This is a genomic window from Synechococcus sp. CBW1108, from assembly GCF_015840335.1.
GTDB lineage: Bacteria > Cyanobacteriota > Cyanobacteriia > PCC-6307 > Cyanobiaceae > Cyanobium_A.
The window spans coordinates 1,857,004-1,910,243 of the sequence record NZ_CP060395.1 but is presented as its reverse complement, the minus strand read 5'-3'; the positions used below and the strand labels follow the sequence as shown (position 1 = coordinate 1,910,243).

Genomic DNA, 53,240 nt, shown 5'->3' with positions numbered 1-53,240 from the left:
TCAGGTGGTGGTGAATATCAATATGACCATCGGCCTCGGACCGATCACCGGCATCCCCCTGCCCTGGCTGAGCTACGGACGTTCCGCCATGCTCGTCAACTTCATCGCCCTCGGCCTGTGTGCCTCCGTGGGCCGCCGGGGCCGAACAGCCCAGGGAGCCTGGTGAGCCTGGCCGACCTACGGAGTGCCCTGGCGGACGGCGTGCCGGCCGGCGCCAGCAGCGAAGACAGCGTGCGGCGCCAGTGGTGGGCGGCCCTGGCCACCCTGCAGGAGGACTTCCTGCTACCGATGCAACCCCTCAAAGGGCTGTGGCTGGCGGCCCCCCTGCCTGCCCTCTACGAGCCGGTGCTGTTGCAGCAACTCCAGGGCTGGGTGTGGGCGCCCAGGGAACTCGCCGACCTGCTGACGAGCTCCGCTCCCCTGCTGGGGGGAGCCGGCAGCTCCGCAACCGGGGAAGCGGGCGCAAGGGGTTTCCAGCGACTGCCCCTGGAGCCGGCCGATGGCACCGATCCGCTGCTGCTGGTGATGACCCCCCGCCTGCAGGTGGCGCTGTGCCTCGATGGTCCCCCAGAGGGCCGGCGCCTGATCGCCCGATTCGACCCGGAGGCCCTTTCCAAAGCCCTCAACCTGATCCACGGACGCCTGTTGGCCAGCGACCCCGGTGCCTCGACGGCCCTGCGCTCCGCCCTGGAGGAGCTGGGCCCCCTGCGCAGCGAAGAGCAGCTGGGGGTGCGGTTCTGGCCCCGGGTAGGGGAACGGCTCGCCGCCATCGCGCCGAGCCTCACCCTCCAACCCCTGGTGCACGGGGGCAAGGGTCGGGACCGATCCCCCACTGACATCCCCCGGGAGGTGAGTAGCGAACTGGCCCTGCTCGAAGCGCTCACCCACGAGGTGCGAACTCCCCTCGCCACAATTCGCACCCTGATTCGCTCCTTGCTGCGGCGCGGCGACCTGCCGCCGCTGGTGCGCGGGCGCCTCGAGCAGATCGATGGCGAATGCAGCGAGCAGATCGATCGATTTGGCCTGATCTTTCTGGCGGCCGAGCTGCAGCGCCAGCCAGGCAACGACCAGCCCCTGGGCCAAAACGATCTGGCCCGCACCGACCTCAGCCAGGTGCTGCTTCAGCAGCAGGAACTGTGGAAACGGCAGCTGGCCCGCCGCGGCCTGGAATTGGAATTGTTGGTCCCAGCTGGCCTTTCGCCCGTGCTCAGCGATCCGGCCCGGCTGGAAACCATGCTCGGCGGCCTGATCGACCGGTTCAGCCGCAGCCTTCCCGCCGGCAGTCAGGTCAGCGTCAGCCTGCTGCCGGCAGGTTCCAGGCTCAAGCTGCAACTGAGCAGCGAGGGCCATCGCCCGGAAGAGCCGGTACGGGATGGCGAGGGCGACCAACGGGAGCTGGTGGGGCCGGTGCTGAGCTGGAACCCCGCCACCGGCAGCCTGCAGCTCAGCCGCCAGGCCACCCAGCGGCTGTTCCATCGCCTCGGCGGTCGTCTCACCGAACGCAGCGGCAGTGGCCTGACCGTTTTTTTTCCCGTGTGCTGAGCGGCCGGTTTGTTGACGGGTGTGAAGACTGCAGGCGAAGCGCAGAACGGGCCAAAACCTCAGTGCTAGCTTCCGGTTGAAACGTTTCAAAGCCATGGCAGCTACGGCGCTCAGCGGTCAACTCCCGAAGTACCTCGGCAGCACCGGCGGCCTGCTGAATTCCGCCGAAACGGAGGAGAAATACGCCATTACCTGGAGCAGCCCGAAGGAACAGGTGTTTGAGCTGCCCACCGGCGGGGCCGCCCACATGAACGAGGGCGACAACCTGATGTACTTCGCCCGCAAGGAGCAGTGCCTGGCCCTCGGCACCCAGCTGCGCACCAAGTTCAAACCCAGAATCGAGGATTACAAGATCTACCGGATCTATCCCGGTGGGGACACCGAATTCCTGCACCCCAAGGATGGCGTCTTCCCGGAGAAGGTGAACGAAGGTCGCCCCATGGTGGGCCACAACCCCCGCCGGATCGGCGCCAACCCCAATCCGGCCAACCTCAAGTTCACCGGCAAGAACAGCTTCGACGCCTGAAACGCGTCGACCAACTCCCATAACGGCGGGGCCTGGGTGCCCCGTTTTTTTTGCCCGCCAAACCGATGCCGAGCACCGATCGCGATGGCTTAGCCCAGCAGGCATTTCTGGACATGGTGGCAGCCGGCCACAACTTCATCCCCCTCTGGAAACGCTGGCCCGCCGACCTGGAAACGCCCCTGACCACCTGGCTGAAGGTGGGAGCAGCCAGTGAGCACGGCGTGCTGCTGGAATCGGTGGAAGGGGGCGAGCGCATCGGGCGCTGGAGCTTCGTGGTCAGCGACCCCCTCTGGACCCTCACCAGCCGCGGTGCCCACTCCCAGCGCCGCTGGCGCGATGGCCGCTGCCAAGCCCTGCAGGGCAACCCCTTCGAGCTGTTGCGCGAGTGCCTGGAGCCCCTCTCCAGCCCGCCGATTCCGGGGCTGCCTCCGGTGGGCCAGCTGTTTGGCTTCTGGGGCTACGAACTGATCCGCTGGATCGAGCCGGTTGTGCCGGTGCACCAGCCCGGGGAGGACTCTCCCCCGGATGGGTCCTGGATGCTCGCCGACAGCCTGCTCGTGTTCGACCAGGTTAAGCGCCAGATCACCGCCGTGGCCTACGCCGACCTCAGCGGCGGCCAAGACCGGCAGATGGCCTACGCCGCTGCTGCCGCCCGCATCAGCGCCCTGGAAGAGCGCATGCACGCCCCCCTGCCGACCTCGGTGACTCCCCTGCGCTGGCACGACGCCAATCCGGCTGAGATAGCCCAGAGCCTGATCACCAGCAGCAACGTCGGCCAGGAGGCCTTTGAGGCGGCAGTGCTCCAGGGCGAACACCACATCGAAGCGGGGGATGTATTCCAGCTGGTGCTTAGCCAGCGGCTGGAAACCCGCATTGACCGCGATCCCTTCGAGCTCTACCGCAGCCTGCGCATGGTGAATCCTTCGCCCTACATGGCCTTCTTCAACTTTGGCGGCTGGTATCTGATCGGCTCCAGCCCCGAGGTGATGGTGAAGGCCGAACCGATCCCGGAGGGAGGAGTGAAAGCCTCGCTGCGGCCGATTGCAGGCACCCGCCCCCGCGGTCGCGACGAAGCGGAAGACCTGGCCCTAGAAAAAGAGCTGCTGGCCGATCCCAAGGAACGGGCCGAACACGTGATGCTGGTGGACCTCGGCCGCAACGACCTGGGCCGCGTCTGCAAGCCCGGCACTGTGAAGGTGGGGGAGCTGATGGTGATCGAGCGCTATTCCCATGTGATGCACATTGTGAGCCAAGTTGAGGGACTGCTGGCAGAGGGGCAAACCGTGTGGGACCTATTGATGGCCTCCTTCCCCGCCGGCACCGTCAGCGGCGCCCCCAAGATCCGCGCCATGCAACTTATTCATACCCTGGAGCCCGATGCCCGGGGCCCCTACTCCGGTGTTTACGGCGGAGTTGACCTGGGCGGCGCCCTCAACACCGCCATCACCATTCGCACCATGGTGGTGCTGCCCCATCCAGAGGGGGGCTGGCGGGTGCAGGTGCAGGCCGGCGCCGGAGTGGTGGCCGATTCCAACGCTGCTGCCGAATACCAGGAAACCCTCAACAAGGCCCGCGGCATGCTCAAGGCAATTGCCTGCCTGCTGCCCGCCCAGCCATGAAGGATCCCCTGTTGCTCAAGGGCTTTGAAGTGGAGCTCTACACCGGTCGGACCGACGGCACGGTGGTGGGTTGCTCAGCGGCGGCGGCGGCGGCCCTGGAGGGGTTCGTCACCGAGCCCGACCAACGCAACCTGGAATACATCACGCCCCCCGATGCCAGTTACGCGCGCCAGCTACAGCTGCTGATCGAGCCGCGTCAGCGCCTGCGCCGGTGGCTGGCCAGCCGCCAGCTCACCCTGCTGCCGGGCAGCGCCCTCAGCCTGGGCGACAGCCGCCATTTCGAGCGCTCCGACCCCGCAAACCCTTACCACAGCTACATCGAGGCCACCTACGGCACCAAGGTGGTGACCGCCAGCGTGCACATCAACCTGGGGCCCATCAGCGACAAGGACCCGGGGCAAATGGACCGCCTGTTTGCCGGCCTCCGCCTGCTGCGCTGCGAGGCTGCCCTGCTGCTGGCCCTCAGCGCCAGTTCCCCCTTCCTCGACGGCAAGGTCACCGGCGCCCACTCCCAGCGCTGGCTGCAGTTTCCGCTGACCCCGGCCGAGGTGCCGCTGTTCCTAGATCACCAGCACTACATCAACTGGATGGGGCAGCAGCTGGAGCTCGGCACGATGCAAAACGTGCGCCACCTCTGGACCTCAGTGCGGCCCAATGGGGACAACCGGCCCCACGACCTCAACCGGCTGGAGATCCGCATCTGCGACCTGGTGACGGATCCGCTTCTGCTGTTGGCGATCACGGCCTTCGCCGAACTGCGGCTGCAGCAGTTGCTGCGCCAGCCGGAACACTGCGACCCCCTCCTGGCCAGCAGCCTGACGCCAAGCGAATTGGCCCACCTGGCCGACGCCAACGAAAAGGCCGCGGCCGTCTCAAGCCTGGAAGCCACCCTGCACCACTGGCGCCATGGGCAGCCGGTGCTGGCAAAGAGCTGGTTGCTTGAGGAGCTTGCAGCTCTGGCCCCCCTGGCAAGGGAGCTCGGGCTCACGCAGCTGCTGGCGCCGTTGGGGGAGGTGCTGGAACAGGGCAATCAGGCCATGCGCTGGCTGGCTGGCCACCAAGCCGGGGTTCCAATCAGCAAGTTGCTCTCCCTGGAGATCGCTGCCATGGCAACCCGGGAAGTGGAACTGCTGGAGGCAATCGCCACAGACACTGGGCCGCTCCCTTTGGGATGATCATGGATCTGCTTGCTGCCCAGCCAGGCCCCATGGGGGAGTCAATGCCCAGCCCCACCCTCACCTCCCCGACTTCCCAGCGGGTCACCCGGCTACTCGGCGAGCGCCTGGAGCTGGTGGAAGACCTCTGGGAAACCGTGCTCTACAGCGAGTGTCCCGCCGGGCAGGCGGAGCGCCTGCTGCGGCTCAAGCACCTGAGCGACCCCAGCGAGGAGGATTCCACCACCGCGATCGTGCAGCTGATCCGGGAGATGGATTTGGCCGAAGCGATCGCCGCGGCCCGGGCCTTCTCGCTCTATTTCCAGCTAGTAAACATCCTCGAACAGCACATCGAGGAGGACAGCTACCTCGACAGCCTCAAAAACCAGCGCAGCAGCCCCAGCGATCCCTTCCTGCCGCCGTTGGCCAACCAGAGCGACCCAGCCACCTTTCGCCAGCTGTTTGAGCGGCTCAGGAGCCTGAACGTCCCCCCAGCCCAACTGGAAAACCTGCTGCGCACCCTGGATCTCCGGCTGGTGTTCACGGCCCATCCCACCGAAATCGTGCGCCACACGGTGCGCCACAAGCAGCGGCGGGTGGCCTGCCTGATTCAGCAGCTGGAGCAGGGCGCCAGCCTCAATTCCGTCGAGCGCCACAGCCTGCGGCTCCAGCTGGAGGAGGAAATCAGGCTCTGGTGGCGCACCGATGAACTGCACCAGTTCAAACCAACGGTGCTCGATGAGGTCGACTACGCCCTGCACTTCTTCCAGCAGGTGCTCTTCGATGCCATGCCCCAGCTGCGGGACCGCATCCGTACCGCCCTGAAGGGGAGCTACCCCGATGTGGAACCGCCCCGGGATTCCTTCTGCACCTTCGGCTCCTGGGTGGGCTCAGATCGGGATGGCAACCCTTCGGTGACCCCGGACATCACCTGGCGAACGGCCTGCTACCAGCGCAAGCTGATGCTGGAGCGATACCTGAAGTCGGTGGCAGAGCTGCGCGACCAGCTCAGCATTTCAATGCAGTGGAGTCAGGTCAGTCCGGCCCTGCTGGAGTCGCTGGAGATGGATCGGCTGCGCTTTCCGGAGATCTATGAGGAGCGGGCCGCCCGCTACCGCCTGGAGCCCTACCGGCTGAAGCTCAGCTACACCCTGGAGCGGTTGCAGCTCACCCATCAGCGCAACCAAAGCCTCAGCGATGCCGGCTGGGAATCCCCCTGTGACGGCAGTGCCCCGCCCCCGCCGATGGGGGGAAGCCTGGCGGCCCCTCCCACCCAGGAACTGCACTACAGCACGGTTGATGAATTCCGCTACGACCTGGAACTGATCCAGGACAGCCTCAAGGCCACGGGACTGAGCTGTGAGTCGCTCCAGCACCTGATCAGTCAGGCCCAGATCTTCGCCTTCTGCCTGGCCAGCCTCGATATCCGCCAGGAGAGCACCCGCCACAGCGACGCCCTCGACGAGCTCAGCCGCTACCTCCAACTCCCAGTTCCCTACGGAGAGATGGGGGAAACCCAGCGGGTGGAGTGGCTGCTGGAGGAGCTGCAAACCCGCCGCCCCCTGCTGCCCCCGGCGGCCCGCTGGAGTGCCGCAACCACGGAGACCTTCGCCGTATTCCGCATGTTGCAGCGCCTGCAGCAGGAATTTGGCTCCCGCATCTGCCGCACCTACGTGATCTCCATGAGTCACACGGTGTCAGACCTGCTGGAGGTGTTGCTGTTGGCCAAGGAGGCCGGCCTGGTGGATCCGAAGGCCCAGCGTGCCGGCCTGCTGGTGGTGCCGCTGTTCGAAACGGTGGAAGACCTCCAGGGGGCCCCGGCGGTGATGGCCACCTTGTTTCGCCACCCCTTCTACCGGGCCCTGCTGGCCAGTGACGGCGGCCAGCCACTTCAGGAAGTCATGCTGGGCTACTCAGATAGCAACAAGGATTCCGGCTTCCTTTCCAGCAACTGGGAGATCCATAAAGCCCAGATTGCCCTCCAGCGGCTGGCCATCGAGCACGGGGTGGCCCTGCGGATCTTCCATGGCCGCGGCGGCTCCGTGGGCCGGGGTGGGGGCCCTGCCTACCAGGCGATCCTGGCCCAGCCAAGCGGCACCCTCAGCGGCCGCATCAAGATCACCGAACAGGGAGAGGTGCTGGCCTCGAAGTATTCCCTGCCCGAACTGGCCCTTTACAACCTGGAAACGGTCACAACCGCCGTGCTGCAGAACAGCCTGGTGAGTGCCCCCGTAGACGACACCCCCAGCTGGAATGACCTGATGGGGCGGCTGGCGGCCCGCTCCCGGGACCACTACCGGGCCCTGGTGCACGACAACCCTGACCTGGTGGCCTTCTTCCAGCAGGTGACCCCGATCGAAGAGATCAGCAAGCTGCAGATCTCCAGTCGCCCGGCCCGCCGTAAAAGTGGCGCCAAGGACCTCTCCAGCCTGCGGGCCATCCCCTGGGTATTTGGCTGGACCCAGAGCCGCTTCCTGCTGCCCAGTTGGTTCGGGGTGGGGGCGGCCCTGCAGGAGGAACTCACCCAGGACCCCGAACAACTCGAGTTGCTGCGCCTGCTCCACCAACGCTGGCCGTTCTTCCGCATGCTGATCTCGAAGGTGGAGATGACCCTCTCCAAAGTCGACCTCGACCTGGCCCACCACTACGTGCAGGCCCTGGGCCGCAGCGAGAACCGGGAGGCCTTCGAGCAGATCTTCCAGGCCATCGCCGCCGAATTCGAGCTCACCCGCGATCTGGTGCTGGCGATCACGGGCCACAGCCGCTTGCTGGATGGGGATCCTGCCCTGCAGCTATCGGTCGACCTGCGCAACCGCACGATCATTCCCCTTGGCTTCCTGCAGGTGGCCCTGCTGCGGCGCCTGCGCGACCAGAACCGCCAACCACCGATGAGTGAAGCGCTGGCCAGCTCCAGCGACGATGGCCGCACCTACAGCCGCAGCGAGCTGCTGCGCGGGGCCCTGCTCACCATCAATGGCATAGCCGCGGGCATGCGCAACACGGGCTGACCAGCCCCCAGACCCTCCCCTGAGCCATCCCAGCTCCGCCTAGCACTGGATTCCCTCTTGATCCCTTTCCGCAGCCAGCCCCTAGCCCCGCGTCTGCGGGAGGGCTATGCGCTGCTCGCCAACAGCCTCCCCAGCCCCGACGAGCTCAATCGGCTCCTGCTGGCCAGCGGCGATCGCAGCCGCAACCCAGACCGGTGGCAGCGGGTGCTGGACAACAGCCTCTGGCATCTGGGGGTGCAATCCCCCGAGGGCAAATTGGTGGGTTTCGTGCGGGCCACCAGCGATCTGGCCCTCAATGCCAACCTCTGGGACCTGTGCGCCGATCCGGGGGATCCGCACCAGGGCGACATCCTGGCGGTGCTGGTGCATGGCTCCCTCGGCAAGCTGCGCAGGGAGTTAGCCGGGTGCAGCATTTCGCTCTCAGCCCCGCCTGAGGCCCTGGCCGCCCTGGATCGCTATGGATTTTCCGTCGATCCCGGCGGCATTAGGGCGATGGGCCTCAACTTGCTCGGGTGATTCGCCTACTGGGTTGATTCCCTTACTGGGTTGGCCCGTTGAGCCAAATGACCTGATAAGTACTGACTTGATAGGTATTGACTTGATAAGTAGCGAGCATGGAGGGACTCGAACCCCCGACCCTCAGAACCGGAATCTGATGCTCTATCCAACTGAGCTACATGCCCATGGCTAAGGCCCATGGCCGGAGCAGAGCTCCGGAGGAATTACTTTAACCTCCCGTCGCGTCAGAGCCATCCGGCTGCACCGCCTGGAGCTGCTGAATTTTCGCAATATCAGCCATCTGGAGCTGGCCCTGGAGGCCCCCCGGCTGCTGGTGATTGGCGCCAATGGCGAGGGCAAATCAAACCTGCTGGAATCGGTGGAATTGCTGGGGTGCCTGCGTTCCCACCGCACCGCCAGCGATCGCGACCTGATCCAGCACGGGCAGAGCAGCTGCCAGGTGCGGGCCTCAACCGGCAGCAGTGATCAGCTGGCGCTCCACCTGCGCCGCAGTGGCGGGCGCATGGCCCTGCGCAACGGCAAGGTGCTGGATCGCCAGCTCGACCTGCTGGGATCGCTGCGCTGCGTGGGTTTCAGCGCCCTCGACCTCGAATTGGTGCGGGGCGAGCCCGCTGGCCGGCGCCAATGGCTCGACCGGGTGGTGCTGCAGCTCGAACCTGTCTATGGCGACCTGCTCAGCCGCTACGGCCGGCTCCTGCGCCAGCGCAGCCAGCTGCTGCGGCGGAGCCTCGGCGGCGGCGATCTGCAGGGCCTGCTCGATGCCTTTGATCTGCAGATGGCTGTGATCGGCACCCGACTGCAGCGCCGTCGGTCGCGGGCCATCCGCAGGCTGGAGCCCCTGGCCGCCGCCTGGCAGGCAAGGCTCAGCGGCGGCCGGGAATGCCTGGAGCTCGAGTATCAGGGCGGCGCCCAGGTGGGTGGCGAAGATGCCGAGGATCCCTGGCGGGATGCCTTACTGGCCCAACTGCAGCAGCAGCGAGGCGAAGAACTGCGACTCGGGCAGTGCACGGTGGGGCCCCACCGCGACGAGCTGGGCTTGATCCTGGCCGGGCAGGGGGCTCGGCGCTACGGCTCGGCGGGCCAGCAGCGCACCCTGGTGCTGGCCCTCAAGCTGGCCGAGTTGGAGCTGGTGGGCACGGTGCTGGGGGAGCCGCCCCTGCTGCTGCTCGACGACGTGCTGGCCGAGCTCGATCCGGAACGGCAACAACTTCTGCTCGAGGCGGTGGGCGAGGGGCACCAGTGCCTGGTGAGCGCCACCCACCTGGGGGCCTTCAGCGGCGGCTGGCAGGCCCAGAGCCAGCTGGTGCACATGCGCGCCGGTCAAATTAGCCTTCATAACCAACTATGGTGATGAGCTTGTTCGGTCAACTTCGATGACCCAGACCCTGCCCTGCCTCCACCCGAACCCGGGATGGACCGAGGCCCCCGCAGCGATCCACCCAGCTGCCCCCCTCCCCCACCAGGTTTCCGATACTGTCGGGAAACACTGCATTCTCGAGCTCTACGGTTGCGACGGCAACAAGCTCGACGACGAACTTTTCCTCAGGGCCACCATCACCGCAGCAGCAAGGCGTGCCGGTGCCACCCTGCTCAACCTGATCACCCACCGTTTCGAACCCCAGGGCGTCACGGGGCTGGCCCTGCTGGCCGAATCGCACATCTCCATCCACACCTGGCCCGAATCGGGCTATGCAGCGGTGGATGTGTTCACCTGCGGGGACCACACCATGCCGGAGAAGGCCTGTGCCGTGCTTGTCGATGAGCTGATGGCTGACACCCACAAGCTCACCAGCTTCCGCCGCGAAACCCCCTCCTGCATCCACAGCAATCTGCGGGAGCCCCTGCACGGGCAGCCGTTTACTGCTGCCCTGAGCCGCTGAGCTCTGGAAGCGGACTGGCCGCAAGCTCCCGGTTGAGCTTGCCGCTCACCAGTCCCTCCAGGTCCAGACCCACGGCCGTGAAGCCAAGGGCGAGGAAGGCCGTCACTAGGGCCTGCCTGGGCTCACTTTTAGCCCAGCGACCAAGGGCAAGTTCCAGTTGCTCGGCCGGGAGCTCGATGCGGGCCGTCTGGCCCTGGCAGCGCACCCGCACCTCGGCCCAGCCGGCGGCCAACAACCAGGCCTCCGCCGCCGCCACCCGTTGCAGCCGTTCAGCCGTGATCGGCTCTCCGTAGGCAAAGCGGGACGCCAGGCAGGGCTGGGCGGGCTTGTCCCACCAGGGCAAACCCAGCGCCCGCGAGAGCTGGCGCACCTCAGCTTTAGTCAGGCCAACCGCAGCCAGGGGAGAACGCACGCCGAATTCCCGGGCAGCCCGGATGCCCGGGCGATGGTCGCCAAGGTCATCGGCATTGACGCCATCGACCACGCTTGCTCCCCTCGCCGCCGCCGCAATCGGCGCCAGCAGGCGGTGCAACTCCCGCTTACAGGCATAGCAGCGCTGCTCAGGATTGCTGGCGTAGGCGGGGTCTGCCAGCTCCGAGGTGGGGATTTCCCGGTGGCGAATGCCAAGCCAGCCGGCCTGGATGCGGGCTTCCTGACGCAGGTGGGGCGCCAGAGCCGGTGAAACCCCGGTGATCGCCAGGGCCCCCTGCCCACACTGCTCGAGGGCGATGGCCGCCACCAGGGCGCTGTCAACCCCGCCGGAGTAGGCCACCACCACCGGGTTGAGGGCTGCCAGCTGGCCACGCAGTTCAGTCAAGGCCCCCGCCAGGGCCGGTGGCAGAGGTTCTAGAAGAGAAAAGTGCATCCGGGCCCCAATCCTGACCCGATCCTGCCAACCCCAAGCCAAAGGCGCCGGTAACATCTCGCCATGAGCAGCACCCAGACGCCGCAGCGGGGCACGGGCCGGGGCATCGGCATCCGCACTGCCGCCGGCAGCGATGAGAGGGCCCACGGCCAGCTGCATGTGTATGACGGCGACGGCAAGGGCAAGAGCCAGGCCGCCCTCGGGGTGGTGCTGCGCACGATCGGCCTGGGCATTTGCGAGCAGAAACGCACCAGGGTGTTGCTGCTGCGCTTCCTCAAGGGGCCGGGCCGGGCCTACGACGAAGATGCCGCCATCGAAGCCCTGCAGCAGGGCTTTCCCCACCTGATTGACCAGGTGCGCACGGGCCGGGGCGAATTCTTCAGCGCCGAGGAGGCGACCAAATTCGACCGGCAGGAGGCCCAGCGCGGCTGGGACATTGCCAAGGGCGCCATCGCCAGCGACCTCTACTCAGTGGTGGTGCTCGATGAGCTCAACCCCGTGCTGGACCTGGGCCTGCTGGACATCGACGACGTGGCCCGCACCCTGGCGGCCAAGCCAGGCGGAATGGAAGTGATCTGCACGGGGCGCGGTGCCCCCCACAAGCTGGTGCAACTGGCAGACCTCCACTCGGAAATGCGGGCCCACCAGGGGCCCGGGGGTCTCGATGGGGTCGAGATCTACACCGGCGAGGGCAAGGGCAAATCCACCAGCGCCCTCGGCAAGGGCCTACAGGCCATCGGCCGGGGTATCAGCCAAGACAAAAGCCACCGGGTGCTGATCCTGCAGTGGCTCAAGGGCGGCAGCGGCTACACCGAGGATGCGGCGATTGCCGCCCTGCGCGAGAGCTATCCCCACCTGGTGGATCACCTGCGCTCTGGCCGCGATGCGATTGTCTGGCGCGGCCAGCAGCAGCCGATCGACTACGTGGAGGCCGAGCGGGCCTGGGAGATCGCCAGGGCAGCCATCTCCAGCGGCCTATACAAAACCGTGATCCTCGATGAGATCAACCCCACGGTGGATCTCGAGCTGCTGCCGGTGGAGCCGATCGTGCAGACCCTATTGCGCAAGCCCGCCGAAACGGAAGTAATCCTCACCGGCCGCTGCAAAAATCGCCCCGCCTACTTCGACCTGGCCAGCGTCTACTCCGAGATGGTGTGCCACAAGCACTACGCCGAGCGGGGCGTGGATCTCAAGCGGGGCGTGGATTACTGAGCTCGGGGCTCAGTAGCGCGGCACGGCCGGATCCACCTCCTGGCTCCAGGCATCGATGCCGCCTGAGACATTGATGCCCTCGATGCCGTGGCGCCGAAGGGCGATGAGCGCTTTGGCGCTACGGCCGCCCAGCTTGCAGTGCACGTAAAGCTTCTTGCCGGCCGCCAGGTCGCGGATCTGATCAATCGCCACGCCGCTCTCGATCTGGTCGAGGGGGATGAGGGTGGCGCCGGGGATCAGAGCTATGTCGGCCTCGGGGGGATTGCGCACATCCACCAGCACGAGGCCACTGGTGTCGCCATCAAGCAGGGTTTTTAGTTCGGTAACACTGATGCTGTCCACCGCGCCGGCCTCCTCCTGGCCCGGAGCACTGCCGCCCACCCCGCAGAACTCTTGATAATCAATAAGTTTGTCGATCACCGGCCGCTCGGGGTTGGGCCGAAGTTTGAGCTCGCGGAACTTCATGCCCAGGGCATCAAACAACAACAGGCGGCCGCTGAGGCTGGTGCCGATGCCGGCAATGATCTTGACAGCTTCGGTGGCCTGGATCAGGCCGATGATGCCGGGCAGCACCCCCACCACTCCGCCCTCGGCGCAGGAGGGCACCATGCCCGGCGGCGGCGGCTCGGGGAACAGGTCGCGGTAGTTGGGGCTTTCCGCATCCAGGTTGAACACCGTGGCCTGGCCCTCGAAGCGAAAGATCGAGCCGTAGACATTGGGCTTGCCCAGCAGCACGCAGGCGTCGTTCACCAGGTAGCGGGTGGGGAAGTTGTCGGTGCCGTCGCAGACGATGTCGTAGGGCCGAATGATCTCGAGAGCGTTGTCGCTGGTCAGCGCGGTTTGGTAGAGATCCACCTGGCAGTGGGGGTTGATCTCGAGGATGCGCGCCTTGGCCGATTCGATCTTGGGTTTGCCCACCCAGCTGGTGCCGTGGATCACCTGGCGCTGCAGGTTGGAGTGGTCGACCACGTCGAAATCGACGATGCCGAGGCGGCCCACCCCGGCGGCGGCCAGATAGAGCAGCAGCGGCGAGCCCAACCCTCCAGTTCCCACACAAAGCACCGAGGCGGCCTTGAGCCGCTTCTGGCCCTCCATTCCAACCTCGGGCAGGATCAGGTGGCGGCCGTAGCGGGCCACCTCATCGGGGCTGAGCTGGACGCCGCTGGTGTCGGGAGGAAGCATGGCTGCTGGGATCAGCTTTCCATTCTCCACGGCAGGCGCTGGGGCGGGGCCTGCGGCTGGCAGATCCACCACCCCACCAGTTCCTGGCCCTGACCCCCAACGCCACTGCCTACCGCACCCATGATCACCATCAATGCCGGCCAGACGCAGAGCCTGCAGTCGGTGGTGGAGGGCACTGGGGCCGTGACGGGGTGGCTGTGGGCCGAGCCCAGCAGCTCCAGCCCCCGCTCCCTTGCCCACTTCTGGGCCAGCAGTTGCTCGCGGGGATCAATCGCGAAGCGGTGGTTGCGGGCCCCAGGCTGGGGCCAGACGTTGCAGCAAGGCCAGATCCGACGCAGTTGCCAACCATCGCTCTGCCTCTGACCCAGCAGCAAGGCACATCCCTCCTCGGGTTTCGCCGCTGCCAAAATCCGGCCCAGAACGGTGAGCAGCTGCAAATCTGCCCTGAGATGAGCTGGCGCTTGCAAACACACACCGATACCTTGTGATTCAGTACACCCTTGCCCACCATCCGGTCCATGAGTGACACCACCCCCGAAGCAGTTGAGCAGGAAACTGCCACTGGAGTGGAGCCAGGCGCTGCCACCACTGGATCCGAAACCGGCTCAGCAAGCGGCTCAGCAGCCACTTCCGATGCCGACGCCAACTCCGAAGTCAGCTTCACAGAGCGCTACAGCGAGATCCTGACCAAGGTGAATGCCACCCTCGACAAGGTGGACTGGAGCCAGATGGGCCGGATCGGCAAGGCCACCGGGGTGATCCTGGCGGTGATCGTGGCCCAGATCCTGATCAAGGGAGTGCTCGACACCATCAACCTTCTGCCCGTGGTGCCAGGCCTGCTCGAACTGCTGGGCCTGGTGGTAGTGGGCAATTGGAGCTGGCAGAACCTCACCACCAGTGAGAAACGCGGTGCTGTGGTGTCGAAGCTGCAGAACCTCCGCCAGGAATACCTCGGCTGAGCAGTTCGAGGATGGAGGCCTGGGCCCTTTGCCCGTAGCTGCCACCAAAGAGGTTGGCGTGGTTGAGCAAGTGATAGAGGTTGTAGAGGGCCACCCGCCCGCTGGCCCCGGGCTCAAGGGGCCAGCGACTTGTATAGCCCGCAAAGAAGCTGGGCGAAAAGCCGCCAAATAACTGGGCCATCGCCAGATCCACCTCCCGATCCCCCCAGTAGCAGGCAGGGTCAAAGATGACCCCACTGCCATTGCTCAGTAAGGCCGCATTGCCACACCAGAGATCGCCGTGCACGAGCACCGGCTCTGCAGGGTGATCTGCCAACCATTGCGGCACGAGCTCCAGCAAGGCCTCAGCTCCCTTCAGCTGCTTACTCCTTCTTGCGGCCCAGGCGAGCTGGGGGGCCAGCCGGCACTCGACGAAAAACTGGCCCCAGCTGGATCGCCAACCATTGGCTTGGGGGGCTGAACCGATGAAGTTCGCGGCCGGCCAGCCATACCCCTGTCCCGCGGAGCTGGCAGCGCTGGCCCGGTGCAAATCCGCCAGGCGCTGGCCCAATCGAAACACCGCAGCGGTGTCGCCCGAGCCCCCACCAATCCCCTCGAGGTCCAGCCAGGGCATCACCAGCACGGCCTGATCAGCAGCCGTCCCCCAGGCCAGGGGCTCGGGAACCACCAGGCCGGCTGGCGCGTGGGCCACCAACGCCAGGAGTCCCTCCACTTCCGCCCCAAGCAGGGGCAGGGCGGCGGCCCTGTTGGTTTTGGCAAACAACACGCCCCCGTCGGCAAACTGGAGCCGCCAAGCCCGGTGGATGCAGCCCCCACCCACCGCCGTGCGCGCCACCAGGCGGCGGCCAAGCCGATCCATTAGCCAGGCGGTCAGGGGATCGGCGGGCGCGGCAGCCATGGCGCCGTGGCGGGGAGGCAGCTGCCAGCATGCCTCGATGCAGACGCACCCTGATGTGGTGGTAGTGGGAGCCGGCATCGCCGGTCTCAGCGCGGCGGCCCTGCTGGCCAAGGCCGGTCTGGGGGTTCATCTGCTTGAAGCCCACCACCAGAGCGGCGGCTGCGCCGGCACCTTCCGCCGCGGGCCCTACACCTTCGATGTGGGCGCGACCCAGGTGGCGGGCCTGGAACCCGGCGGCAGCCATCGGCGCCTGCTCGAGCACTTCCAGCTGCCACTGCCGGCCGCAACGCCCCTGGATCCGGCGTGCGTGGTGGACCTGGGCGATGGCCGACCACCGGTGCGGATCTGGCGCGATCCAGCCAGATGGGCCACAGAGCGGGAGCAGCAATTTCCAGGCAGCGGCCGCTTCTGGCAACTCTGCTCCGCCCTGCACCAGGCCAACTGGGCCTTCGCCGGCCGGGATCCCGTGCTGCCCCCCCGCAGCCCCTGGGATCTGGCCCAGCTTCTGCCGACCCTGCGTCCCGCCAACCTGGCCAGTGGCCTGCTGATCACCGCCACCGTGGCCGATCTGCTGATGCTCACGGGCTGCGGCAGCGATCAGCGTCTGCGCCGCTTTCTCGATCTCCAACTGCGGCTCTACTCCCAGGAGCCAGCCGATCGCACCGCCGCCCTCTATGGCGCCACCGTGCTGGCCATGGGCCAGGAACCCCTGGGCCTATGGCATCTGGAGAGCTCAATGCAGGTGCTGAGCCAGCAGTTGGAGCAGGCCCTGGCGGCGGCCGGCGGCCAGCTGCGGCTGGGGCACCGGGTGACGCAGCTCGAGCGCACAGGCGAGGGCTGGGTTGTCCATGGCGATGTCCATGGCGAGCAGCCGCAGCCCTTTGCGCTGGCAGCTACCGATGTGGTGCTGGCCCTGCCGGTGCAGAGCTTGCCCGACCTGCTCCCAGGGCAGCTACCTGGGGGCTATCGGCGCCGGCTGGCCAGCCTCCCCGATCCCTCTGGAGCAGTGGTGTTCTACGGGGCCGTGGACCGGAGCCTGCTGCAGAGCGACTGTCCCGCCCACCTGCAGCTCGACTGGGCCGAGCCGGGCTCCCTGTTTGTGTCGGTGAGCCGCGAGGGCGATGGCCGGGCCCCGGCCGGCCAGGCCACCGTGATCGCCAGCGTGTTCACCCCGGCGCGCCCCTGGTTTGCCCTCAGCCGCCAGGCCTATGGCCAGGCCAAAGCCGAAGCCCTGGCAGGCATCCAACGGGGGCTGCAAAGGCAGCTGGGAATTGCCCCCAACCAATGGCGCCACGGCGAGCTGGCCACCCCGCGAGGTTTCGCCCGCTGGACCGGCCGCCCCTTCGGCTTTGTGGGGGGCCTCGGCCAGCATCCCAGTCGCTTCGGGCCCTTCGGCCTGGCCAGCCGCACCCCCCTGCCAGGCCTGTGGCTGTGCGGCGACTCGATTCACCCCGGCGAAGGCACCGCCGGCGTGGCGCTCTCAGCCCTGATGGCCTGCCGCCAGTTGCTGGCGCGGCGGGGCCAGGTACTGACCCTGGGCACTACTGCTGAGTTCGGGCGCTGAGTTCTGGATCTCGGTTCAGGAGCTCAGTTCAGGAGCTACCTGTTTCTGCAGAGGCGCTCGGACCCACAAACTGGGGCCGCAACTGGTGGCTGTCCTCCAGTCGCCGCTGCAGCGCAGCCCAATCACCCCGCTGCAGCAAATCCTCCAACTCCCCAAGTTGCTGGCGATAGGCGGCGAGGGCTGCCAAGAGGGCATCACGATTGCAGCGAGCCATCAGGGAGCCCAGCAGCGGGTTGCCCCCACCCACCCGCGTGGTGTCGGCAAATCCACTCGAAGCCAGCTGGCGCACCAGGTATGGCGGGGCCACGCCTGAATCTGCTGCCCGCAACAGGGCCGCCCCCAACAGCACGGGCAGATGGGAAATCATTGCCACCGCCTGGTCGTGGTCCCCAGCTGGGCAGGTGAGCCAGCGGGCCCCCACGAGCTCCGCCAGATTCCGCACCACCCCCAGGGCTTCTAGATCGGTGCCAGCCTCCGGCGTGGCCACCCAGGGGCGCTGGCGAAACAGGCCCACCACCCCTGCCTCCACTCCCGCCTCAGCGTTACCCGCCATGGGATGGCTGGCCACAAATCGCGGATGCAGAGCCCGCCAGCGCTCCAGCACCGGCTCCTTCACCGAGCCCACATCAGTGATCACCGCCTGGGGCGGCAGGGCCGCCAGCAGGTCGGGATCGGGGTCCAACAGGCGATCAAGGGGCAGGGCCAGCACTACAAGGGCACAGGGAGCCAGCACGGCGGGATCGGTGCTCACCTCCGTTGCCAGGCCCCTCTGGCGGGCGCGCTCGGCGGAGGTGGCGCGATGCACCAGGCCCCGAACCCCAATGCCAAGCCGCTGCAGATCCAATCCCAGGGAACCGCCGATCAACCCCAGGCCCACCACACCCACAGGTTGCAGGCGCCAGGGATCCCGCGCCAGGCCATCAGTGCTAGCGGGCAGGGGAACAGACGCCATCGAGCATCCACAGACAGGAATCGTGTAGCCAGCTTCCTACGATCCGATCCTGTTGGCCGCCTGGGAATGCTCGAAGCCCGCGCCCACCAACAACTCAAGGCCCTGCTTGCACAGGAAGGGGGCGACCCCTGGCCCCACCACCTGAGCCTCAGCCGCCTGGTGGCCCGCAGCCTGCGCCGTAGCGACCACACCTTTGTGCGGCTTGCCCCGGGCTGCGATCCCAGCTGGTGGATCAGCCTGTTGGTGCCCCTGGCCCTGAGTGAATGCCCCCTGGCCCTGGTCGTTAGCGATGGCACCCGCCAACGCTTGCTGCAGATAGAGCTGCCCCGGCTGGGGAGGGCCGACCCGAGCCTGGCCCTGGCCTGTTTCGAAGGGGACCATCCACCTGCCGATGGCCGCGTCTGGCTTTTGAATCACCGCCAGCTGGTGGGCGCCTGGCAAGAAGGCTGGCTCGGGGAGAGGCAACTGGTGCTGCCTGAGGCCGAACATCTCGACAGCCTGCTCAGGGAGGCCCTGGAGGTGGTGCTGACGCCCCAGCACTGGGATCAATTACGCCGGGCCCAGCCCACGGCAGAAGCGAGCCTGCTGAGCTTGCACGAGCGCCTCAACCGGCTCATCCTCAGCCATCCTGCACACCCCAACCAGCTGGTGGGACTGGCGCCTGAAGACGAAGCACCCCTGCGTCACCTACTGCAGTTGCTCGCACCCCTGCCCGCCCCCTGGCCGGCCTGGCTCGCCGCCAGGGGAAGCGGTTGGACCAGCTGGGCCCAGGTCAATCCCCAGCTGCTGCAATGGCAATTACATCGCCAACCGCTAGCCCCCCTGGCGGCCCTGAAGGGCCTGCTGACCCGGCGCGGTGCGGTGGTGCTGGGCCAATTGTCCAGGGGGCCCTCTGTGGAGCTGGGCCTGCAGCCCAACGTGACCGTGAACCTGGGAGATCCGCCCCTGGCCGACCCCCTGCCCCTCTATGCCCCCCTTCGCCAACCCCTGCCCAACAGCCCCCATTACGGCCAGCACCTGCTGGACCACGCTCGCAGGCTGGTGCTTGGCCAGGGGGGGGTAACGGTGGTGCTTATCGATGACGAAGCCCTGCGCCTCAACCTCACCAGTGGGCTAGCTGCTGAATTCGGCAGTCGGGTGGTTCACGAACACACCGCTCCCGAGAGCAATGGGGTGATCTGTGCCAGCTGGGACTGGTGGCTCAACCAGCAGCAACGGCTACCGCTACCGGGCCAGATCGTGGTGGCCTTACTGCCGATCGCCAGCCTGGAAGATCCCCTCACCGCCGCCCGGGTGCTGGCCATGCGTCAGTCAGGGCAAGACTGGTTTCGGGAATTCCTGCTTCCCGATGGCCTCAATCGACTGGAACTGGGGGTGGCCGGCCTGCGTCGCCAAGGGGGCAGGCTCGCGATTCTGGATGGCCGCCTGCGCGGGCGGAGCTGGGGGCGCCAGGTCTTACTCGCTCTGGAACCCTGGGTAAGCCTCAGACGCCTGCTGCCTCACTAGCTTTAATTGCTCACCGCACCAAAGGAGCCGCTGAAGCAATGGGGGAAGCAAAGCGCCGCAGCAGCCAGGGCCTGCCACCCAAGGGGATCAAGTCATCAGGCGCAAGGCCAGCCGATACTTCGCCGCGCATCGTTCCCTGGCTACCCCTCAGCCGCAACCAGGCCGATCGCTTCGTCAAACTCACCACCAATGCGGCCTGGGTGGGGATCGGAGCCCTCGTGCTCTTCTGGGTGGCGGTTCGCTTCATCGGGCCCGCCGCGGGCTGGTGGACGCTGGCCGACGGCCGAGTCGCCAGATTCTGAAGAAAACATTATGATTAATGACCACTGGGGTCACTGCCGTGTTTCCACGCCTTGCCGAGCAATACCGGTCGGTGGTTCAAGACCTGGTGATGAGCCTCCAGGCCCTGGCCAAAAGCCTGCAGGAGCGCGGCATCGCGGCTAGCTGCTACATCTGTGGTGATGGCCGCGACGGCCATGGTGCCTCTTTTGTGGCCAACCTGGACACCAGACACATGGTGCGTTTTCTGGTGTCCGATTTCGGCATCAGCTGGGTCGAATCCCGCGACGGCCACGAATTGGTAAAGCTGGAGGGGGCCGAAGCCATCCAGGAGCTGCAGCGCCTGGCCCAGGTGCTGCAGAGCCCCAACGTCCCCAGCAAGTCAGCTCCATCCCCGGGGCTCCCTGGCAGATCCAAGGGCGCTTTCAGCCGCCCCTGAGGCCTGGATTGGCCGGTGGCTGAGCTGACTGGCTTAGCTCGCCACCGGCAGATCGGCCAGCTCCGTCGCCGGATCCTCCTTTACGGAGCCAGTGGCGGCAGCTGCTTTGGCCGCTGCCGCCAGGGGCTTCATCGAGTTAGATGTCACTTCGGAGCCTTCCTTAAGCTTCTGGCGGGTGAGCTGCTCGATCAGCTCAGCCTGCTTGGGGTTCTGCTCCAGCCAGATGATCGTGTTGTCGCGGCCCTGGCCAATGTTGTCACCCTCGTAGCTGTACCAGGCACCCTTGCGGACCACCACACCGGTTTCCTCGGCCAGATCCAGCAGGCAGCCCAGGGTGCTGATGCCGCGGCCAAACAGGATGTCGAACTCAGCAATGCGGAAGGGAGGCGCCACCTTGTTCTTGGCCACCTTCACCTTGGCGCGGATGCCGTACTCCTCGGTGCCCCGCTTGAGGGTCTGAATGCGGCGGATGTCGAGGCGCACCGATGCATAAAACTTGAGGGCGTTGCCGCCCGTGGTGGTTTCGGGATTGCCGTAGGTAACGCCAATCTTCTGGCGCAACTGGTTGAGAAAAATCACCGTGCAGCCTGACTTACCGATGTTGCCGGTGATCTTGCGCATGGCCTGGCTCATCAGGCGAGCCTGGGCACCCACAGCCAAATCCCCCATTTCACCTTCAATTTCAGCGCGGGGGGTCAAGGCCGCCACCGAATCGATCACCACGATGTCCACGGCGGCTGAACGCACCAGCTGGTCGACTATCTCCAGGGCCATCTCACCGGTATCCGGTTGGGAGACCAGCAGGTTTTCAATGTCAACGCCAAGGGCCGCTGCATAGACCGGGTCGAGGGCATGCTCCGCGTCCACAAAAGCGGCCACACCACCTCGCTTCTGCACCTCGGCAATGGCATGCAAGGTGAGGGTGGTCTTACCAGAGCTCTCCGGCCCGTAAACCTCCACCACCCGACCCTTGGGGTAGCCGCCACCCAGGGCCAGATCAAGGGTGAGCGCCCCGGTGGAGATGGTTTCCACCCTCATGCGGGAAGCATCCCCCAATCGCATGATCGAACCCTTGCCGAAATTGCGCTCGATCTGGTTGAGCACCAGCCCCAAGGCCTTCTCACGCTCAGCGGCGGCACCGGCAGACGGGCGAGAAGCGGAAGAGGAGGAAGACACCGACGAACTGGAGGAAGGGGAGGAAAGGGAATTGGAGCGGGGATCGGCAGCCATGGCGACAATTGGAAACGGGGCGGAAAGCTGGTCAGAAATTGGGCAGAAACTGGGCGGAAAAAGACCAGCAGAGAGGGGGGACGAGCTCAGGAAGCAATCCTGCGCCCCTAGAGAGCAAGTGCCACCAAAAAGGGCCGGCGTACCAATTGCTCATAGTACGGACGTACTCTAACCGATTAGGGCCATTGCGCCAGGGGGGCTGAAAAGGCCTCCGGAGTGAGCCAGCCAACGGTGGGCGGCAGGTCCTGGCCATCCCCCGGGCCCAGGTAGCCCCAACTCACCAGGAAACAGCGCACCATGGCCAGCTCCGGATCAGCCCGCACCGCCTCCAGCGTCCGGCGACGGTCCTCGACGAACCAGAGGGGACGCCCTTGGGCCTGAAGATGCCGCAGCACCTCGACCTTGCTCCCCTGCTCGTGGCCAAAGAGAGCTTCAGGCCTGAGCCCCGCAGCCTCCAGGAGCCTGGCGGCGAATACGGCACCCTTGGTGGTGAGTACGGCCCAGGCCGCCCCGTCCTCGCCCAAACGCACCAGCCGCTGCTTAACCCCAGGATAAAAACGGTGGCGGGCCAACCAGCCCGCTTCATCGATGCCAATGGCGCCAGCACGCACCTGCTCCAGCTGCTGCTGCAGCAGGCCAGCGGGCCAATTCCAGCGAGCCAGGGCAGAGGCCAGGGCAGCTGGGTAATCGTTCAATAGGTGTTCTATGTCGAGCTCGTCCCGACCCAGCTCAGCGGCCATCAGGACCATCTCCCAGCCCTTGTGGATCAGAGGCCGCAAGCGCCCAAAGGCAGCAGGCGCTGACTCTGGGAGCTGCAGCCGGGGGGCCAGCTGCAGCGCCGCAGTCCTGGCAGCCCACCAGTATTCGGGCATGCCATCCACCAACACGCCGTCGAAGTCAAAGACGACCAAGGGGCCAGGGGAATCGAATGCCGGCGGCATGGGGCCTCAAAACTGGGTCGCTAGGATTCGAACCTAGGAATGGCGGGACCAAAACCCGCTGCCTTACCACTTGGCGACGACCCAATGCAGCCGGCCAGGCCGGTACCTAGATAGTTACCCATAGCGGCCGGTCCTTCGTCAACCGCGACCCGGGCACACAGGGAAATCAAGCCGGAAACACCCGCAGCCGTTGCTCCGCCCCTCGACCAAACTCGGCGGTGCGCAGCCGATAGCGGCCGGCTAGTTCGGCCTGCAGCAAGCGCACCCGAGGGCTGCGGGGCAATAGCTCGACGGGCTGGCCATGGGGCAACACCACCCGCTCCACCGCCAGCCGACATTCCTCCAAGCCAGCGTGGGCATCGTCCCCCTGAGGGCAGGGGGGCGCAGCGGTTGAATCCGGATCGGCATGCTGCTGGCGGTGCCGCTCGAGCAACCGCTCCATAGCCCGCTGCAGCTGGGGCTGGGCCGCAGATTTCAACACCAGGATCGGCAGGCCAAGCTGCTGGGCCTGGCGGCGCACATGGGGATCACGGCCGAGCTCATGGCGCAAGCTGAGCACCGCATCGGCCAACTCCACGCTGCCCACCACCTCCACAGCCAACTGGCGGGCCCGCCCTACCTGCTCCAGCTGGCTGCGGCTGATTCCCACCCCGTAAAGGCGCAGCAACGGCGGCGCAGCAGGGGCGGGACTGGAACAGGCTGGCTCGACGCCAACCGGGGGGATAGAGGGAGTCTCGGGCCGACTCAGGGGTCGGGGAGCCAGGCCGGCTGATTTAGATGGGGATGGGGATCTAGATGGGGATCGCAATTGCGATTGCGATGGAGATGGAGAGGGGCTCTCCTGCAGCCGCAACTCTCCGCCCGCCCCAAGCTCTCGGATTTCGGGGCGGGCGCTCTGGCCCCTCAGCAACAGATCGACCGTGCGAGCCACATCGCGATGCACGAGCCAGCGGTGGCGGCTGTGCATCTCCACCGCCAAGGGGAAGGTGGGATCCGCCGCCCTTTCCAGCACTGTTTTCTGGGTGCGGCGCCGGCGCGCCTCCTCATCCCCCAGGGTCACCGACTGAATGCCGCCCACCAGGTCGCAGAGGGTGGGATTTTTGATCAGGTTGGTCAGCTCATTGCCGTGGGCAGTGGCCACGAGCATCACGCCCCGCTCGGCGATAGTGCGGGCCGCCTGGGCCTCCAACTCGGTGCCGATCTCATCAATCACGATGACTTCGGGCATGTGATTTTCCACCGCCTCGATCATCACCTGGTGCTGCAGCTCGGGCCTTGCCACCTGCATGCGCCTGGCCCGACCAATGGCTGGGTGGGGGATGTCACCGTCGCCGGCGATCTCGTTGCTGGTGTCAATCACCACGACCCGCTTGCCCAGGTCGTCGGCCAGCACCCGGGCGATCTCCCGCAGGGCGGTGGTTTTGCCGACACCAGGGCGACCCATCAACAGCAGGGAGTCGCCCCCATCGAGCAGATCGCGCACCATCGCCACCGTGCCGAACACGGAGCGGCCCACTCGGCAGGTGAGGCCGACGATCTCCCCACTGCGGTTGCGGATCGCACTGATCCGATGCAAGGTGCGCTCGATGCCGGCGCGGTTGTCTCCGCCGAAGGCCCCAACCCTCTCCACCACTGCTGCCAACTCGAGCCGACCCAGGGGCTCGGCCCCCAAGCTGACCGCCCGGGCGGGGTAGCGCGCCTCTGGCACCCGGCCCAGATCCAGCACCACCTCGATCAGCTGATCCCGCGCAGCCTCGGTGGCCAGGCAGGTCTGCACCACCTGGGGCAGCACCTCCAGCAGGCGATCGAGATCGTCGGTGACGCGCTGGGGCCGGTTCACTGCACCCGTTCTAACCAGGGATTGACCAGGCCCTGGGCCAGCCGCAAGGCCTGGGGCCAGAGCAGCCCATCGGCCAGCAGGGGCCGGCCCCGGTGCTGGGCTTCCAGCAGCAGCGGTTGCAGCAACCGACGGGCCACCCCCCCAAATGCCACCCCGGCGATCTGGCGCCGCAATGGGGCCCTGGCCGCCAATTGGAGGAGCGTATGGGCGTTGGTTCCCCCCGCCAGCTGCACCGGGCCAGGCGGTGCCAGGGGCAGCACGGCCGCGGCCAGGCCGACGGCCGCAGCGGCCGTGCCGGCCCCCACGTCGCCGCTCATCGGCCGGCCATCAAGCTGCCAGAGAGGGAGCATGCCCTCCCTGCGCAGCACGCCGAACCGTTGCCAGAGCTCCGCAGCCAGCTGGCGCGACGACTGGGCCGTGCCCTCCAGACCAGCACTCACCGCCACCCGCCGCAAGGAAACCCCGCTGGCAACCAACTGAGCCACCCGCTCAGCAAAGGCCTCCCCCCGACCCGGCTGAGTGTGGAGCTCCACCGCATCGGGCCGCAGCTGGGCCAGCAGGGGCGCCACCCCATCCCCTGCCAACACCTGCCCACGCTCCTCGATCAGGTGATAAGGACAGGCCGGTAGACACCTGCCGCAGCCGTAGCAGCGCTCGTCCAGCACCCCAGGTTCCCCAGTGGCCACCACCCCTATGGCAAGGGCTGGGCAGACCCGTTCGCAGGGGCGGGAACAGGTTTTCGGGCAGCGACGGGGATCGAACCAGGCCTTGCGGAAATGGGGATCGGCCCCATCACTGAGGCTCAGCATCAACCAGGGCCTTCCAGAGCCCCGGGCCCCAGCCCAGGCCAAGCCGCGACGGATGGCCGCCACCACGGCAGGGTCGGCGGCCGCATCGATGCAATGAACCCCGGCCAGGGCAAAGATGCCGCTGAGATCCTCTATGGCTGCCAGATTCTGGTTGCTGGCGCCGCAAATCAGCTTGACCCAGTTGCCCCGGGCCAGGGCCGCTTCCGGCTCCAGGCCTTCAGGCACCAAGCAATTGCTCAAGGGGCTGCCAGCGCAGGGCCCGAGCGCCCCCCATCTCCACCACCAACTTCAGCCGCGGCTCCCGCCGGCAAAGCGCCACTAGGGAACCGAGCTCCGCCTGGGAAAGCACCTGACCCTCAAGCAGCCAAAGCAGGATCGGCTGGCTGCCCTCCAGCAGGGCCCCCAACTGGGGCATCACCCTCTGCACCTCACCCACCGCGGCGCCCCTCCCCACACTCTGGTGACCCAGATGGGGTGGGCGTACGCCGTGGAGCTGAAACAGGAAGGCCTCCGGATCGCCCAAACCTCGAGCTGAGCTGAGCTGGGCCCGGTAGCCCGCGGCCCGCAGCCGCCGCAGCAGGCGGGTCTCAGCCCCTCCCTCCAGGGGGGCAAACAGTGCCAGGGCCCCCGCTTGTTCGAGATCCCGCTTAAAACCGCGACCGGAGAGCAGCAGAGGCATCGCAGGGGTTCGCTGGGCTTTCGAGGCAGTCTGCCAGCTCGAGGGGAGGTTCTGTTGTAGGGTTGCCTGCTGTGCCATTGAACTGTGCCCGTCCGCTAGCCGGGCCTCCAGCTCAAGGCACCCGGTCACCAGTGGTGGTGGTCGGCTTCGGCCAGTACGGATCTGCGGCCCCCCTAGGCCCAGACTCCGCCGGGAAACTGTCAGAACGCACTGGAATTTGTCCCTCGGGATTTCCGGTCCGGTTCTGAAAAGTCCCAGCCGCGCTGATCCGATCCAGATCAGCCTTGCTAGCCCTTGGAAATCGCATCAGCGCCTGGCGAAGTTCAACTTCGGAAGGCGCAAAGCGCCCACCCGGGCAGAGCCAGGCAACTCTTCGATTGAGTCGGCTTCACCGTTGTGTTCGAGCCCCGCGCTCCGGGCAAGCGGTGGTCCAGCTGGCGTTGTTTCCCCTCCTATGTCTATCGGCATCCTTGGGAAGAAATTGGGCATGTCCCAGTTCTTCGATGAAGAGGGCAACTCCATCCCGGTCACCTTGATCGAGGCGGGGCCTTGCCGCATCACCCAAATTAAAAGCACCAGCACCGACGGCTACACCGCCGTGCAGCTTGGGTTTGGCGACATTCGCGAAAAGCTCGTGAACAGGCCGGCCAAGGGGCACTTGAGCAAGTCGGGCGAAGATCTTCTGCGCCACCTGAAGGAATATCGGGTTGACAGCGTGGATGGTCTCGAGCTGGGTGGCTCCATCTCCGTCACGGCCTTTGAGGCCGGCCAGAAGGTGGACGTGAGCGGCGACACCATGGGGCGGGGTTTCTCCGGCCTGCAAAAGCGCCATGGCTTCAGCCGCGGCCCCATGACCCACGGTTCAAAGAACCACCGTGAGCCTGGCTCGATCGGCGCTGGCACCACGCCAGGCCGGGTCTACCCGGGCAAGCGCATGGCAGGCCGCTATGGCGGCAAACAGATCACCACCCGTGGCCTCGTCATCCTCAAAGTGGATGCCGAACGCAACCTGCTGGTGGTGAAAGGTTCAGTGCCCGGCAAGCCCGGCGCCCTGCTGAACATCCGCCCGGCGAACCGGGTGGGCGCCAAAGCTGGGAACTGAGGAGAACACCAATGACTCAATGCGTAATCCGTGACTGGCAAGGCAAGGAAGCCGGCAAGGCTGCCCTCGACCTCAAAGTCGCCAAGCAATCCTCTGCAACCGATCTGATCCACCGCGCCGTTGTCCGCCAACTGGCCAATGCCCGCCAGGGCACGGCCAGTACCCTCACCCGCGCCGAAGTGGCTGGTGGCGGCCGCAAGCCCTACAAGCAAAAGGGCACCGGTCGGGCCCGCCAGGGATCGATCCGCACCCCGCTCCGCCCCGGCGGCGGCGTGGTGTTTGGCCCCAAGCCCCGCAGCTACACCCTGACGATGAACCGTAAGGAACGTCGCCTGGCCCTGCGCACCGCCCTGATGAGCCGCATCGACGACATCATTGTGGTTCAGGGCTTCGGAGTGGGACTGGACACCCCCAAAACCAAAGAGATCACCGCAGCTCTCGCCCGCCTCGGCATTGAGCTTGGCGCCAAGGTGCTGGTGGTACTCGATGGGGCCTCGGAGGCTGTGCGACTTTCCGTCCGCAACCTGGAGAAGGTGAAGTTGATCGCCGCTGATCAGCTCAACGTGTTCGACCTGCTCCACGCCAACAAGTTGGTCGTGAGCGAAGAAGCACTCGCAAAGATTCAGGAGGTTTACGGCGATGGCTGAGCGCTTTTCAAGCCGGCTTGCGGATGTGATCCGCAGGCCGCTGATCACCGAGAAGGCCACCCGCGCCCTCGAACAGAACCAATACACCTTTGAGGTGGACCATCGGGCTGCCAAGCCCGACATCAAGGCGGCCGTTGAACAGATGTTCGACGTCAAGGTCATCGGCATCAGCACCATGAATCCGCCCCGCCGCTCCCGGCGGGTGGGACGCTTCGCCGGCAAACGTGCCCAGGTGAAGAAAGCGGTGGTGCGCCTGGCCGAGGGCAACGCCATCCAGCTTTTCCCGGAGTCCTGAGGGATCTGAAACGTCATGGCAATCCGTAACTACCGACCCATCACCCCCGGCACCCGCACCCGCGTCGCCAGTGACTTCTCTGAAATCACTGGCCGCGGCCGCGAGCGGGGGCTGGTTATCGCCAAACACCGCCGCAAGGGCCGCAACAACCGCGGCGTGATCACCTGCCGCCACCGCGGTGGTGGCCACAAGCGCCTCTACCGCATCGTCGACTTCCGCCGCGACAAGCATGGCGTAACTGCGAAGGTGGCCGCCATCCACTACGACCCCCATCGCAACGCCCGTCTGGCCCTGCTCTTCTACGCCGACGGCGAGAAGCGCTACATCCTTGCCCCCGCAGGGATTGAACTGGGCCAACAGGTGATCTCCGGCCCCGATTCGCCGATTGAAACCGGCAATGCCTTACCGCTGGCCGCCATCCCCCTCGGCTCAAGCGTCCACAACGTGGAGCTCTATGCCGGCCGGGGTGGCCAGATGGTGCGCACCGCCGGGGCCAGTGCCCAGGTGGTTGCCAAAGAGGGGGACTACGTCGCCCTCAAACTGCCCTCCACCGAAGTGCGCCTGGTACGCAGGGAGTGCTACGCCACCGTGGGCGAAGTGGGCAATTCAGAGGTGCGTAACACCAGTCTCGGCAAAGCCGGCCGCAAGCGCTGGCTGGGCCGCCGCCCGGAAGTGCGCGGTTCGGTGATGAACCCCTGCGACCACCCCCATGGTGGTGGTGAAGGCCGTGCCCCGATCGGCCGCTCTGGGCCGGTCACCCCCTGGGGCAAACCTGCCCTGGGCTACAAAACCCGTAAGCGGAACAAACCCAGCAATCGGTTTGTGCTTCGGAAACGTCGCCGGGTCTCCAAACGGAGTCGGGGCGGACGCGATTCCTGATGATCCACACCGCTTTGCTGTTCGCTTAATCCGCCATGGGACGTTCACTCAAAAAAGGGCCATTTGTTGCCGACAGCTTGCTTCGCAAGGTTGAAAAGCAAAACGTGGCTGACGACAAGACCGTGATCAAAACCTGGTCTCGGGCTTCCACTATCCTGCCAATGATGATTGGCCACACAATCGCCGTTCATAACGGCAAATCCCATGTTCCCGTCTATGTGACGGAGCAGATGGTGGGCCACAAACTCGGGGAATTCGCCCCCACCCGCACCTTCCGGGGCCACATCAAGGATAAGAAAGGAGGCCGCTGAACCTATGGCAAACACCACTTCCAACCAAGCCCTCGCCCACGGTCGCTACATCCGCGGTTCCGTGTCGAAGGTGCGTCGGGTTCTCGACCAAATCCGTGGCCGCAGCTATCGCGAGGCCCTGATCATGCTCGAGTTCATGCCCTACCGCTCCACCGGCCCAATTACCAAGGTGCTGCGCTCTGCGGTGGCCAACGCTGAGCACAACATGGGCCTGGATCCTGCCAACTTGGTGATCGCCTCGGCAATCGCCGACATGGGACCGTGCCTGAAGCGCTTCCGCCCCCGCGCCCAGGGCCGTGCCTACGCGATCAAGAAACAAACTTGCCACATCAGCATTGCTGTGGCTCCTTCCACCTGACCCCCGAGGACACCGACTGATGGGACACAAGATCCATCCAACCGGCCTGCGCCTGGGGATCACCCAGGACCACCGCTCCCGTTGGTACGCACCAAGCAAAACCTATCCAACCCTCCTCCAGGAGGACGACCGGATTCGCAAATTCGTCCATAAGAAGTACGGCGCTGCCGGCATCAGCGATGTGCTGATTGCCCGCAAGGCCGACCAATTGGAAGTCGAACTCAAGACAGCTCGTCCCGGCGTGCTTGTTGGCCGCCAGGGCAGTGGCATTGAGGAACTGCGCACCGGCATCCAGCAAACCCTCGGCGACGCCAACCGCCAAGTGCGCATCAACGTAGTTGAGGTGGAGCGGGTCGACGCCGATGCCTTCCTGCTGGCTGAGTACATCGCCCAGCAGCTAGAGAAGCGGGTTGCCTTCCGCCGGGTGATCCGCATGGCGGTGCAGCGGGCCCAACGGGCCGGCGTGCTTGGCCTCAAGATCCAGGTGAGCGGTCGCCTCAACGGCGCCGAAATTGCCCGCACCGAATGGACCCGCGAAGGTCGCGTGCCCCTGCACACCCTCCGCGCCGACATCGACTACGCCACCAAACTTGCCAGCACCACCTATGGGGTTCTGGGCATCAAGGTGTGGGTGTTCAAAGGCGAAATTCTGCCCGGCCAGAAGGAGCAGCTACCCGTTGGTGCGGCCCCCCGCCGCCGCACCAAGCGGCAGCCGCAACAGTTTGAAGACCGCTCCAACAAAGAGTGATCAGGAGCCCTGAACCATGCTGAGTCCAAGACGCGTCAAATTCCGCAAACAGCAACGAGGCCGCATGCGCGGTGTCGCCACCCGGGGCAACACGATTGCCTTCGGTGAGTTTGCCTTGCAAGCCCAGGAATGTGGCTGGATCACCTCACGCCAGATTGAGGCCAGTCGCCGGGCCATGACCCGCCATGTCAAGCGGGGGGGCAAGATCTGGATCCGAATCTTCCCAGACAAGCCCGTCACCATGCGTGCCGCCGAAACCCGCATGGGTTCCGGCAAGGGCAACCCTGAGTTCTGGGTGGCTGTAATCAAGCCAGGCAGGATTCTCTTCGAGATGGGTGGGGCCGAAATCACCCCAGAGATAGCCAAGGAAGCCATGCGTCTGGCGCAATACAAGCTTCCTGTGAAGACCAAATTCCTGACCCTGGCGGATCAGGAAACTGCAGCTCCTGTGGAGGCCTGACCCATGGCAAAGCCCAACATCGCCGATACGCGCAAGCTCAGCGGCGACCAGATCAACGAACAGGTGAACGCCACCCGGCGTGAACTGTTTGAGTTGCGCTTCCAGCAGGCCACCCGTCGGCTGGAAAACACGCACCGTTTCAAGGAAGCCCGCATCAAGCTGGCCCACCTGTTCACGGTGCAGCAAGAGCAGCAACGCTCCGCCACCAAGGCTGATTCAGCCTCCTGATACCCCCTCGATCCCATGGCACTCAAGGAAAGGGTCGGCACCGTCGTCAGCGACAAGATGGACAAAACGGTGGTGGTGGCGGTGGAAAACCGCTTCCCCCATCCCATCTATCAAAAGACGGTCAGTCGCACCACCCGCTACAAAGCCCACGACGAAGCGAACAGCTGCAAAGTGGGCGACCGGGTTCGCATCACCGAAACCCGCCCGCTCAGTCGCACCAAGCGCTGGGCTGTGGCCGAAGTTCTTACCAACAGCCCGTCAGCTTGAGGAGAACCCACCAATGATCCAACAAGAAACCTACCTAAACGTCGCTGATAACAGCGGCGCCAAGCGCATCCAGTGCATCCGGGTGCTCGGCACCAACCGTCGCTACGCCCACGTGGGCGATGTGATTGTCGCTGCCGTCAAAGACGCCATGCCCAACATGGGCGTCAAGAAGTCCGATGTGGTGAAAGCCGTGGTGGTGCGCACCAGGGCCACCCTGCGCCGCGATACGGGCAACTCGATCCGATTTGACGACAACGCCGCCGTAATCCTGGGCACCGACAACAACCCCAAGGGCACCCGGGTATTCGGTCCAGTGGCCCGCGAATTGCGCGAGCGCAACTTCACCAAGATTGTCTCCCTTGCTCCTGAGGTGATCTGAGATGGCCACCGCAACCCCCAAGGCCAAGACACCCGAGCGCATCAAGATGCGACTCAAAAAAGGCGACACCGTTCAGGTGATTGCTGGCAAGGAGAAAGGCAAGACCGGTGAGGTGCTCCGCACCCTGCCCTACGACAACCGGGTTGTGGTGCAGGGCATCAACCTCCGCACCCGTCACGTCAAACCCACCCAGGAAGGCGAAAGCGGCCGAATCGTCACCGAGGAAGCCTCCCTGCACGCCTCCAACGTCATGCTCTACTCAACCACACAAAAAGTGGCCAGCCGAGTTGAAATTGTGGTGGAAAAGGACGGCAGCAAAAAGCGTCGTCTCAAGAAGACGGGAGAAATCTTGGCTTGATCCCCACCCCCAGCTCACCTGTTCTGACCCACCCACCTCCGGCCCCAACCCCCTCCCCAGTCTTCTGACCCCGACCAGAAGCGCCTATCCCCCCTCCCGTCATGTCTCTGAAACAGCGCTACCGGGAGACGATTCAGCCCAAACTCCTCAAGGATCTGAATCTCTCCAACATTCACGAAGTTCCCAAGGTGGTGAAAGTCACCCTCAACCGGGGCCTCGGTGAAGCAGCCCAGAATGCCAAGGCCCTTGAAGCCTCAATTACCGAGCTGGCCACTATCACTGGTCAGAAGGTGGTGGTGACCCGCGCCAAGAAGGCCATCGCCAGCTTCAAGATCCGCCAGGGCATGCCCATTGGGGTGGCTGTCACCCTGCGGGGCGAGCGGATGTACGCCTTCCTGGAGCGCTTGATCAACCTCGCTCTGCCGCGTATCCGCGACTTCCGGGGCGTCAGCCCCAAGAGCTTTGACGGCCGTGGAAATTACACCCTGGGGATCCGCGAACAGATCATCTTTCCCGAGATCTCATTCGACAAAATCGATGCGATCCGAGGCATGGACGTGACGATCGTGACCAACGCCCGTAACGACGAAGAGGGCCGGGCCCTCCTCCGCGAGATGGGAATGCCGTTCCGCAGCAACTAGCCCTCTTCGGACCCGACCTATGGCCAATCACGACCCAATTTCAGACATGCTCACCCGCATTCGCAATGCGAGCGAGAAGCGTCACGAGACCACCAAGATCCCTGCCTCCCGCCTGGTGCGCAACATTGCCAACGTGCTGCAGCAGGAGGGCTTCATCGCCGCCATCTCCGAAGAGGGCGAGGGGGTGCAGAAGCACCTGGTGCTGGAGCTCAAGTACAGCGGCAAACATCGCCAGCCGACCATCCGCTCCGTACAGCGGGTCAGTAAGCCTGGCCTGCGCATCTACAAGAACAATCGCCAGTTGCCCAAAGTTTTGGGCGGCCTGGGAGTGGCCATCATCTCCACCTCTAAGGGAGTGATGAGCGACCGCGACGCCCGCAAGCAGGGCGTCGGTGGCGAAGTGCTTTGCTACGTCTACTGATCCCGGGAGATTGATTAATGTCACGTATTGGTAAAGCACCCATTCCCCTCCCCGACAAGGTGAGTGTCATCCTCCATGGTCTGGCAGTCACCGTGAAGGGGCCGAAGGGCGAACTCAGCCGCACCTTGCCCGATGGGGTGCAGATCTCCCAGGACGGCAACACCCTGGTGGTGAGACCCACCAGTGAGACCAGGCGCTCCCGGGAGCGCCACGGCCTCTGCCGCACCCTTGTTGCCAACATGGTTGAAGGCGTCAGCCAGGGCTACACCCGCAAGCTGGAAATCATCGGCGTGGGCTACCGCGCCGCCCTCCAGGGCACCAAGCTGGTGGTCTCCGCTGGCTACAGCCACCAGGTGGAGGTGGTGCCCCCTGATGGGATCACCTTCTCCGTCGAGGGCAACACCACCGTGCTGGTCTCAGGCGCCAACAAGGAGCTGGTGGGCAACGAAGCGGCCAAAGTGCGCGCCATTCGTCCGCCCGAGCCCTACAAGGGCAAGGGGATCAAATACCAGGGTGAACGCATCCTGCGCAAGGCCGGAAAGACCGGTAAGAAGTGAGGCCTGCCTGAGCGTCGTTACCCTGTATTGCCATGTCTTCTATCACCCGCAAATTTCAGACCCAGAAGCGTCACCGCCGCCTGCGTCGCCTACTCAGTGGCACCGCCGCCCGCCCGCGGCTGGCCGTGTTCCGCTCGAACAATCACATCTACGCCCAAGTCATCGACGACGACGCCCAGAACACCCTCTGTGCGGCCTCAACCCTTGACAAGGACCTACGCACCAGCCTCACCACTAGCGCCACCTGCGATGCCTCCGTGGCCGTGGGTGAGCTGGTCGCCAAACGGGCCCTTGCCCAGGGCATCCAGCAGGTGGTCTTCGATCGAGGCGGCAACCTGTACCACGGCCGGGTCAAGGCCCTGGCTGATGCCGCCCGGGAAGCGGGCCTTCAGTTCTGATCCCTGCTCTCACCATGACCGAAACCAACGATCAAGTTCAGTCCAACGACATCCCGGCCGCATCCGATGTGCCTGCGGCGGCCGAAGGCCAGCAGGAGCGCCGCGGTGGCCGCGGTGATAATCGGGGTGGCGACAGCCGCCGCGGTGGCGGCGGCCGGGGGCGGGACAACCGCCGCGGCCAAGAGCGCGACTCCGAGTGGCAGGAACGGGTGGTGCAGATCCGCCGCGTCTCCAAAACCGTCAAGGGCGGCAAGAAGATGAGCTTCCGGGCCATCGTTGTCGTCGGCAACGAGAAGGGTCAGGTGGGCGTCGGTGTCGGCAAGGCCGGCGACGTGATCGGTGCCGTCCGCAAGGGCGTGGCCGATGGCAAGAAACACCTGGTCAAGGTGCCCCTCACCCGCCACAGCTCCATTCCCACCCTCAGCAATGGCTGTGACGGAGCCGCCAGCGTGCTGATCCGTCCAGCCGCTCCGGGTACCGGTGTGATTGCGGGCGGTTCGATCCGCACCGTGCTCGAGCTCGCCGGCATCAAGAACGTGCTGGCCAAGCGCCTCGGCTCCAAGACCCCCCTGAACAATGCCCGGGCTGCGATGCAGGCTCTGGCTGGCCTCCGCACCCATAAGGAGACCGCCAAGGAGCGGGGCATCTCCCTTGAGCAGATCTACTCCTGAGCCTCGCCATGAGCATCAATCTCCAGTCCCTGAAAGCCAATCCCGGTGCCCGCCGCCGCAAACTGCGCAAGGGCCGCGGCATCGCCGCGGGCCAGGGCGCCAGCTGTGGCTTCGGCATGCGGGGCCAGAAGTCCCGCTCCGGTAGCCCCACCCGACCAGGTTTCGAGGGGGGCCAGATGCCCCTATACCGCCGCATCCCCAAGCTCAAGCACTTTGAGCTGGTGAACACCAAGGAGTACACGATCATCAATGTGGCCAAGCTGGCCGACTGCGAGGCCGGCAGCACCGTGAACCTTGACTCCCTTGTGAAGGATGGCCTGGTCACCAGCCCCAAGCACCCCCTCAAGGTGCTCGGCAACGGCGACCTCAAGGCAAAGCTCACCGTGCAGGCAGCTGCCTTCACCGCCAGCGCCCGCAGCAAGATCGAAGCTGCTGGTGGCAGTTGCCAAGTCATCTGATCGCCTTGGGGGCCTCCGCCCTATGGTCTGACTCGTCCAGCGGATTCGGGGGGCCTTCCCGCGATCCGCTGGGCGTTTTTTTGATGTCCACCTCACGCCGCCATGCTTGTTAGCCGGGGTCGCAACCCCAGTGCCGGGGAAATCCTCAGCCAACTGATCCAATCCAAGGGCCTGCGCGACCGGGTGCTGACCACCCTCGGCCTGTTACTGCTCGTGCGGCTGGGCATCTACATCCCGATGCCGGGCATCGACCGGGTGGCCTTCCAGGAGTTCCTCTCCCGCGGCGGCCAGCTGATCGGCTTCCTTGACATTTTCACCGGCGGAGGCCTCTCCACCCTGGGCATCTTTGCCCTGGGGATCCTGCCCTTCATCAACGCCTCGATCATCATCCAGCTGCTCACCGCAGCCCTGCCCCAGCTCGAAGACCTCCAGAAAAACGAGGGCGAGGCAGGCCGCCGCAAAATCGCCCAGATCACCCGCTACGTGGCCCTGGGCTGGGGGATCCTCCAGAGCCTGGTGTTCGCCCTGATCCTGCGGCAGTACGCCACCGAGGGCCTCTCGGAACCCGTATTCGTGATCCAGACGGCCCTCGCCCTGGTGACCGGCTCGATGGTGGTGATGTGGATCAGCGAAGTGATCACCGAGCGAGGCATCGGCCAGGGGGCCTCCCTGGTGATCTTCGTGAACATCGTTGCCACCCTGCCGAAGGCCCTCGGCTCCACCATTGAGCTGGCCCAGAGCGGCGACCGCAGCACCGTCGGCGGCATCGTAGTGCTGGTACTGGTCTTCCTGCTGACGATCGTGGGGATCATCTTTGTGCAGGAGGGCAACCGCCGCATCCCGATCGTGAGTGCCAAGCGTCAGGTGGGGGGAGCCGGGGTGCTCTCGGCCCGCCAGAGCTACCTGCCCCTCAAGCTCAATGCCGGCGGGGTGATGCCGATCATTTTCGCCTCGGCAGTGGTGTTCCTACCCCTCACCATCGCCAACCTCACCGGCAGCCCCTGGCTGATCCAACTGGCTGGCTATCTCAACCCCAACAGCAGCACCCCCTGGCTCTACGCACTGGTGTTCTTCGCCCTGATCTGCGGCTTTGGCTTTTTCTACGCCTCCCTCACCGTCAATCCGGTGGACATCGCCACCAACCTCAAACGCAGCGGAGTGGCGATCCCAGGGGTACGTCCCGGCTCCGCCACCGCCACCTACCTCAGTGGCGTCCAAAACCGTTTGACCCTGCTGGGGGGGCTGTTTCTAGGCGCCGTAGCAATCATCCCTTCGGCCGTGGAAGGGGCAACCCAGGTGCGCACCTTCCAGGGTCTGGGGGCCACCTCCCTGCTAATCCTGGTGGGCGTGGCTATCGACACGGCCAAGCAGGTGCAGACTTACGTGATCTCCCAACGCTATGAGGGGATGGTGCGGCAGTGACCACAAGCACGCCCAACAAGCCCCCCGGTGCCAGCCTTTTGCAGTGCCGTTTGTAGTTCCGTTTGCACTAGTGACATGAAAAAACGTCTCCTGTTCCTAGGCCCCCCCGGTGCTGGCAAGGGCACCCAGGCGGAGCTCCTGGCCGCAGCCCACAACCTGCTGCACCTCTCCACGGGCGACCTGCTGAGGGCCGAGGTGGCCGCAGGCACCTCTCTTGGCATGGAAGCTGAGGCGGTGATGGCCAGCGGAGCCCTGGTAAGCGACGAGCTGGTGCTGGCTATCGTGCGCAGCCGCCTGGAGACCCAGGCGGCCAGCGATGGCGGCGGCTGGCTACTGGATGGCTTCCCCCGCAACCTGGCCCAGGCAGAGGCCCTGGGCCAGCTGCTGGAGGAACTCCACCAGCCGATCGAGCTGGTGGTGCTGTTGGAGCTCGACAATGCCGTGTTGCTCCAACGGCTGCTGGGTCGGGGCCGGGCCGATGACAACGAAAGCGTGATCCGCCACCGACTCGAGGTGTATCGGGAGCAAACCGCACCCCTGATTCGCTACTACCGGGAAGCGGCCCTGCTCCAGTCGGTAGAGGCCCACGGCACGGTTGACACCATTGCGGCACGCATCAAAGACCTACTGGCCTGAGCAGCCAAGGGAGGTTGACCTTTGTGGTAGGTTGTCGGTTTGCAAATTCGGAGAGCACAACGCCCATGAAGGTGCGTGCCTCAGTCAAGAAAATGTGCGACAAGTGCCGGGTGATTCGTCGCCACGGCAGGGTGATGGTGATTTGCACCAACCCCAAGCACAAGCAGCGCCAAGGCTGACCAGCCCTGGCCAGCCCCGCCTGGGGGCCAGCTGTTTTCGATTCATTCCCGCTCCGCTTCGGCGCCAGCGGATCTTGCCCCCTCATTGATTTCCCCCGTGGCTCGGATTGCCGGCGTAGATATCCCTCGCGAAAAGCGCGTTGAGATTTCCCTCACCTATGTGTATGGCATCGGTCTAACCCGTGCCCAGAAGATCCTGAGCAAAACCGGGGTCAACCCGGACACCAGGGTCAAGGACCTCAGCGACGCCGACGTTCAGAAACTGCGAGGTGCCGCCGAGGCCTTCACCCTTGAAGGTGACCTGCGCCGCCAGGAGGGCATGGCCCTCAAGCGCCTCCAGGACATCGGCTGCCTGCGCGGCCGCCGTCACCGCATGGGCCTGCCCGTGCGGGGCCAGCGCACCCGCACCAACGCCCGCACCCGCCGGGGTGCCCGCAAAACCGTGGCCGGCAAGAAGAAATAGGCGCCCTAGCCCCTTCCCTTGTCACCCTCCCTGCCCGTTCCCTGATCACCTCCTGCAGCAGCAGGCCTTTCCGCCATGGCCAAGCCAGCCAAAAAATCCGGCGCCAAGAAATCGAAGCGCAACGTGCCCAACGGCATGGCCCATATCCAGAGCACCTTCAACAACACGATTGTGTCGATCACCGACACGGCCGGAGAAGTGATCTCCTGGAGTTCGGCCGGCGCCAGCGGCTTCAAGGGGGCCCGCAAAGGCACTCCTTTCGCCGCCCAAACCGCCGCTGAGGCTGCGGCCCGCAGGGCGCTCGAACAAGGTATGCGTCAGATCGAGGTACTGGTGCGTGGCCCTGGCTCAGGCCGGGAAACAGCCATCCGGGCCCTGCAGGTGGCCGGCCTGGAAATCACCCTCATCCGCGACGTAACTCCCCTCCCCCACAACGGCTGCCGTCGCTCCAAGCGTCGCCGCGTCTGAGTCGGCGCCCCGCGCTTGCCCCCTGGGCCATCTCCAACCTTTCGAGCCTTCAGACCGTGCTGCATTATCAAATTGATCGGATCGAGCATCAGGTCGTCGAAGACCGGTCCCAGACGGGCACCTTCCTGATTGGCCCCCTCGATCGCGGCCAGGCGACCACCCTGGGCAACGCCCTGAGGCGGGTGCTGATCGGCAGCCTTGAGGGCAGCGCCATCACCGCCGTTCGCATCTCCGGTGTCAACCACGAATACGCCACCGTGCCCGGGGTGCGTGAAGACGTTCTCGACATCCTGCTGAACTGCAAGCAGATCTCGGTTAACAGCCGCAACCGCGAACTGGAAATCGGCCGCCTGGTGGTGAATGGCCCCGCCACCGTCACCGCCGCCGACCTCCAATTCTCCTCCCAGGTTCAGGTGATTGACGGCGGCCGCCTGATCGCCACGGTGGCAGAAGGCCACAGCCTGGAGATGGAGGTACACGTGGAACGGGGCGTGGGCTACAGACCAGTCAATCGCCACAGCGAAGACACGAGCGCCATCGACCTGCTCCAGATTGATGCGGTGTTCAAGCCCGTGCGCCGGGTCAACTACACCGTGGATGAAACGGCCGTCGGCGAAGGGGGATCGGCCCGCGAGCGCCTACGCCTTGAAATCGAGACTAATGGCAGCGTCACCCCTGACGACGCCATGGCCCAGGCTGCCAACCAGCTGATCGCCCTGTTCCAGCCCCTGGCCAGCCTGACCCTGGTGGAGGAGCCCGGCATCGAACCGGAACCTTCAGCCGAGACCCAGATCCCCCTCGAGGAGCTCAACCTGTCGGTGAGGGCCTACAACTGCCTCAAGCGCGCCCAGGTCAATTCCGTGAGCGACCTGATGGGCTTCAGCTATGAAGATCTGCTCGAGATCAAGAACTTCGGCTCCAAATCAGCCGATGAAGTGATCGAAGCGCTCGAGCGCATCGGCATCACCCTGCCCCAGAGCCGCACCAGCGCCTGAGCGGCGCCCCCGTTTCCCGACACGCCCCCCACCAGCCCAGTTCCATGCGACACCAGTGCCGAGTCCCCATGCTGGGACGCCCCGCCGACCAACGCAAAGCGATGCTCAGGGGGCTCACCACCCAACTGATCCGTGAGGGCAGGGTCACCACCACCAAGGCCCGGGCCAAGGCCCTGCGTGACGAAGCAGAACGCATGATCACCCTGGCGAAGGATGGCAGCCTGGCGGCCCGCCGCCGCGCCATCGGCTACATCTACGACAAGCGGTTGGTGCATGCCCTGTTTGACAAGGCCCAGGACCGCTATGGAGAGCGCCAGGGTGGCTACACCCGCATCATCCGCACCGTGCCCCGTCGGGGTGACAACGCCGAGATGGCCATCATCGAGCTGGTCTGAAGGCCGTGCCAGAACGGCGATCGAGCCGCCCCTGCGCCGAATTGCCCTGTGCCTGCAATACGACGGGGCCGCCTTCTGCGGCTGGCAGCGACAACAGAATGCCCCCAGCGTGCAGGCAACCCTCGAGCAGGTGATCTCGGGCCTCGATCCCCATGGCCCTGGCCGAACCGTTGCAGCAGGGCGCACAGATACGGGCGTGCATGCGGCCGGCCAGGTTGTTCACTTCGACAGCGCCGGGCCGATTCCTGCCGGGCGCTGGGCCAAAGCCCTGAACGGGCGGCTGCCGAGCTCAATCCACGTTCGGGCAGCCACCGAGGTGCCAGCCAGCTGGCATGCCTGCTTCAGCGCCACCTACCGGCGCTACCGCTACACGATCCACAACTCCTGCAGCGCCAATCTCTTTCTGGCTCCCTGGAGCTGGCATCGATACCAGCGGCGATTGGATGAGGCGGCTATGGGTAGGGCCCTGGCGGCCATGCTGGGGGAGCACGACTTCTCCGCCTTCCAGCGGGCCGGCAGCAGCCGCGCCCACGGCCGCACCACCATGCAGGAGGTGCACATTGATCGGCAGGGCGATCTGATCACGGTGGAACTCCAGGCCAGCGGCTTCCTCTATGGCATGGTGCGGCTGATTCTGGGCCAGCTTGTGGCCGTGGGAGAAGGGCGGCTGAGCCTCGATGCGCTCGAACGCCGCTGGCGGGAATGCCGGCGGGGGGAGGTCAAGGAAGCGGCCCCCCCCCAGGGCCTGTCCCTGCTGAGGGTTGGCTATCAGGAGCCCATCTTTCCCAGGGCCGCCTGGTATGATTGCCAACCGCGGTACCAGCTCGAGTCCTCCGATTCCCCGGTGCTCCAGCCTGTTTCAACCGTCCTTCCAGCCGATCCTGCGCCGCTGCCAATCGGGGGCGCGCCGGTCAAGCGGTAAGGTCACTGAAACTGGGCGTTGGCTTGCCAACGAACTGCTGTCCTGCCCCATTTCCGGCCTGCCGGTGCCCGCTCAGGCGACATGAACAAGACCCCCATCCCCTCGATTGATTCCCTCGACCGCCAGTGGTTCCTGGTGGACGCTGAGAATCAAACTCTCGGCCGCCTGGCCAGCGAAGTTGCCCAGGTGTTGCGCGGCAAAAACAAAGCCTGCTTCACCCCCCACCTCGACACTGGCGATTTCGTGATCGTCATCAACGCCGACAAGGTGAAGGTGAGCGGTAACAAGCCCACCCAGAAGCTCTACCGCCGCCATTCCGGCCGCCCCGGTGGCATGAAGACCGAAACCTTCGCCCACCTCCAGGCCCGGATCCCCGAGCGGATCGTGGAGAAGGCCATCAAGGGCATGCTTCCCCACAACGCCCTGGGCCGCCAGCTGTTCCGCAAGCTGAAGGTCTACAAGGGCACCGACCATCCCCATGCTGCCCAGCAACCCCAGGTTCTCGCCCTCGACCCCGCCACTGCCGCCCAATGAGCACCAATAAAGTCGTCTACTGGGGCACAGGTCGTCGTAAAACCGCCGTCGCCCGTGTGCGGGTGGTTCCGGGCACTGGCACCGTAACCATCAACGGTCGCCCCGGCGACAACTACCTCAACTACAACCCCGTCTACCTGGCAGCGGTCAAGGCGCCCCTGAAGACCCTTGGTCTTGCCACCGAATACGACCTGCTGGTCAACGTGCACGGTGGGGGGCTCACCGGCCAAGCCGACGCCATCAAGCAGGGCGCGGCCCGTGCCCTTTGCGACCTGTCCCCAGACAACCGCAAGCCACTTAAGACAGAAGGACACCTCAGCCGGGACCCCCGGGCCAAGGAGCGCCGCAAGTACGGCCTGAAGAAAGCCCGCAAGGCGCCCCAGTTCTCCAAGCGCTGATCTCTTCTCCTCGCCAATCCCACATTTTTGTCATGCCCAAGGCTGATATCCATCCCACCTGGTATCCAGAGGCCAAAGTGATCTGCAACGGAGAGGTGGTCATGACCACCGGCTCGACCTCCCCGGAACTCCATGTTGATGTGTGGAGCGGTAACCACCCCTTCTACACGGGTACCCAGAAGATTCTCGACACCGAGGGACGGGTGGATCGCTTCATGCGCAAATACGGCATGGGTGGGGTTGACTCAGGTGCCGGTGCAACAGCTGGCGCCAAAAAAGCAGCCCCTAGCGAAACCGCTGCGGAACCTACCCCTGCAGCTCCGGAAGCCTGATACCTGGGCCTGGCCTGATTGAATCCCTCCCTGCTCCATGAGCGCCTGGAAACGGCTCGCTGCACCTTCGAGACCCTCGAACGCCAGCTTGCCGATCCGGCCGTTGCATCCAACCCCAGCCAGTTGCAGGCAATTGCCCGGGAACGGTCCCGCCTCGAGCCCCTGGTGCTCGACCACCTGCTACTCCAAAAGCTCGAACGGGAAGAGTGCGAAGCCCGGGCGCTGCTGAAGCAGCACCGAGGCGACCTCGCCATGGAAGAGCTGGCCCAGGAGGAGCTCACCTGCCTGGCCGGCTCAATCGGCGCGCTCCGCGCCAAACTCACCCTGGCCCTGCTACCCCAGGATCCCCGCGATCGGCGCAGCGTGATGCTGGAGATCCGGGCCGGGGCCGGGGGGGATGAAGCCGCCATCTGGGCTGGAGACCTGGCCCGCATGTACGAGCGCTACGCCCAGAGCATGGGCTGGCGGGTGGAGCCGGTGAGTGCCTCCGAAGCAGAGCTTGGGGGGTACAAGGAATTGATCCTGGCGGTCAAGGGAGAAGGCGTATTCAGTCAGCTGAAATTCGAGGCCGGCGTGCATCGGGTGCAACGCGTGCCGGCCACCGAAGCCCAGGGCCGGGTCCACACCTCCACCGCCACGGTGGCCGTGATGCCGGAGGCGGACCCAGTTGAGGTGCAGATCGATCCCACCGAGATCGAGATCAGCACCGCCCGCTCCGGCGGGGCCGGCGGCCAGAACGTCAACAAGGTGGAAACGGCCGTGGATCTGCTGCACAAACCCACCGGCATCCGGGTGTTCTGCACCCAGGAGCGCTCCCAGCTTCAGAACCGGGAACGGGCCATGGAGATCCTGCGGGCCAAGCTCTACGAGCGCCAGCTGGCCGAAGCCAATGCCGAGCAGCGCTCGGCCAGGTTGGCCCAAGTAGGCAGCGGCGATCGCAGCGAGAAGATCCGCACCTACAACGTCAAGGACAACCGCACTACCGATCACCGCCTCGGCAAGAATTTTGCGCTTGAACCCATCCTCAATGGCCAACTGCACGACCTGATCGGCGCCTGCGTCGCCGCGGATCAGGGCCGCCAGCTCGAGGAGCTGGCGAAACAGGTGTCCAGCTAGGCGGCCCCAATCACATATTTGGCCCACTCTCCATGGCGGCCCGCAGAGATCTGGCGAGCGGCCTCGAAGCGAAGGCTGCTGAGGGGGCGATGGGGTTTGGCCATCAGGGGCATGCCCGCTTCCCGGGGGGTGCGATTGCCCTTACGCACGTTGCAGGGCAGGCAGGCGGTGATCACATTCTCCCAGGTGTCGAGCCCGCCCCGGCTGCGGGGCACCACATGGTCAATCGAAAGCTGGTCGGCACTGCTGCCGCAGTACTGACATCGGTGGCCATCGCGATGGAAGAGGTTGCGGCGGGTGAGGGGAAGCTGTTTATAGGGAACGCGCACGTACTGACGCAGCCGAATCACGGTGGGCAGCATGGTGTCTCCCCGAATCCAACGGGAAGAATCATGTTCAAGACCCTCCGCCTTCCCCTTGAGCACCATCACCAGGGCCCGTCGCCAGGTGGTGATGTTGAGGGGCTCGTAGGACGCATTCAGAACGAGAACTTGGCCCATGCCAGCACCCGTGTGAGGCGGCATGCTAGTCGCAATCTCGCCTTCAATCCGTGACCCAGGCCACCGAGGCCAGCTGGAGCGCTGAGACCGCTGAAGCCGGACTGGCCCGTCAGCGGGCCTGGGTGGAGGTGAACACCGCTGCAATCAGTGCCAATGCCCGCAGCCTCAAGCGCCGAATCGGCCCAGCAACCAGCTTGATGGCCGTGGTGAAAGCCGATGGCTACGGCCACGGCTCGGTGCCTGTGGCCAGGGCCGCCCTCTCCGGCGGAGCCAGCCAGTGCGGTGTTGCCACCCTGGCTGAGGGCATCGAACTGCGCCGGGCCGGCATCGAAGCGCCGATCCTGGTGCTGGGCAACCTGACCCAGGTCGAAGAACTGCGCAGCTGCCTGCGCTGGCAACTGATGCCCACCATCAGCGGCATGCGCGAAGCCCTGGTCTGCCAAAACCTGGCCAGCGGCCAAGGCCGGCCCATGCAGCTGCAATTGAAGCTCGACACCGGCATGGCCCGGCTGGGGGCTGACTGGCCAGAAGGCCCCAGGCTGGTGGCGGCCATTGGCGAACTGGACGCCGTGCAACTGGCCGGCCTCTACTCCCACCTGGCCAGTGCCGATGTCCCACCCGCTGCAGATGATGGGCTCACCGCCCGGCAGCAACAGCGCTTCGAAAGTGTGTTGCAAGCCCTAGGCAACCAGAACCTGGAGGGACTCAGCTGCCACCTCGCCAATTCCGCCGCCACCCTGCGCAGCGGGGGCCTCCATTACGACCTGGTGCGAGTCGGTCTCGCCCTCTATGGCCATAGCCCCGCCCCCCACCTGGCCAGCGTCATCCCCCTGGAGCCGGCCATGGCCCTGCACGCTCGGGTAAGCCTGATCAGGGAGGTTCCCGCCGGCACCGGGGTGAGCTACGGCCACAGCTTCCACACCAGACGGCCAAGCCGCCTCGCCGTGGTCGGCATCGGCTATGCCGATGGCGTGCCCAGGCAGCTCTCGAATCAACTCGAGGTGCTCTTCCAAGGCCAGCGCATACCCCAGGTAGGGGCCATCACCATGGACCAGCTGGTATTGGATGCCTCCGACTGCCCGGCCCTGGAATCGGGCTCGGTGGTAACCCTGCTGGGGCAGGACGGCGACCAGCAGATCCGCCCCTCCGACTGGAGCGAGCGCTGCCAAACCATCCCCTGGGAAATTCTCTGTGGGTTCAAGCACCGGCTGCCCCGACTCACCGCCGCCCAGGCCGCCTGGGAGGGGCCCACCCCCGGGGCTCACTGATAAGCTCGTCAAGCTGCTGGAGAGGTGGCTGAGTGGTTGAAAGCGGCTCCCTGCTAAGGAGTTACAGGAGGCAACTCTTGTCGAGGGTTCGAATCCCTCCCTCTCCGTTTAGAACAGGTTTCTGGCGGGGTCACCCCCTCCTAAACCCGCCCAAAACCCTGATGGCGACCGAAATTGGTGGGTCAGCAGTTGTCTAATGGTGCCACACGGTACCCGCACATGGGTGTTGGAAGTGGTGTTGGATTCACAGTCATGTGGTGTTGGATGCCCGAATGGCGAAAAGGCAGTCCAGCACTAGATAACACCGGGGATGAGCGATGGTTCCACGCCACCTAACCCAACCGCCACCTCCTGCCGACCAACCCACTCACGACACCTCCGACTCAGGTGCTCGCCCAGAGAGTCCCAGACCTGGCGCTGCTTGAGGGAGGAGCAGGGCGTGAGCGACGGGGACGAAATCTCCGCCCGCTTCCTCAACCTATGGACGGGTCGAACACCGCCATAGTCCATTCATTAACGGCAGGCACTGGTATTGAGCGCGAGCAGGGGCAAGGTTTGTTCACAAAAAAATCCCTGACAGTTTCGACGCCGCCAGGGACATGCTTCCCGTCGCTCATGACGACTCGCTAACGCTATTAGGCATTTACACTCACGCCATGGGGTGATTGCCGCAGGTGTTCAGGCGGACACACTCAAGGCACTAACCACCCTCAGGACACCACCCCGTCGCCACCTCCTGCCGCGGCACCCACTGAGAGCACCGCTTGGTGAGGTGCTCGCCCTGGGGAATCAGACCCTGGTGAATCGGACAGGTCAGCAAGGTGACGCAGTGCCTACCGACCTCGTAGCGGAAGTGCTGACAGGTGATACAGACGCTTGAGGAGCGGCAGGGTCAAGGAGTCCATTGAGACCCTTGGCACTCCGGCGGTCGCCTCCAGCGTCCAACGCCCATACCGTGTCTTTATGACCCCGCTCAAGACCCCGATAAAGCGCCTGCTGCTGCTTGGTGCCCTGCTGGTGTTGGTTCCTGCCGCTTACGCCCAGGGACCCAAGATCCAGTGCCTTGGTGAGAACACAGTGGAGATGCGCTACTGCGCCGGCCTGTCCTGGGAGCAGTCCACTGACCAGTTAAAGCGCAAGATCCGCAAGGCACTCCTGAGGCAGTGGCAGGAGGCAACCCGAGCACTTTGCGCCCACGCCTATGCCCCCTACAAAGACGGCACCATCTACCCGCAGTTGGTGGTGAGTTGCAATGACAATCTTAATCGGGCACTGCTAAAGGAGTTCCGTCCGCTGAACAACCAAGGAGACCCTGAGAGGACGCCGTGACCACAGAGTTGCTGCTGGCAGTGGGCATCCCCGCCGCCTACCTGTTGATCAGCACTTCCCTGCTGCTGTGTCGCCACAAGACCCTGCCACCCTTTCTGCTGCGACTCAGCGCCCGCAAAGCAATCGCCTGGAACACAATGGTGGGACTTTCTATTGCTGTTGGAGCACTGCGGTGGGCGACGAGTCGGTAAGTCCTTCAGCGTTCAACATCCAAAACCTTCGGGGGCAGAACCTCTTGTTCCGTTGCCTGGAAACAGGATTTGTGACCCCTGCGCCTGCTGCTCTTGGTCGCTACCAACGCGGTAGAGGCAATGACCCGTCACGCAGAGAGCTCGTGAGTACACGACCTGCCAACTGGGTTAAAGAAGCGCCTACAACTGGCTGTGAGCACTGCGGAATGGTCCCAAAGAGCAACCAGTGGACATGCAGGCAGCACCAGCCGACTAAGCAGCGTCAGACATCCAGAGTGGTCAAGAAAAAACGAGTAGCGTAGAAGGAAAGCCCAAAATCAGTGAAGCAAAAAAGTTGGTACGAACAATTCTCAAAGATTGCCGCCAAGACATCAGGTAGATCAGGCACATTCACAGTTGCTTGCGCAGTCGTCGGACTATGGTTACTGAGTGGTCCCATATTTGATTACAGCGATACCTGGCAGTTGGCAATCAATACCGCCACGACAATCATCACTTTTCTAATGGCATTCCTGATTCAGCACACCCAGAACAGGGATGCCGAGGCGGTGCAAATCAAATTAGACGAACTGATCCGGGCAACCAAGGGAGCGCATAATGCCCTTCTTGATTTGGAGGAACTGACCGAACAGCAACAGGATTACTTCAGGGGACCTCGAAAAATCAAGAATTTCACACCTACAGCCGCTTGCAAAAAAAAAACGCCTTGCGGCGCCAAACGATCTAATAATTTGCACAACAAAACGACTAAATTGAATCAGGCAGCCTCATGAAAATTATTACTCATGCGAGTGCAAATGCACGATTTGCTCTTAGAAGATATCGCAAGAAGTTAAATGTCAGATTCTTGAGACCCCACCATGCTTTGTTTTTCTCAAGCCCAATCTTTCTAGTCATCTTGCCACCCATAGACATGGTCATGCAGCCAAAAACATGTTCCACACAAGCTCTAATTGCTGATTTAATACGGTTACGCTCTTTGGCTGCGTCGCTTAGCGGGTGATTGCGGCTGCCTTTTTCGTGAATGCAACTTTCAAAACCGCCAAGATCCAGTAGGTCTTCAAAGCGCTCGCCTGCAAAGGCAGAATCTGCCCAAACATAATCATCTGTGTTCTCAGGATCGAGGAGCATCGGCAGCATCTGACTGTCATGGATATTGGCCGGTGTCACGGCATAGCGTCTGATAAATCCATGTTCAACGTCGATACAGATACTGTTCTTGTAGCCATAGTGATTGATGCCGTTCTTTTTAACCCATCGCGCATCTAAGTCCTTTTGCTGCAATCGATTTGGGTTTTCGTCCCATCCTTCAGGCATGCGATTCTCTTTAATCTCCTTGTTGTCTTCTCTGCTATTCCGCTGCCGTGGCACTGGAACCAACGTTGCATCAATTATCTGCCCGCCACGGGCTTCGAGGCCTTGGGACCGGAGATAGGCCTCAAACTTTTCAAACAGCTCTTCGATTACCCCAGCCTTACGAAGCCTTTCTCTAAAAAAGGCGATAGTAGTAGCATCGGGAATATCGTTCATTACGCCTAAGCCAACAAACTCTTCAAAAGAACGGCGATCATTTACCTGGAACTCAGTGTCATCATCGCTCAAATTGAAAAGCTGTTGGAGCACCAGCATTTTGAAGAGGATCAGAGGATCAATTCTCCGCCGACCAGCATTGCTTTTCCGCTCTTGCGCATAACCTCTTTCGAGCAGTGGGCGAAATGATTCCCAAGGAATCGACTGGGAAAGTCGCTCAAGAACAGGTTTTTTAGTTTTGAGCTTTTCAACCCTCTGCTGCTCGGCCCAGAAGCCTCTCTGGCCCATACCAGGTATGCAATTAACTATCCAAATTATAAGCTATTGTCGCCTCAACGCAAGGGCTGGTCGTATTTTTCGAGGTGCCCTTCAGAGACAAGTACGAGGCGCTGGCACTTGAGGCACAAAAAAATTTACTGCTGGGGGAAACCGATACCGATAGTCCCGAATTAAAAGAATGAGGCGGCGGAGCATCACTGTAAGTAGAGACGCAACCGTTGCGCTGCTACCGAACCGACGGGGCCGTCCAATGCTCACAACGGTTGCTGGACGCCACCTGAGTAGGGAGCAGTGCTTGCCAGACCCTGCAGACGCCAGCAGTTCGATTGCAACCGCTGAAGTTCTGGCAGTTGATGCAACGAGGAGTGGGTGACGCCATGTGTGACGGTCGGGCAAGCGTCCATCATAAAACCCAAAGGGGATATGCGATCTCTGCATAACGGGCAAAACCCAGTCCCACAAGCGAGAATGGGAGGAAGTGACCAGACCGTGTGACCGACTCAGCGACCTTCAGCACCCCAGAAGCAGACGACGAAGACACGGGTGAAAGTCTGGACGGTCTGTATGACCTACTGGCATAAGTGAGGTCAGAGGGGGAACCAGCGCCTAAACGAGGTCGAGGCAGAGCGAAGAAGGAAGCACCCGCCAAGGATTTGAAGGGATTCTGAAACGCTACAAGTATCCGCCTGATCAAGAGGCGGCACCGATTGAGTTGGTGCTCCAGCAAACCGAGATGATTTCTGAGGAGTGGTCGAGATAAGATTTGGGCAACAAGATTCAGGCGGTTGTTGCCGATGCTTTGGAAAAGCAATTCTGAACGGGCACTACGCCTCGACAACCTCCAACAAATCCTCAATCCCACAATCAAGCACCGTCACGATCTTCCCCGCCAGATCCAGAGAAAGTGCTGATGCCGCCTTCTGATCGTTCCGAGCCAAGCGGGTGATGGTGGTTGCTGCCACCCCCGCAGCAACTGCCAAACCATTCATCGTGATTGCCTTCTCGCCCGCCTCCGCACGACGCAGATTTGACTTTGCGATTGCCTTGGCGAGGGTCAGCCGAACTTGCTTTGCCATAAGGCACACAATACATCAGGCACCTCGAAACGGCAAAGCAGTGCCTCAAGTGGCAATCATAGTCTTTAACGCAATATTATGAGCGTCAAGCGGCGAACCTAAGCAATGCCTCAACCACAACAAACCCCGCAAAAGCAACGATGCCAAGAAGCACGGGAAGACCAGAGAAAACCAAAAAAACTCTGCTAACGACTCACCCTAAAGCAAACCTAAAGAAAGGCGTGCCGCAGCAGGCACAGCAGAACCAACTGGAACATTCCGCAATTCAAGAGCGCTTGATGCTTCACACTCAGTTCTCTTTGCGATGAGTTGAGTGTTAAGGGCGAAAAAATCAAAGAAACCCGCCCTCCAAGACCTTTATCCGAATCCCAAAGAGGATCAGACCAATGCCAACCGACTTCTCCTCCATTGACCTGGGCACTATAAATGTTGCTCATGATGTCATCGTCTCTTCCATCCGCACGAGGTCTGTCAGTGGGAACAGGAGTCATCCGATCACGCTTCCGATGGCAACCTGAGTAATGCTGTGATGGTCAAGCACTGGCGTTTGCCGCCGACCTACTTTTCCACCACCATCGGCACCGAGTTCAAGAATCTGTTCTCCCCCACCAATCACCGCTCTGTTGCCGATCAGGTTCTAGATGCGGTCGCTCTGGAGGTCGTAGCGTCTCAGGAGGAACCAGAACTGGTTGCCCTTTGATGACTTTTGAGCATCCAGCACCATAACTACCCTATATAATGCTATGATTTCAGTGTTGAGAGGCAAAAACTTTTAGAAGTTCGCCCCTCCAACACCTTTTCCCAGAATCCCAATAGAGGATCCCAGATGCGCTTCCTTATCTCTGCCGGTGCTGGTGGTCTTCCCCGCCAGAATCAAACCACACGCCACAGCAGAAATGGCACACGAGCATCCAGACGCCCCTCAGCAATTCTCTGTGCGTTTGCCAAATGAAACGATGGGTCTGGTGACTCGGATCCAAGGATTCCGTAGACGCATCAACCAACCCACCACCCTCTCGGCAATCGTGGAAGACGCCATTGACCTCTATTACGCACGACTAGTGGAAGAAGGTGCAATTGAAGACAATAATCTCTTATGACCCCACCAATTGATCCAGAAGCACTCCACAGAGTCCTCCAGACCCTGCCTCCTGAACGACCAGAACCCTTCCCCCATCAGGCAAATCTGAGTCCTGATGCCCTTCTCAGCAGACGGGTAGATGTCACAGGCACCATCAAGACCCTGGAGCAGGAGAGGCAGGTAATTGACGCCGAACTACTAAGCACCTTTGGCGATGCTGAACTGCGATTTGGAGTTCGTGCCCCTGGTGGATGGATTCTGCGCTCACGGTCAAGAACCAGTTGGGACTACGATCCCGAAGTTCGGGATGCCATCAAGGGTCTCCAGAGGCAGGCACAACGGGATGGGAGGGCACAACCGATTAGCACTCACTACCTGATGATTTCTCAGTGAGTAGATTTTTTTGGGGGGTCTCCGAGGCAGAGTTAAACATCCTCTTGATTACCCATAAGCCTCCGCAACCCTGAGATCCCGCTCCGTGCAGGGCATGCAGCAACAGACCGCATTGGCAATGCGATCAGTCATCGCAACCATCGAGAAGCGCCGGTTGAACCGGAAGCAGAAGCCGCCCAGGTAGCGCCTGGCGTACTTGTCGAAATTGAAAGCGTGGAAGGTGCCGTTGAAGCCGGTCTTGAGGTTGCCCAGCACGGTGTTGATCCAACGGAACTGCGGCAAGTCGTTTGGGTGCTTCCCACCGGTGACGATGGCGTGATGGCTGCAGCCTGCCGTGGTCACGGCACGAAAGCAGGCCAGGCCATCGGAGAGCACCTGACTGCCGGGCGCCAGATGGCGCTTGGCCCACTCAGCGATGGCCTCTGAGCTGAAGCCACTCACGGCTGTGATCCTGGCGTGAATCAGCCGGCCCGCCTCATTCAAGGAGACGGCCGCGACGATGGGGATCTTGTTCTCTGAACCCCGACCTGCCTTGCCGCCCGGCAGTTCTCCGCCGAGGTAGGAATCATCGATCTGGACTTTTCCCCGCAGCAGGTAAGCCTCCTCCCGATCAGCCATCGCCCGCAGAATCTTGTGGTGCAGCAGCCAGGCGGTGTCGTAGTTCACGCCCAGGTGGCGGCTGAGCTCCAGCGAGGAGATCCCTGTTTTGGCCTGCCCGATCATGTAAAAGGCCAGAAACCAGGTGGTCAGAGGCAATTTCGTGGCCTGCATGATCGTGCCAGCCGTGAGCGTGGCCTGATGGCCGCAGCTGCGGCACTGATAGCGCTTGAGCCTGCGGCCATAGACCAGCCCATGCTCATGGCCATTGCAGCGGGGACAGCGGAACCCACCGGGCCAGCGCGCCTTCTCCAAAGCAGCCTCACATTGCACCTCGGTGCCGTAGAGCCGCTGGAAGTCAGGCAGTGAAAGGCCTTTCTGGAACTGGATGACGTTGCGCGCCATGACTGAACTGGTATGTGCGTACCAGTCTACGGCCCAGGCTCGCGGTGCGCGGAGCGAGCTGGGTAATCAAGAACATCCTTGAATCAGTATCAAGCAATACCAGACAGGGAGACCTAGTATCTATTTTACGCTTTTACACCAGAAATGACCACTGACGACACAGCAACCTCCTTCTACTTAGACCCTAAGAACTTCCCCAAGCGCATAGAACTGGAATTAAGAAGTGATATCGCGGGGAAAATGAAAAAACAGCAGAAGGATCAGGACGCTCCTTCTCGGTGGTCGCAACCGATATCCTCTCCAAAGCATTAGAACCGTAAAAGAGTTTTTGCGAAAACGAAGAACTCTACAGAAAACGCCCAAGAAAGCAAATAAGTATAAATGGTCACGCCTCAAGGGTTGCATCGCTACAGAGATTCATTATATTTGTGCTGCTGATACTCACAAACCCGATGCACAGCGACATTAATGGTGGCAACAAGCAATCTGTTGCCTTTAGAAAACCCCAGCGGATCACCATCACAGTCCCGAAGTCAGTCTATGAATATCTAGTGGAGACAAGTGCCTATGAAGGGCGTTCGCTCAGCAACTATGCCTCCTACCTGCTGGAGCGCTCCGCTGAAGGCAGATAAGAACTACCGCCACCTAACTGCCACCGTTGTGGATAAAAGCATTTGTGGCGCAACGAATCTGCCGGGCATCATGGAGTAGGTTGAAACCGATGTCATCACCTCACAGAGAAATCTGAAATGGTAAAAGATGAAGCGGATAGCGCCTTCCGACTTGACCCCAAGTTGTTTCCTGTACGACTTGACCTTGATTTGAGCGAGGAGGTCATTGAATCTCTCCAGTCAATTGCGAGCGCCACTGGTCGCTCACTCTCAGAGGTGGTGACTGATATCCTCTCCAAGAAAGCAGATCTTCCGTAAAGCGGGAAGGCGGTTCCTCAGATCAGAAGATGCATCGCACGAGGCGGAGACGAGCGCCATTGTTGCAATAGTTTGTAAATATATTTACCCCCCCCCGGGGGGGGCAAGGAATGGTTACGCTTATAATCACAAGGCCACCAAGGCAAAGCACGGGGATTAAGGTGGGTGACCGAACTGTAACTGTTCAGAGGTCGGGACGGCTCAGTGCGAACATTGTCCCTGCTGAACCCTTGACGGCAGCTTTATTACCGGTTGTATCTCAGGCAGAGACTGCTTGTGATGAGCACACCTCCGGCCGGAATTTCAGAAGCTGACTGGGAGACCTGGCCGGCTGGTGCAAGAGAGCTGATCCTTTCCCAGCATGAGGAGATTGAGCTGCTCCGCAGCCAACTCACCGCCCTGGCGAGCGAGCTGGCCAGCCTGCGGGAGCGGATTGGTCGCAGCTCCCGCAACTCCACCTAGCCGCAAGGCTTCTGCGCAGCAGTAACCTCCCTCCAGTGATGGTCTGGGTTTACCGCTGCGCGGAAGCCCTTCGGGCTAGAAGCCGCCAGAGCGGCGCAAGGGCAGTGGTCGCAAGCGGGGCGGCCAGCCGGGCCATCCCGGATCGGGGCCGGAACTGCTGCCGATCGAGCGGGTGGATGAGGTGGTGGAACACCACCCCGATGCCTGCCGCCGCTGTGGCACGTTGCTGCAGGGAGTGGGGGAGGATCCAGATCCCATGCGCCATCAGGTGATTGAGATACCACCGATCACACCGCTGGTGATCGAGCACCGGTTGCATCGCCTGGTGTGCCCCTGCTGCTCCACCAGCACCTGCGCGACGTTGCCGGCTGATGTGGAAGCCAGTCACTACGGCCCAAGGCTCAGGACCGCGTCCCTTTGCGTGGTGTAAAACCCGAGGCCCGAATGCCCTGATCAGAGGGTGAACAGGGTGGAATGACGGGCTGTCATTCCGGAGGCGCAGATGCACCTCGTTTTTTCACCTTGAATCAAGGGCGATTGACTTGTCAAGTCTTTCGCC

General features: G+C 63.7%; 69 protein-coding genes and 3 tRNA genes (1 of these 72 running past the window's edge). 55 read left to right on the top strand and 17 right to left on the bottom strand.

Going from position 1 to position 53,240, the window contains the following annotated elements; all coding sequences use genetic code 11:
* The 7 genes from rodA to H8F27_RS10300 form a co-directional block, all read left to right on the top strand.
* Window positions 1–166, top strand: partial view of a rod shape-determining protein RodA gene (gene rodA, locus H8F27_RS10330; RefSeq protein ID WP_197148032.1) — the 3' end only. 1,112 nt of this gene lie to the left of the window's left edge; 166 of the gene's 1,278 nt are visible here — the last part of the coding sequence; its start codon lies beyond the left edge, outside the window; it ends in the stop codon at window positions 164–166.
* Window positions 160–1,542 carry a sensor histidine kinase gene (locus H8F27_RS10325; RefSeq protein WP_197153501.1) on the top strand — a complete coding sequence of 461 codons (1,383 nt, stop codon included), beginning with the start codon at window positions 160–162 and terminating at the stop codon, window positions 1,540–1,542. The genes rodA and H8F27_RS10325 overlap by 7 nt, the downstream gene beginning before the upstream one ends.
* Before the next feature lie 94 nt (window positions 1,543–1,636).
* The gene (locus H8F27_RS10320; RefSeq protein ID WP_197153500.1) at window positions 1,637–2,068 is read left to right on the top strand and encodes a photosystem I reaction center subunit II PsaD; all 432 of its coding nucleotides are present in this window, start codon (window positions 1,637–1,639) and stop codon (window positions 2,066–2,068) included.
* 65 nt (window positions 2,069–2,133) lie between these two features.
* On the top strand, window positions 2,134–3,687 hold the full coding sequence (locus H8F27_RS10315) for an anthranilate synthase component I family protein (protein ID WP_197148031.1): 1,554 nt from the start codon (window positions 2,134–2,136) through the stop codon (window positions 3,685–3,687).
* On the top strand, window positions 3,684–4,862 hold the full coding sequence (gene gshA, locus H8F27_RS10310; protein ID WP_197148030.1) for a glutamate--cysteine ligase: 1,179 nt from the start codon (window positions 3,684–3,686) through the stop codon (window positions 4,860–4,862). The genes H8F27_RS10315 and gshA overlap by 4 nt, the downstream gene beginning before the upstream one ends.
* Before the next feature lie 32 nt (window positions 4,863–4,894).
* Window positions 4,895–7,849 carry a phosphoenolpyruvate carboxylase gene (ppc, locus tag H8F27_RS10305; RefSeq protein ID WP_231596664.1) on the top strand — a complete coding sequence of 985 codons (2,955 nt, stop codon included), beginning with the start codon at window positions 4,895–4,897 and terminating at the stop codon, window positions 7,847–7,849.
* A gap of 57 nt (window positions 7,850–7,906) precedes the next feature.
* Window positions 7,907–8,365 carry an N-acetyltransferase gene (locus H8F27_RS10300; protein ID WP_197148028.1) on the top strand — a complete coding sequence of 153 codons (459 nt, stop codon included), beginning with the start codon at window positions 7,907–7,909 and terminating at the stop codon, window positions 8,363–8,365.
* Window positions 8,366–8,458: 93 nt separating this feature from the next.
* On the opposite strand, the gene H8F27_RS10295 is transcribed toward H8F27_RS10300, so the two are convergent.
* Window positions 8,459–8,532: transfer RNA gene (locus H8F27_RS10295), tRNA-Arg, on the bottom strand.
* Window positions 8,533–8,615: 83 nt separating this feature from the next.
* Here H8F27_RS10295 and recF point away from each other — a divergent pair.
* A complete protein-coding gene (recF, locus tag H8F27_RS10290; protein WP_197153499.1) occupies window positions 8,616–9,719 on the top strand; it encodes a DNA replication/repair protein RecF in 1,104 nt (367 codons plus the stop codon).
* A 22-nt stretch (window positions 9,720–9,741) separates the two neighbouring features.
* Window positions 9,742–10,248 carry an adenosylmethionine decarboxylase gene (speD, locus tag H8F27_RS10285; RefSeq protein ID WP_197148027.1) on the top strand — a complete coding sequence of 169 codons (507 nt, stop codon included), beginning with the start codon at window positions 9,742–9,744 and terminating at the stop codon, window positions 10,246–10,248.
* Here speD and larE read toward each other — a convergent pair.
* Window positions 10,226–11,113 carry an ATP-dependent sacrificial sulfur transferase LarE gene (gene larE / locus H8F27_RS10280; protein ID WP_197148026.1) on the bottom strand — a complete coding sequence of 296 codons (888 nt, stop codon included), beginning with the start codon at window positions 11,111–11,113 and terminating at the stop codon, window positions 10,226–10,228. The genes speD and larE overlap by 23 nt on opposite strands.
* Before the next feature lie 63 nt (window positions 11,114–11,176).
* Here larE and H8F27_RS10275 point away from each other — a divergent pair, with 63 nt between their 5' ends.
* A complete protein-coding gene (locus tag H8F27_RS10275; protein ID WP_197148025.1) occupies window positions 11,177–12,325 on the top strand; it encodes a cob(I)yrinic acid a,c-diamide adenosyltransferase in 1,149 nt (382 codons plus the stop codon).
* A gap of 9 nt (window positions 12,326–12,334) precedes the next feature.
* Here the strand turns inward: H8F27_RS10275 and moeB are convergent, their stop codons facing one another.
* Window positions 12,335–13,507, bottom strand: a complete 1,173-nt coding sequence (gene moeB, locus H8F27_RS10270) for a molybdopterin-synthase adenylyltransferase MoeB (RefSeq protein ID WP_197148024.1) — start codon at window positions 13,505–13,507, stop codon at window positions 12,335–12,337.
* Window positions 13,508–13,518: 11 nt separating this feature from the next.
* The gene (locus tag H8F27_RS10265) at window positions 13,519–13,944 is read right to left on the bottom strand and encodes a M67 family metallopeptidase (RefSeq protein WP_197148023.1); all 426 of its coding nucleotides are present in this window, start codon (window positions 13,942–13,944) and stop codon (window positions 13,519–13,521) included.
* Window positions 13,945–14,025: 81 nt separating this feature from the next.
* On the opposite strand from H8F27_RS10265, the gene H8F27_RS10260 reads away from it, so the two are divergent.
* A complete protein-coding gene (locus tag H8F27_RS10260) occupies window positions 14,026–14,466 on the top strand; it encodes a CAAD domain-containing protein (protein ID WP_197148022.1) in 441 nt (146 codons plus the stop codon).
* Here the strand turns inward: H8F27_RS10260 and H8F27_RS10255 are convergent.
* Entirely contained in the window at window positions 14,396–15,364 is a 969-nt protein-coding gene (locus H8F27_RS10255) for a fructosamine kinase family protein (protein WP_197148021.1), read from the bottom strand. The two genes, H8F27_RS10260 and H8F27_RS10255, sit on opposite strands and share 71 nt — an antisense overlap.
* Before the next feature lie 37 nt (window positions 15,365–15,401).
* On the opposite strand from H8F27_RS10255, the gene crtD reads away from it, so the two are divergent.
* On the top strand, window positions 15,402–16,928 hold the full coding sequence (gene crtD / locus H8F27_RS10250; protein WP_197148020.1) for a C-3',4' desaturase CrtD: 1,527 nt from the start codon (window positions 15,402–15,404) through the stop codon (window positions 16,926–16,928).
* Between the two features lie 28 nt (window positions 16,929–16,956).
* Here the strand turns inward: crtD and H8F27_RS10245 are convergent, their stop codons facing one another.
* On the bottom strand, window positions 16,957–17,880 hold the full coding sequence (locus tag H8F27_RS10245; protein ID WP_197148019.1) for a prephenate/arogenate dehydrogenase: 924 nt from the start codon (window positions 17,878–17,880) through the stop codon (window positions 16,957–16,959).
* Between the two features lie 66 nt (window positions 17,881–17,946).
* Here H8F27_RS10245 and H8F27_RS10240 point away from each other — a divergent pair, with 66 nt between their 5' ends.
* Genes H8F27_RS10240 through H8F27_RS10230 form a run of 3 tightly spaced genes read left to right on the top strand, consistent with a single transcriptional unit; the run spans window position 17,947 to window position 20,104 of the window.
* Window positions 17,947–19,386 (top strand): helicase, encoded by a 1,440-nt coding sequence (locus H8F27_RS10240; RefSeq protein WP_197148018.1) that lies wholly within the window; start codon window positions 17,947–17,949, stop codon window positions 19,384–19,386.
* 38 nt (window positions 19,387–19,424) lie between these two features.
* Window positions 19,425–19,688: a DUF2839 domain-containing protein gene (locus H8F27_RS10235; RefSeq protein WP_197148017.1), complete on the top strand. Its 264-nt coding sequence runs from the start codon at window positions 19,425–19,427 to the stop codon at window positions 19,686–19,688.
* 38 nt (window positions 19,689–19,726) lie between these two features.
* Window positions 19,727–20,104: a DUF1815 family protein gene (locus H8F27_RS10230; RefSeq protein ID WP_197148016.1), complete on the top strand. Its 378-nt coding sequence runs from the start codon at window positions 19,727–19,729 to the stop codon at window positions 20,102–20,104.
* Between the two features lie 33 nt (window positions 20,105–20,137).
* On the opposite strand, the gene recA is transcribed toward H8F27_RS10230, so the two are convergent.
* The 6 genes from recA to H8F27_RS10200 all read right to left on the bottom strand — a co-directional run bounded on the left by recA (window position 20,138) and on the right by H8F27_RS10200 (window position 25,603).
* The gene (gene recA, locus H8F27_RS10225) at window positions 20,138–21,334 is read right to left on the bottom strand and encodes a recombinase RecA (RefSeq protein ID WP_231596191.1); all 1,197 of its coding nucleotides are present in this window, start codon (window positions 21,332–21,334) and stop codon (window positions 20,138–20,140) included.
* Between the two features lie 176 nt (window positions 21,335–21,510).
* Window positions 21,511–22,275: an HAD family hydrolase gene (locus H8F27_RS10220; protein WP_197148014.1), complete on the bottom strand. Its 765-nt coding sequence runs from the start codon at window positions 22,273–22,275 to the stop codon at window positions 21,511–21,513.
* Between the two features lie 12 nt (window positions 22,276–22,287).
* Window positions 22,288–22,359, bottom strand: a tRNA-Gln gene (locus H8F27_RS10215).
* A gap of 82 nt (window positions 22,360–22,441) precedes the next feature.
* Window positions 22,442–24,115 carry an AAA family ATPase gene (locus H8F27_RS10210; RefSeq protein WP_231596190.1) on the bottom strand — a complete coding sequence of 558 codons (1,674 nt, stop codon included), beginning with the start codon at window positions 24,113–24,115 and terminating at the stop codon, window positions 22,442–22,444.
* On the bottom strand, window positions 24,112–25,149 hold the full coding sequence (locus H8F27_RS10205; protein WP_231596189.1) for an LdpA C-terminal domain-containing domain: 1,038 nt from the start codon (window positions 25,147–25,149) through the stop codon (window positions 24,112–24,114). The genes H8F27_RS10210 and H8F27_RS10205 overlap by 4 nt, the downstream gene beginning before the upstream one ends.
* Window positions 25,142–25,603, bottom strand: a complete 462-nt coding sequence (locus H8F27_RS10200; protein ID WP_197148013.1) for an NAD(P)H-quinone oxidoreductase subunit N — start codon at window positions 25,601–25,603, stop codon at window positions 25,142–25,144. The genes H8F27_RS10205 and H8F27_RS10200 overlap by 8 nt, the downstream gene beginning before the upstream one ends.
* Window positions 25,604–26,057: 454 nt before the next feature.
* On the opposite strand from H8F27_RS10200, the gene rplC reads away from it, so the two are divergent.
* The 30 genes from rplC to prfA all read left to right on the top strand — a co-directional run bounded on the left by rplC (window position 26,058) and on the right by prfA (window position 42,641).
* Complete coding sequence (gene rplC, locus H8F27_RS10195; protein WP_197148012.1) at window positions 26,058–26,705, top strand: 50S ribosomal protein L3; 648 nt, start codon at window positions 26,058–26,060, stop codon at window positions 26,703–26,705.
* 11 nt (window positions 26,706–26,716) lie between these two features.
* Window positions 26,717–27,352, top strand: coding sequence for a 50S ribosomal protein L4 (rplD, locus tag H8F27_RS10190; RefSeq protein ID WP_197148011.1), 636 nt, complete (start codon window positions 26,717–26,719; stop codon window positions 27,350–27,352).
* Entirely contained in the window at window positions 27,345–27,647 is a 303-nt protein-coding gene (locus H8F27_RS10185; protein ID WP_197148010.1) for a 50S ribosomal protein L23, read from the top strand. Before rplD ends, H8F27_RS10185 begins: the two co-directional genes overlap by 8 nt.
* 15 nt (window positions 27,648–27,662) lie before the next feature.
* Window positions 27,663–28,526, top strand: a complete 864-nt coding sequence (gene rplB / locus H8F27_RS10180) for a 50S ribosomal protein L2 (protein WP_197148009.1) — start codon at window positions 27,663–27,665, stop codon at window positions 28,524–28,526.
* A 35-nt stretch (window positions 28,527–28,561) separates the two neighbouring features.
* A complete protein-coding gene (gene rpsS / locus H8F27_RS10175) occupies window positions 28,562–28,837 on the top strand; it encodes a 30S ribosomal protein S19 (protein ID WP_197148008.1) in 276 nt (91 codons plus the stop codon).
* 4 nt (window positions 28,838–28,841) lie between these two features.
* Window positions 28,842–29,195, top strand: a complete 354-nt coding sequence (gene rplV, locus H8F27_RS10170) for a 50S ribosomal protein L22 (RefSeq protein WP_197148007.1) — start codon at window positions 28,842–28,844, stop codon at window positions 29,193–29,195.
* A gap of 19 nt (window positions 29,196–29,214) precedes the next feature.
* Window positions 29,215–29,943 (top strand): 30S ribosomal protein S3, encoded by a 729-nt coding sequence (rpsC, locus tag H8F27_RS10165; RefSeq protein ID WP_197148006.1) that lies wholly within the window; start codon window positions 29,215–29,217, stop codon window positions 29,941–29,943.
* A gap of 16 nt (window positions 29,944–29,959) precedes the next feature.
* On the top strand, window positions 29,960–30,403 hold the full coding sequence (gene rplP / locus H8F27_RS10160) for a 50S ribosomal protein L16 (RefSeq protein ID WP_197148005.1): 444 nt from the start codon (window positions 29,960–29,962) through the stop codon (window positions 30,401–30,403).
* Window positions 30,404–30,406: 3 nt separating this feature from the next.
* A complete protein-coding gene (rpmC, locus tag H8F27_RS10155) occupies window positions 30,407–30,631 on the top strand; it encodes a 50S ribosomal protein L29 (RefSeq protein ID WP_197148004.1) in 225 nt (74 codons plus the stop codon).
* Between the two features lie 15 nt (window positions 30,632–30,646).
* Complete coding sequence (gene rpsQ, locus H8F27_RS10150; RefSeq protein WP_197148003.1) at window positions 30,647–30,898, top strand: 30S ribosomal protein S17; 252 nt, start codon at window positions 30,647–30,649, stop codon at window positions 30,896–30,898.
* Window positions 30,899–30,911: 13 nt separating this feature from the next.
* Window positions 30,912–31,277 (top strand): 50S ribosomal protein L14, encoded by a 366-nt coding sequence (rplN, locus tag H8F27_RS10145; protein WP_197148002.1) that lies wholly within the window; start codon window positions 30,912–30,914, stop codon window positions 31,275–31,277.
* Between the two features lies 1 nt (window position 31,278).
* Window positions 31,279–31,635, top strand: a complete 357-nt coding sequence (gene rplX, locus H8F27_RS10140; protein WP_197148001.1) for a 50S ribosomal protein L24 — start codon at window positions 31,279–31,281, stop codon at window positions 31,633–31,635.
* A gap of 101 nt (window positions 31,636–31,736) precedes the next feature.
* Entirely contained in the window at window positions 31,737–32,276 is a 540-nt protein-coding gene (gene rplE, locus H8F27_RS10135) for a 50S ribosomal protein L5 (protein ID WP_197148000.1), read from the top strand.
* A 19-nt stretch (window positions 32,277–32,295) separates the two neighbouring features.
* Entirely contained in the window at window positions 32,296–32,697 is a 402-nt protein-coding gene (gene rpsH, locus H8F27_RS10130; protein WP_197147999.1) for a 30S ribosomal protein S8, read from the top strand.
* A gap of 17 nt (window positions 32,698–32,714) precedes the next feature.
* Window positions 32,715–33,254, top strand: coding sequence for a 50S ribosomal protein L6 (rplF, locus tag H8F27_RS10125; protein ID WP_197147998.1), 540 nt, complete (start codon window positions 32,715–32,717; stop codon window positions 33,252–33,254).
* Between the two features lie 32 nt (window positions 33,255–33,286).
* Complete coding sequence (gene rplR / locus H8F27_RS10120) at window positions 33,287–33,652, top strand: 50S ribosomal protein L18 (protein ID WP_197147997.1); 366 nt, start codon at window positions 33,287–33,289, stop codon at window positions 33,650–33,652.
* Window positions 33,653–33,666: 14 nt separating this feature from the next.
* A complete protein-coding gene (gene rpsE, locus H8F27_RS10115; protein WP_197147996.1) occupies window positions 33,667–34,323 on the top strand; it encodes a 30S ribosomal protein S5 in 657 nt (218 codons plus the stop codon).
* Window positions 34,324–34,331: 8 nt separating this feature from the next.
* The gene (gene rplO / locus H8F27_RS10110; protein WP_197147995.1) at window positions 34,332–34,781 is read left to right on the top strand and encodes a 50S ribosomal protein L15; all 450 of its coding nucleotides are present in this window, start codon (window positions 34,332–34,334) and stop codon (window positions 34,779–34,781) included.
* A 102-nt stretch (window positions 34,782–34,883) separates the two neighbouring features.
* Entirely contained in the window at window positions 34,884–36,203 is a 1,320-nt protein-coding gene (secY, locus tag H8F27_RS10105) for a preprotein translocase subunit SecY (RefSeq protein WP_197147994.1), read from the top strand.
* 75 nt (window positions 36,204–36,278) lie between these two features.
* Entirely contained in the window at window positions 36,279–36,839 is a 561-nt protein-coding gene (locus H8F27_RS10100; protein ID WP_197147993.1) for an adenylate kinase, read from the top strand.
* Between the two features lie 65 nt (window positions 36,840–36,904).
* Window positions 36,905–37,018: a 50S ribosomal protein L36 gene (gene rpmJ / locus H8F27_RS10095; protein ID WP_006173336.1), complete on the top strand. Its 114-nt coding sequence runs from the start codon at window positions 36,905–36,907 to the stop codon at window positions 37,016–37,018.
* Window positions 37,019–37,115: 97 nt separating this feature from the next.
* Window positions 37,116–37,481 carry a 30S ribosomal protein S13 gene (gene rpsM, locus H8F27_RS10090; protein WP_197147992.1) on the top strand — a complete coding sequence of 122 codons (366 nt, stop codon included), beginning with the start codon at window positions 37,116–37,118 and terminating at the stop codon, window positions 37,479–37,481.
* A 75-nt stretch (window positions 37,482–37,556) separates the two neighbouring features.
* Window positions 37,557–37,949 (top strand): 30S ribosomal protein S11, encoded by a 393-nt coding sequence (rpsK, locus tag H8F27_RS10085; RefSeq protein ID WP_197147991.1) that lies wholly within the window; start codon window positions 37,557–37,559, stop codon window positions 37,947–37,949.
* Window positions 37,950–38,005: 56 nt separating this feature from the next.
* Window positions 38,006–38,944, top strand: a complete 939-nt coding sequence (locus tag H8F27_RS10080) for a DNA-directed RNA polymerase subunit alpha (RefSeq protein WP_197147990.1) — start codon at window positions 38,006–38,008, stop codon at window positions 38,942–38,944.
* 44 nt (window positions 38,945–38,988) lie between these two features.
* Window positions 38,989–39,339 carry a 50S ribosomal protein L17 gene (rplQ, locus tag H8F27_RS10075; RefSeq protein WP_197147989.1) on the top strand — a complete coding sequence of 117 codons (351 nt, stop codon included), beginning with the start codon at window positions 38,989–38,991 and terminating at the stop codon, window positions 39,337–39,339.
* Complete coding sequence (truA, locus tag H8F27_RS10070) at window positions 39,302–40,261, top strand: tRNA pseudouridine(38-40) synthase TruA (protein WP_370594406.1); 960 nt, start codon at window positions 39,302–39,304, stop codon at window positions 40,259–40,261. Before rplQ ends, truA begins: the two co-directional genes overlap by 38 nt.
* An 81-nt stretch (window positions 40,262–40,342) precedes the next feature.
* Window positions 40,343–40,795 (top strand): 50S ribosomal protein L13, encoded by a 453-nt coding sequence (rplM, locus tag H8F27_RS10065; RefSeq protein WP_197147987.1) that lies wholly within the window; start codon window positions 40,343–40,345, stop codon window positions 40,793–40,795.
* Complete coding sequence (gene rpsI, locus H8F27_RS10060; RefSeq protein ID WP_197147986.1) at window positions 40,792–41,193, top strand: 30S ribosomal protein S9; 402 nt, start codon at window positions 40,792–40,794, stop codon at window positions 41,191–41,193. The genes rplM and rpsI overlap by 4 nt, the downstream gene beginning before the upstream one ends.
* Window positions 41,194–41,225: 32 nt before the next feature.
* Window positions 41,226–41,525, top strand: coding sequence for a 50S ribosomal protein L31 (rpmE, locus tag H8F27_RS10055; protein WP_197147985.1), 300 nt, complete (start codon window positions 41,226–41,228; stop codon window positions 41,523–41,525).
* Window positions 41,526–41,543: 18 nt separating this feature from the next.
* Window positions 41,544–42,641 (top strand): peptide chain release factor 1, encoded by a 1,098-nt coding sequence (gene prfA, locus H8F27_RS10050; RefSeq protein ID WP_197147984.1) that lies wholly within the window; start codon window positions 41,544–41,546, stop codon window positions 42,639–42,641.
* Here the strand turns inward: prfA and H8F27_RS10045 are convergent.
* A complete protein-coding gene (locus tag H8F27_RS10045) occupies window positions 42,638–43,141 on the bottom strand; it encodes an HNH endonuclease (protein ID WP_197147983.1) in 504 nt (167 codons plus the stop codon). The two genes, prfA and H8F27_RS10045, sit on opposite strands and share 4 nt — an antisense overlap.
* 50 nt (window positions 43,142–43,191) lie before the next feature.
* Here H8F27_RS10045 and alr point away from each other — a divergent pair, with 50 nt between their 5' ends.
* The 5 genes from alr (at window position 43,192) to H8F27_RS10020 (ending at window position 46,702) form a co-directional block, all read left to right on the top strand.
* Window positions 43,192–44,409 carry an alanine racemase gene (gene alr, locus H8F27_RS10040; protein WP_197147982.1) on the top strand — a complete coding sequence of 406 codons (1,218 nt, stop codon included), beginning with the start codon at window positions 43,192–43,194 and terminating at the stop codon, window positions 44,407–44,409.
* 18 nt (window positions 44,410–44,427) lie between these two features.
* Window positions 44,428–44,516: transfer RNA gene (locus H8F27_RS10035), tRNA-Ser, on the top strand.
* Between the two features lie 856 nt (window positions 44,517–45,372).
* Window positions 45,373–45,738: a lysozyme inhibitor LprI family protein gene (locus tag H8F27_RS10030; RefSeq protein ID WP_231596188.1), complete on the top strand. Its 366-nt coding sequence runs from the start codon at window positions 45,373–45,375 to the stop codon at window positions 45,736–45,738.
* Complete coding sequence (locus H8F27_RS10025) at window positions 45,735–45,929, top strand: hypothetical protein (RefSeq protein ID WP_197147981.1); 195 nt, start codon at window positions 45,735–45,737, stop codon at window positions 45,927–45,929. Before H8F27_RS10030 ends, H8F27_RS10025 begins: the two co-directional genes overlap by 4 nt.
* Before the next feature lie 320 nt (window positions 45,930–46,249).
* The gene (locus tag H8F27_RS10020; RefSeq protein ID WP_197147980.1) at window positions 46,250–46,702 is read left to right on the top strand and encodes a low affinity iron permease family protein; all 453 of its coding nucleotides are present in this window, start codon (window positions 46,250–46,252) and stop codon (window positions 46,700–46,702) included.
* Window positions 46,703–46,712: 10 nt separating this feature from the next.
* Here H8F27_RS10020 and H8F27_RS10015 read toward each other — a convergent pair whose 3' ends face one another.
* The 3 genes from H8F27_RS10015 to H8F27_RS10005 all read right to left on the bottom strand — a co-directional run bounded on the left by H8F27_RS10015 (window position 46,713) and on the right by H8F27_RS10005 (window position 49,305).
* Complete coding sequence (locus H8F27_RS10015) at window positions 46,713–47,747, bottom strand: IS5 family transposase (RefSeq protein WP_197147979.1); 1,035 nt, start codon at window positions 47,745–47,747, stop codon at window positions 46,713–46,715.
* An 815-nt stretch (window positions 47,748–48,562) separates the two neighbouring features.
* A complete protein-coding gene (locus H8F27_RS10010; RefSeq protein ID WP_197147978.1) occupies window positions 48,563–48,814 on the bottom strand; it encodes a helix-turn-helix domain-containing protein in 252 nt (83 codons plus the stop codon).
* A gap of 209 nt (window positions 48,815–49,023) precedes the next feature.
* Entirely contained in the window at window positions 49,024–49,305 is a 282-nt protein-coding gene (locus H8F27_RS10005) for a hypothetical protein (protein ID WP_197147977.1), read from the bottom strand.
* A 38-nt stretch (window positions 49,306–49,343) separates the two neighbouring features.
* Here H8F27_RS10005 and H8F27_RS10000 point away from each other — a divergent pair, with 38 nt between their 5' ends.
* Together H8F27_RS10000 and H8F27_RS09995 are read left to right on the top strand one after the other, a co-directional pair.
* Complete coding sequence (locus H8F27_RS10000) at window positions 49,344–49,514, top strand: hypothetical protein (protein ID WP_197147976.1); 171 nt, start codon at window positions 49,344–49,346, stop codon at window positions 49,512–49,514.
* Between the two features lie 148 nt (window positions 49,515–49,662).
* Window positions 49,663–49,914, top strand: coding sequence for a hypothetical protein (locus tag H8F27_RS09995; RefSeq protein WP_197147975.1), 252 nt, complete (start codon window positions 49,663–49,665; stop codon window positions 49,912–49,914).
* 422 nt (window positions 49,915–50,336) lie between these two features.
* Here the strand turns inward: H8F27_RS09995 and H8F27_RS09990 are convergent, their stop codons facing one another.
* A complete protein-coding gene (locus H8F27_RS09990; protein WP_197147974.1) occupies window positions 50,337–51,290 on the bottom strand; it encodes an IS1595 family transposase in 954 nt (317 codons plus the stop codon).
* A gap of 428 nt (window positions 51,291–51,718) precedes the next feature.
* On the opposite strand from H8F27_RS09990, the gene H8F27_RS09985 reads away from it, so the two are divergent.
* From H8F27_RS09985 to H8F27_RS09975, 3 genes are all read left to right on the top strand, one after another.
* Complete coding sequence (locus H8F27_RS09985; protein WP_231596187.1) at window positions 51,719–51,922, top strand: hypothetical protein; 204 nt, start codon at window positions 51,719–51,721, stop codon at window positions 51,920–51,922.
* Between the two features lie 576 nt (window positions 51,923–52,498).
* Entirely contained in the window at window positions 52,499–52,681 is a 183-nt protein-coding gene (locus H8F27_RS09980) for a hypothetical protein (protein ID WP_197147973.1), read from the top strand.
* 172 nt (window positions 52,682–52,853) lie between these two features.
* Entirely contained in the window at window positions 52,854–53,111 is a 258-nt protein-coding gene (locus H8F27_RS09975; RefSeq protein WP_197147972.1) for an IS66 family transposase zinc-finger binding domain-containing protein, read from the top strand.
* Window positions 53,112–53,240: the final 129 nt, after the last annotated feature.

Bases quoted from the DNA above. Each gene is read 5' to 3' on its own strand.
- rpmC (WP_197148004.1), top strand. From the start codon at position 30,407: ATGGCAAAGCCCAACATCGCCGATACGCGCAAGCTCAGCGGCGACCAG.
- rpsQ (WP_197148003.1), top strand. From the start codon at position 30,647: ATGGCACTCAAGGAAAGGGTCGGCACCGTCGTCAGCGACAAGATGGAC.
- H8F27_RS10100 (WP_197147993.1), top strand. From the start codon at position 36,279: ATGAAAAAACGTCTCCTGTTCCTAGGCCCCCCCGGTGCTGGCAAGGGC.
- moeB (WP_197148024.1), bottom strand. From the start codon at position 13,507: ATGCTTCCTCCCGACACCAGCGGCGTCCAGCTCAGCCCCGATGAGGTG.
- H8F27_RS10260 (WP_197148022.1), top strand. From the start codon at position 14,026: ATGAGTGACACCACCCCCGAAGCAGTTGAGCAGGAAACTGCCACTGGA.
- H8F27_RS10045 (WP_197147983.1), bottom strand. From the start codon at position 43,141: ATGGGCCAAGTTCTCGTTCTGAATGCGTCCTACGAGCCCCTCAACATC.
- rplO (WP_197147995.1), top strand. From the start codon at position 34,332: ATGAGCATCAATCTCCAGTCCCTGAAAGCCAATCCCGGTGCCCGCCGC.
- H8F27_RS10015 (WP_197147979.1), bottom strand. From the start codon at position 47,747: ATGGGCCAGAGAGGCTTCTGGGCCGAGCAGCAGAGGGTTGAAAAGCTC.
- rpsE (WP_197147996.1), top strand. From the start codon at position 33,667: ATGACCGAAACCAACGATCAAGTTCAGTCCAACGACATCCCGGCCGCA.
- H8F27_RS10200 (WP_197148013.1), bottom strand. From the start codon at position 25,603: ATGCCTCTGCTGCTCTCCGGTCGCGGTTTTAAGCGGGATCTCGAACAA.
- H8F27_RS10320 (WP_197153500.1), top strand. From the start codon at position 1,637: ATGGCAGCTACGGCGCTCAGCGGTCAACTCCCGAAGTACCTCGGCAGC.
- rpsH (WP_197147999.1), top strand. From the start codon at position 32,296: ATGGCCAATCACGACCCAATTTCAGACATGCTCACCCGCATTCGCAAT.
- rplE (WP_197148000.1), top strand. From the start codon at position 31,737: ATGTCTCTGAAACAGCGCTACCGGGAGACGATTCAGCCCAAACTCCTC.
- ppc (WP_231596664.1), top strand. From the start codon at position 4,895: ATGGGGGAGTCAATGCCCAGCCCCACCCTCACCTCCCCGACTTCCCAG.
- H8F27_RS10005 (WP_197147977.1), bottom strand. From the start codon at position 49,305: ATGACTCCTGTTCCCACTGACAGACCTCGTGCGGATGGAAGAGACGAT.
- H8F27_RS10000 (WP_197147976.1), top strand. From the start codon at position 49,344: ATGGTCAAGCACTGGCGTTTGCCGCCGACCTACTTTTCCACCACCATC.
- rpsC (WP_197148006.1), top strand. From the start codon at position 29,215: ATGGGACACAAGATCCATCCAACCGGCCTGCGCCTGGGGATCACCCAG.
- H8F27_RS10030 (WP_231596188.1), top strand. From the start codon at position 45,373: ATGACCCCGCTCAAGACCCCGATAAAGCGCCTGCTGCTGCTTGGTGCC.
- recA (WP_231596191.1), bottom strand. From the start codon at position 21,334: ATGGCTGCCGATCCCCGCTCCAATTCCCTTTCCTCCCCTTCCTCCAGT.
- H8F27_RS10220 (WP_197148014.1), bottom strand. From the start codon at position 22,275: ATGCCGCCGGCATTCGATTCCCCTGGCCCCTTGGTCGTCTTTGACTTC.
- H8F27_RS10235 (WP_197148017.1), top strand. From the start codon at position 19,425: ATGGGGGAAGCAAAGCGCCGCAGCAGCCAGGGCCTGCCACCCAAGGGG.
- rplC (WP_197148012.1), top strand. From the start codon at position 26,058: ATGTCTATCGGCATCCTTGGGAAGAAATTGGGCATGTCCCAGTTCTTC.
- rplN (WP_197148002.1), top strand. From the start codon at position 30,912: ATGATCCAACAAGAAACCTACCTAAACGTCGCTGATAACAGCGGCGCC.
- H8F27_RS10315 (WP_197148031.1), top strand. From the start codon at position 2,134: ATGCCGAGCACCGATCGCGATGGCTTAGCCCAGCAGGCATTTCTGGAC.
- H8F27_RS10245 (WP_197148019.1), bottom strand. From the start codon at position 17,880: ATGGCGTCTGTTCCCCTGCCCGCTAGCACTGATGGCCTGGCGCGGGAT.
- H8F27_RS10255 (WP_197148021.1), bottom strand. From the start codon at position 15,364: ATGGCTGCCGCGCCCGCCGATCCCCTGACCGCCTGGCTAATGGATCGG.
- rplQ (WP_197147989.1), top strand. From the start codon at position 38,989: ATGCGACACCAGTGCCGAGTCCCCATGCTGGGACGCCCCGCCGACCAA.
- rpsS (WP_197148008.1), top strand. From the start codon at position 28,562: ATGGGACGTTCACTCAAAAAAGGGCCATTTGTTGCCGACAGCTTGCTT.
- secY (WP_197147994.1), top strand. From the start codon at position 34,884: ATGCTTGTTAGCCGGGGTCGCAACCCCAGTGCCGGGGAAATCCTCAGC.
- gshA (WP_197148030.1), top strand. From the start codon at position 3,684: ATGAAGGATCCCCTGTTGCTCAAGGGCTTTGAAGTGGAGCTCTACACC.
- H8F27_RS10240 (WP_197148018.1), top strand. From the start codon at position 17,947: ATGCTCGAAGCCCGCGCCCACCAACAACTCAAGGCCCTGCTTGCACAG.
- rpsK (WP_197147991.1), top strand. From the start codon at position 37,557: ATGGCCAAGCCAGCCAAAAAATCCGGCGCCAAGAAATCGAAGCGCAAC.
- larE (WP_197148026.1), bottom strand. From the start codon at position 11,113: ATGCACTTTTCTCTTCTAGAACCTCTGCCACCGGCCCTGGCGGGGGCC.
- rplM (WP_197147987.1), top strand. From the start codon at position 40,343: ATGAACAAGACCCCCATCCCCTCGATTGATTCCCTCGACCGCCAGTGG.
- rplF (WP_197147998.1), top strand. From the start codon at position 32,715: ATGTCACGTATTGGTAAAGCACCCATTCCCCTCCCCGACAAGGTGAGT.
- rpsI (WP_197147986.1), top strand. From the start codon at position 40,792: ATGAGCACCAATAAAGTCGTCTACTGGGGCACAGGTCGTCGTAAAACC.
- H8F27_RS09990 (WP_197147974.1), bottom strand. From the start codon at position 51,290: ATGGCGCGCAACGTCATCCAGTTCCAGAAAGGCCTTTCACTGCCTGAC.
- H8F27_RS10185 (WP_197148010.1), top strand. From the start codon at position 27,345: ATGGCTGAGCGCTTTTCAAGCCGGCTTGCGGATGTGATCCGCAGGCCG.
- H8F27_RS09980 (WP_197147973.1), top strand. From the start codon at position 52,499: ATGAGCACACCTCCGGCCGGAATTTCAGAAGCTGACTGGGAGACCTGG.
- rplP (WP_197148005.1), top strand. From the start codon at position 29,960: ATGCTGAGTCCAAGACGCGTCAAATTCCGCAAACAGCAACGAGGCCGC.
- rpmJ (WP_006173336.1), top strand. From the start codon at position 36,905: ATGAAGGTGCGTGCCTCAGTCAAGAAAATGTGCGACAAGTGCCGGGTG.
- H8F27_RS10275 (WP_197148025.1), top strand. From the start codon at position 11,177: ATGAGCAGCACCCAGACGCCGCAGCGGGGCACGGGCCGGGGCATCGGC.
- rpmE (WP_197147985.1), top strand. From the start codon at position 41,226: ATGCCCAAGGCTGATATCCATCCCACCTGGTATCCAGAGGCCAAAGTG.
- speD (WP_197148027.1), top strand. From the start codon at position 9,742: ATGACCCAGACCCTGCCCTGCCTCCACCCGAACCCGGGATGGACCGAG.
- rplV (WP_197148007.1), top strand. From the start codon at position 28,842: ATGGCAAACACCACTTCCAACCAAGCCCTCGCCCACGGTCGCTACATC.
- H8F27_RS10010 (WP_197147978.1), bottom strand. From the start codon at position 48,814: ATGGCAAAGCAAGTTCGGCTGACCCTCGCCAAGGCAATCGCAAAGTCA.
- rplD (WP_197148011.1), top strand. From the start codon at position 26,717: ATGACTCAATGCGTAATCCGTGACTGGCAAGGCAAGGAAGCCGGCAAG.
- rplR (WP_197147997.1), top strand. From the start codon at position 33,287: ATGTCTTCTATCACCCGCAAATTTCAGACCCAGAAGCGTCACCGCCGC.
- rplB (WP_197148009.1), top strand. From the start codon at position 27,663: ATGGCAATCCGTAACTACCGACCCATCACCCCCGGCACCCGCACCCGC.
- crtD (WP_197148020.1), top strand. From the start codon at position 15,402: ATGCAGACGCACCCTGATGTGGTGGTAGTGGGAGCCGGCATCGCCGGT.
- rplX (WP_197148001.1), top strand. From the start codon at position 31,279: ATGGCCACCGCAACCCCCAAGGCCAAGACACCCGAGCGCATCAAGATG.